Origin of the sequence: Paenibacillus taihuensis (assembly GCF_003386535.1) — a bacterium.
Taxonomy (GTDB): Bacteria; Bacillota; Bacilli; order Paenibacillales; family Paenibacillaceae; genus Paenibacillus_Z; species Paenibacillus_Z taihuensis.
On the sequence record NZ_QTTN01000022.1, the window covers coordinates 1 to 57,671 of the forward strand.

At 52.2% G+C, this 57,671-nt stretch carries 54 protein-coding genes (1 of these 54 running past the window's edge); 48 read left to right on the top strand and 6 right to left on the bottom strand.

Annotation, left to right across the window (positions count from 1 at the left end; translation table 11 throughout):
- Positions 1-100 precede the first annotated feature (100 nt).
- On the bottom strand, positions 101-640 hold the full coding sequence (locus tag A8990_RS17920) for a cupin domain-containing protein (protein ID WP_116190415.1): 540 nt from the start codon (positions 638-640) through the stop codon (positions 101-103).
- 170 nt (positions 641-810) lie between these two features.
- Here A8990_RS17920 and metH point away from each other — a divergent pair, with 170 nt between their 5' ends.
- The 19 genes from metH to A8990_RS18015 all read left to right on the top strand — a co-directional run bounded on the left by metH (position 811) and on the right by A8990_RS18015 (position 24,397).
- Positions 811-4,248 (top strand): methionine synthase, encoded by a 3,438-nt coding sequence (gene metH / locus A8990_RS17925; protein ID WP_116190416.1) that lies wholly within the window; start codon positions 811-813, stop codon positions 4,246-4,248.
- Between the two features lie 90 nt (positions 4,249-4,338).
- Positions 4,339-5,259 (top strand): ribonuclease Z, encoded by a 921-nt coding sequence (gene rnz / locus A8990_RS17930; protein ID WP_116190417.1) that lies wholly within the window; start codon positions 4,339-4,341, stop codon positions 5,257-5,259.
- A gap of 131 nt (positions 5,260-5,390) precedes the next feature.
- Positions 5,391-6,368, top strand: a complete 978-nt coding sequence (locus A8990_RS17935; protein ID WP_116190418.1) for a metal-dependent hydrolase — start codon at positions 5,391-5,393, stop codon at positions 6,366-6,368.
- A 209-nt stretch (positions 6,369-6,577) separates the two neighbouring features.
- On the top strand, positions 6,578-8,833 hold the full coding sequence (locus A8990_RS17940) for a DEAD/DEAH box helicase (protein WP_116190508.1): 2,256 nt from the start codon (positions 6,578-6,580) through the stop codon (positions 8,831-8,833).
- Positions 8,834-10,276 carry a ribonuclease H-like domain-containing protein gene (locus A8990_RS17945; protein ID WP_116190419.1) on the top strand — a complete coding sequence of 481 codons (1,443 nt, stop codon included), beginning with the start codon at positions 8,834-8,836 and terminating at the stop codon, positions 10,274-10,276.
- Between the two features lie 12 nt (positions 10,277-10,288).
- The gene (locus A8990_RS17950; RefSeq protein ID WP_116190420.1) at positions 10,289-11,122 is read left to right on the top strand and encodes a TIGR01457 family HAD-type hydrolase; all 834 of its coding nucleotides are present in this window, start codon (positions 10,289-10,291) and stop codon (positions 11,120-11,122) included.
- 15 nt (positions 11,123-11,137) lie between these two features.
- Entirely contained in the window at positions 11,138-11,977 is an 840-nt protein-coding gene (locus A8990_RS17955; RefSeq protein WP_116190421.1) for an Fpg/Nei family DNA glycosylase, read from the top strand.
- Between the two features lie 5 nt (positions 11,978-11,982).
- Entirely contained in the window at positions 11,983-12,813 is an 831-nt protein-coding gene (locus tag A8990_RS17960; RefSeq protein WP_116190422.1) for a deoxyribonuclease IV, read from the top strand.
- A 15-nt stretch (positions 12,814-12,828) separates the two neighbouring features.
- A complete protein-coding gene (locus A8990_RS17965; protein ID WP_425463918.1) occupies positions 12,829-13,125 on the top strand; it encodes a cyclic-phosphate processing receiver domain-containing protein in 297 nt (98 codons plus the stop codon).
- 39 nt (positions 13,126-13,164) lie between these two features.
- Positions 13,165-13,947, top strand: a complete 783-nt coding sequence (locus tag A8990_RS17970) for an ABC transporter ATP-binding protein (RefSeq protein ID WP_181909655.1) — start codon at positions 13,165-13,167, stop codon at positions 13,945-13,947.
- Positions 13,944-14,960: an SAM-dependent methyltransferase gene (locus tag A8990_RS17975; RefSeq protein ID WP_181909647.1), complete on the top strand. Its 1,017-nt coding sequence runs from the start codon at positions 13,944-13,946 to the stop codon at positions 14,958-14,960. Before A8990_RS17970 ends, A8990_RS17975 begins: the two co-directional genes overlap by 4 nt.
- Positions 14,961-15,068: 108 nt before the next feature.
- Complete coding sequence (locus A8990_RS17980; protein ID WP_116190425.1) at positions 15,069-16,676, top strand: serine/threonine-protein kinase; 1,608 nt, start codon at positions 15,069-15,071, stop codon at positions 16,674-16,676.
- 70 nt (positions 16,677-16,746) lie between these two features.
- Positions 16,747-17,445 (top strand): response regulator transcription factor, encoded by a 699-nt coding sequence (locus A8990_RS17985; RefSeq protein WP_116190426.1) that lies wholly within the window; start codon positions 16,747-16,749, stop codon positions 17,443-17,445.
- Positions 17,442-18,797 carry a HAMP domain-containing sensor histidine kinase gene (locus A8990_RS17990; protein ID WP_116190427.1) on the top strand — a complete coding sequence of 452 codons (1,356 nt, stop codon included), beginning with the start codon at positions 17,442-17,444 and terminating at the stop codon, positions 18,795-18,797. The genes A8990_RS17985 and A8990_RS17990 overlap by 4 nt, the downstream gene beginning before the upstream one ends.
- A gap of 18 nt (positions 18,798-18,815) precedes the next feature.
- On the top strand, positions 18,816-19,679 hold the full coding sequence (locus tag A8990_RS17995) for a carbon-nitrogen hydrolase family protein (RefSeq protein ID WP_116190428.1): 864 nt from the start codon (positions 18,816-18,818) through the stop codon (positions 19,677-19,679).
- A 45-nt stretch (positions 19,680-19,724) separates the two neighbouring features.
- Positions 19,725-20,387 carry a GNAT family N-acetyltransferase gene (locus tag A8990_RS18000; protein WP_116190429.1) on the top strand — a complete coding sequence of 221 codons (663 nt, stop codon included), beginning with the start codon at positions 19,725-19,727 and terminating at the stop codon, positions 20,385-20,387.
- A 31-nt stretch (positions 20,388-20,418) separates the two neighbouring features.
- The gene (locus A8990_RS18005; RefSeq protein ID WP_116190430.1) at positions 20,419-21,087 is read left to right on the top strand and encodes a GNAT family N-acetyltransferase; all 669 of its coding nucleotides are present in this window, start codon (positions 20,419-20,421) and stop codon (positions 21,085-21,087) included.
- Between the two features lie 32 nt (positions 21,088-21,119).
- Positions 21,120-21,899 (top strand): MBL fold metallo-hydrolase, encoded by a 780-nt coding sequence (locus A8990_RS18010; RefSeq protein WP_116190431.1) that lies wholly within the window; start codon positions 21,120-21,122, stop codon positions 21,897-21,899.
- Between the two features lie 479 nt (positions 21,900-22,378).
- Positions 22,379-24,397 carry an endonuclease MutS2 gene (locus A8990_RS18015; protein ID WP_116190432.1) on the top strand — a complete coding sequence of 673 codons (2,019 nt, stop codon included), beginning with the start codon at positions 22,379-22,381 and terminating at the stop codon, positions 24,395-24,397.
- 134 nt (positions 24,398-24,531) lie between these two features.
- Here A8990_RS18015 and A8990_RS18020 read toward each other — a convergent pair whose 3' ends face one another.
- Positions 24,532-25,176, bottom strand: a complete 645-nt coding sequence (locus A8990_RS18020) for a thiamine diphosphokinase (protein WP_116190433.1) — start codon at positions 25,174-25,176, stop codon at positions 24,532-24,534.
- Positions 25,177-25,390: 214 nt separating this feature from the next.
- On the opposite strand from A8990_RS18020, the gene A8990_RS18025 reads away from it, so the two are divergent.
- Entirely contained in the window at positions 25,391-26,092 is a 702-nt protein-coding gene (locus A8990_RS18025; protein ID WP_181909656.1) for a trimeric intracellular cation channel family protein, read from the top strand.
- Complete coding sequence (locus A8990_RS18030) at positions 26,085-26,570, top strand: low molecular weight protein-tyrosine-phosphatase (RefSeq protein ID WP_116190435.1); 486 nt, start codon at positions 26,085-26,087, stop codon at positions 26,568-26,570. The genes A8990_RS18025 and A8990_RS18030 overlap by 8 nt, the downstream gene beginning before the upstream one ends.
- 98 nt (positions 26,571-26,668) lie before the next feature.
- On the opposite strand, the gene A8990_RS18035 is transcribed toward A8990_RS18030, so the two are convergent.
- Positions 26,669-27,412 (bottom strand): alpha/beta hydrolase, encoded by a 744-nt coding sequence (locus A8990_RS18035; RefSeq protein WP_116190436.1) that lies wholly within the window; start codon positions 27,410-27,412, stop codon positions 26,669-26,671.
- Positions 27,413-27,704: 292 nt separating this feature from the next.
- Between A8990_RS18035 and pdhA the strand changes: the two genes are divergently transcribed.
- The 12 genes from pdhA to A8990_RS18095 all read left to right on the top strand — a co-directional run bounded on the left by pdhA (position 27,705) and on the right by A8990_RS18095 (position 41,197).
- A complete protein-coding gene (gene pdhA / locus A8990_RS18040) occupies positions 27,705-28,772 on the top strand; it encodes a pyruvate dehydrogenase (acetyl-transferring) E1 component subunit alpha (protein ID WP_116190437.1) in 1,068 nt (355 codons plus the stop codon).
- A gap of 41 nt (positions 28,773-28,813) precedes the next feature.
- Positions 28,814-29,791, top strand: coding sequence for an alpha-ketoacid dehydrogenase subunit beta (locus A8990_RS18045; RefSeq protein ID WP_116190438.1), 978 nt, complete (start codon positions 28,814-28,816; stop codon positions 29,789-29,791).
- 35 nt (positions 29,792-29,826) lie between these two features.
- A complete protein-coding gene (locus A8990_RS18050; RefSeq protein ID WP_116190439.1) occupies positions 29,827-31,155 on the top strand; it encodes a dihydrolipoamide acetyltransferase family protein in 1,329 nt (442 codons plus the stop codon).
- 4 nt (positions 31,156-31,159) lie between these two features.
- Positions 31,160-32,575 carry a dihydrolipoyl dehydrogenase gene (gene lpdA, locus A8990_RS18055; RefSeq protein WP_116190440.1) on the top strand — a complete coding sequence of 472 codons (1,416 nt, stop codon included), beginning with the start codon at positions 31,160-31,162 and terminating at the stop codon, positions 32,573-32,575.
- 101 nt (positions 32,576-32,676) lie between these two features.
- On the top strand, positions 32,677-33,171 hold the full coding sequence (locus A8990_RS18060) for an acyl-CoA thioesterase (RefSeq protein ID WP_116190441.1): 495 nt from the start codon (positions 32,677-32,679) through the stop codon (positions 33,169-33,171).
- A 50-nt stretch (positions 33,172-33,221) separates the two neighbouring features.
- On the top strand, positions 33,222-34,016 hold the full coding sequence (gene thyA, locus A8990_RS18065) for a thymidylate synthase (RefSeq protein ID WP_116190442.1): 795 nt from the start codon (positions 33,222-33,224) through the stop codon (positions 34,014-34,016).
- Positions 34,017-34,037: 21 nt separating this feature from the next.
- Complete coding sequence (locus A8990_RS18070) at positions 34,038-34,559, top strand: dihydrofolate reductase (protein WP_116190443.1); 522 nt, start codon at positions 34,038-34,040, stop codon at positions 34,557-34,559.
- Positions 34,560-34,787: 228 nt separating this feature from the next.
- The gene (locus A8990_RS18075; RefSeq protein WP_116190444.1) at positions 34,788-36,278 is read left to right on the top strand and encodes a glutamate synthase subunit beta; all 1,491 of its coding nucleotides are present in this window, start codon (positions 34,788-34,790) and stop codon (positions 36,276-36,278) included.
- Positions 36,279-36,364: 86 nt separating this feature from the next.
- Complete coding sequence (locus A8990_RS18080; RefSeq protein ID WP_245996085.1) at positions 36,365-36,691, top strand: hypothetical protein; 327 nt, start codon at positions 36,365-36,367, stop codon at positions 36,689-36,691.
- Between the two features lie 63 nt (positions 36,692-36,754).
- Positions 36,755-37,867, top strand: a complete 1,113-nt coding sequence (locus A8990_RS18085) for a glucosaminidase domain-containing protein (protein WP_181909648.1) — start codon at positions 36,755-36,757, stop codon at positions 37,865-37,867.
- 16 nt (positions 37,868-37,883) lie between these two features.
- A complete protein-coding gene (locus A8990_RS18090; protein ID WP_116190446.1) occupies positions 37,884-40,205 on the top strand; it encodes a type IA DNA topoisomerase in 2,322 nt (773 codons plus the stop codon).
- A 26-nt stretch (positions 40,206-40,231) separates the two neighbouring features.
- The gene (locus A8990_RS18095) at positions 40,232-41,197 is read left to right on the top strand and encodes an ROK family protein (RefSeq protein ID WP_116190447.1); all 966 of its coding nucleotides are present in this window, start codon (positions 40,232-40,234) and stop codon (positions 41,195-41,197) included.
- 110 nt (positions 41,198-41,307) lie between these two features.
- On the opposite strand, the gene A8990_RS18100 is transcribed toward A8990_RS18095, so the two are convergent.
- A complete protein-coding gene (locus tag A8990_RS18100) occupies positions 41,308-42,048 on the bottom strand; it encodes an HAD family hydrolase (protein WP_116190448.1) in 741 nt (246 codons plus the stop codon).
- A gap of 127 nt (positions 42,049-42,175) precedes the next feature.
- Here A8990_RS18100 and A8990_RS31605 point away from each other — a divergent pair, with 127 nt between their 5' ends.
- Positions 42,176-42,313 (top strand): hypothetical protein, encoded by a 138-nt coding sequence (locus A8990_RS31605; RefSeq protein ID WP_181909649.1) that lies wholly within the window; start codon positions 42,176-42,178, stop codon positions 42,311-42,313.
- 104 nt (positions 42,314-42,417) lie between these two features.
- Here the strand turns inward: A8990_RS31605 and A8990_RS18105 are convergent, their stop codons facing one another.
- Positions 42,418-42,639 carry a hypothetical protein gene (locus A8990_RS18105; protein WP_116190449.1) on the bottom strand — a complete coding sequence of 74 codons (222 nt, stop codon included), beginning with the start codon at positions 42,637-42,639 and terminating at the stop codon, positions 42,418-42,420.
- Positions 42,640-42,815: 176 nt separating this feature from the next.
- Here A8990_RS18105 and A8990_RS18110 point away from each other — a divergent pair, with 176 nt between their 5' ends.
- The 12 genes from A8990_RS18110 to A8990_RS18165 all read left to right on the top strand — a co-directional run bounded on the left by A8990_RS18110 (position 42,816) and on the right by A8990_RS18165 (position 54,695).
- Positions 42,816-43,541, top strand: coding sequence for a phosphonate ABC transporter ATP-binding protein (locus tag A8990_RS18110; protein WP_116190450.1), 726 nt, complete (start codon positions 42,816-42,818; stop codon positions 43,539-43,541).
- Positions 43,538-44,059, top strand: a complete 522-nt coding sequence (locus A8990_RS18115) for a GNAT family N-acetyltransferase (RefSeq protein ID WP_116190451.1) — start codon at positions 43,538-43,540, stop codon at positions 44,057-44,059. The genes A8990_RS18110 and A8990_RS18115 overlap by 4 nt, the downstream gene beginning before the upstream one ends.
- A gap of 49 nt (positions 44,060-44,108) precedes the next feature.
- Entirely contained in the window at positions 44,109-44,720 is a 612-nt protein-coding gene (locus tag A8990_RS18120; RefSeq protein WP_116190452.1) for a DUF3298 and DUF4163 domain-containing protein, read from the top strand.
- Between the two features lie 15 nt (positions 44,721-44,735).
- On the top strand, positions 44,736-45,305 hold the full coding sequence (locus tag A8990_RS18125) for a response regulator (protein ID WP_116190453.1): 570 nt from the start codon (positions 44,736-44,738) through the stop codon (positions 45,303-45,305).
- Positions 45,306-45,409: 104 nt separating this feature from the next.
- Entirely contained in the window at positions 45,410-47,098 is a 1,689-nt protein-coding gene (locus tag A8990_RS18130; protein WP_116190454.1) for an APC family permease, read from the top strand.
- Between the two features lie 267 nt (positions 47,099-47,365).
- Positions 47,366-47,980: an MOSC domain-containing protein gene (locus tag A8990_RS18135; protein WP_116190511.1), complete on the top strand. Its 615-nt coding sequence runs from the start codon at positions 47,366-47,368 to the stop codon at positions 47,978-47,980.
- On the top strand, positions 47,973-49,001 hold the full coding sequence (locus tag A8990_RS18140) for a phosphotransferase (protein ID WP_116190455.1): 1,029 nt from the start codon (positions 47,973-47,975) through the stop codon (positions 48,999-49,001). Before A8990_RS18135 ends, A8990_RS18140 begins: the two co-directional genes overlap by 8 nt.
- Positions 49,002-49,153: 152 nt before the next feature.
- The gene (locus A8990_RS18145) at positions 49,154-50,071 is read left to right on the top strand and encodes a polysaccharide deacetylase family protein (RefSeq protein WP_116190456.1); all 918 of its coding nucleotides are present in this window, start codon (positions 49,154-49,156) and stop codon (positions 50,069-50,071) included.
- 242 nt (positions 50,072-50,313) lie between these two features.
- Positions 50,314-51,327: a 2-oxoacid:acceptor oxidoreductase family protein gene (locus tag A8990_RS18150; RefSeq protein WP_116190457.1), complete on the top strand. Its 1,014-nt coding sequence runs from the start codon at positions 50,314-50,316 to the stop codon at positions 51,325-51,327.
- An 86-nt stretch (positions 51,328-51,413) separates the two neighbouring features.
- Complete coding sequence (locus A8990_RS18155) at positions 51,414-53,720, top strand: thiamine pyrophosphate-dependent enzyme (protein WP_116190458.1); 2,307 nt, start codon at positions 51,414-51,416, stop codon at positions 53,718-53,720.
- Positions 53,721-53,847: 127 nt separating this feature from the next.
- The gene (locus tag A8990_RS18160) at positions 53,848-54,135 is read left to right on the top strand and encodes a hypothetical protein (protein ID WP_116190459.1); all 288 of its coding nucleotides are present in this window, start codon (positions 53,848-53,850) and stop codon (positions 54,133-54,135) included.
- 32 nt (positions 54,136-54,167) lie between these two features.
- Positions 54,168-54,695: a hypothetical protein gene (locus A8990_RS18165; RefSeq protein WP_116190460.1), complete on the top strand. Its 528-nt coding sequence runs from the start codon at positions 54,168-54,170 to the stop codon at positions 54,693-54,695.
- Positions 54,696-54,807: 112 nt separating this feature from the next.
- Here the strand turns inward: A8990_RS18165 and A8990_RS18170 are convergent, their stop codons facing one another.
- Positions 54,808-55,815, bottom strand: coding sequence for a YpdA family putative bacillithiol disulfide reductase (locus tag A8990_RS18170; RefSeq protein ID WP_116190461.1), 1,008 nt, complete (start codon positions 55,813-55,815; stop codon positions 54,808-54,810).
- Positions 55,816-55,980: 165 nt separating this feature from the next.
- Between A8990_RS18170 and A8990_RS18175 the strand changes: the two genes are divergently transcribed.
- Both A8990_RS18175 and A8990_RS18185 read left to right on the top strand, forming a co-directional pair.
- Positions 55,981-56,514, top strand: coding sequence for an ADP-heptose synthase (locus A8990_RS18175; protein ID WP_116190462.1), 534 nt, complete (start codon positions 55,981-55,983; stop codon positions 56,512-56,514).
- A 1,114-nt stretch (positions 56,515-57,628) separates the two neighbouring features.
- Positions 57,629-57,671: the 5' end (the start) of an ABC transporter ATP-binding protein gene (locus A8990_RS18185; RefSeq protein ID WP_116190464.1), read on the top strand. 1,706 nt of this gene lie beyond the right edge of the window; 43 of the gene's 1,749 nt are visible here — the first part of the coding sequence; its start codon is at positions 57,629-57,631; its stop codon lies off the right edge, out of view.

A 57,671-nucleotide genomic window follows, 5' to 3' on the forward strand; every position in this document is an offset into this window, starting at 1 on the left:
ACGTAAACTTAGGAACCGCCGTATACCGAACGGTACGTACGGTGGTGTGGGAGGTCGGCTACTCAACTAATGGGTAGCCTCCTACCCGATTTGTTCAATCTTATTTAGTGAAGCTTGGATCTTCGATATTCGTTGCAATCCAGCCGTCTTTCTCAATGAAGAGACGAACTGCGATAATCTCACGGTTATCCATCAATGTGAAGAAGTGCGCTCTGTTCTCAGGAACGGAGATAACATCGCCAGCTTCGAGTTCAACGTCGAAATAGCCTGTTTCTTCATCGCCTTTGATAATGAAGATGCCACGGCCAGATACGATGCCGCGAATTTCATCTTCTGTATGCGTGTGGATTTGCTCGAACTTCTTCAAGAGCTCCTCAATGTTAGGCGTCGCATCCGAGAGAGAGATGACGTCCCAGATTTGATAGCCGCGGCGCGCTGCGAGATCACGGATCTCACTATCGAACGTCGACAGGATAGTTTGCTTCTCTTCGTCGGAAAGAACGAATTTGTTATGCAGTTCAGCAGGAAGCTTGCTTGCATCCCAATGTTCATAAAGCACTTCTTGATTGTCTAGAAACGCGCGAACGTTCTCTTCGCCGGAGATGCGTTCGTTCGTGCTGCGAATACGAATTTCAGCCATCGTTCAATCCCTCTTTTCACTAAATCATGAATACCAATAGGAATAATTATAGAACAATTTGGTTGCCATGTCGACAGCACTCCCTTGTCCCTTCAAAAGGTTCTTTGCACTTGCGGTGAATTCTGGTAGAGTATAGGGAAATGATTTTTTTCGCGGAAAGGAAGGCATCCATGACGAAACCGACGATGAAAGAAATGCTCGAAAGACGCATTCTTATACTAGATGGTGCAATGGGAACGATGATTCAGCAGGCTGACCTCGGGCCGGAAGATTTTGGCGGCGAGGAGCTCGACGGCTGTAACGAAATGCTCGTTCTGACGCGTCCTGATGTCATTCAAGGCATTCATGAAGCTTACTTGGAAGCCGGCGCAGATATCCTCGAGACGAACACGTTCGGCGCGACGGCCGTCGTACTGGCGGAATATGATATTCCGGAGAAAGCACGGGAAATCAACCTTGCGGCAGCGAAGCTGGCACGCGCGGCTGCAGATAAATTCTCGACGGCGGACAAGCCCCGTTATGTCGCTGGCGCGCTTGGCCCAACGACAAAGACGTTGTCCGTAACAGGCGGAGTCACGTTCGATCAGCTCGTAGAGGACTATTTTGAGCAAACTGTTGCCTTGATCGAAGGCGGCGTCGATGCGCTTCTTCTGGAAACTTCACAAGATACGCTGAACGTAAAAGCAGGTACCATCGGTATCCATAAAGCATACGAAGCGACCGGCGTAACGCTGCCGTTGATGATCTCCGGTACGATCGAACCGATGGGAACGACGCTTGCAGGTCAGAACATCGAGTCCTTCTATATTTCACTCGAGCATATGAATCCGATCTCCATTGGACTTAACTGTGCGACAGGTCCGGAGTTCATGCGTGATCATATTCGTACGCTGTCTGGAATTGCTCGCTCGGCGATCAGCTGTTACCCGAATGCAGGCTTGCCGGACGAGAACGGCAATTACCATGAATCGCCGCAATCGCTGGCGAAGAAGGTGGCTGATTTTGCCGAGCAAGGCTGGCTGAACATTGCCGGCGGCTGCTGCGGTACGACGCCTGCACATATTCGTGCGCTCGCTGAGACACTCGCAAACTATGCGCCGCGTACGAAGATGGGCGATCATCCGCCGGCAGTTTCCGGTATCGAGACGGTTTACATCGAAGAAGATAACCGTCCGATTATGATCGGCGAGCGTACGAACATCTCCGGTTCGCGGAAATTCAAGCGTCTCATTAAAGAAGAGAAATTCGATGAAGCATCGGAGATCGCCCGTGCGCAAGTGAAGGGCGGCGCGCATGTCATCGATATTAACTTGCAGGATACCGATATCGACGAGTCGTATGCCGTGCACAAGTTCCTGCCTGAAGTCGTAAAGAAGATCAAAGTGCCGCTCATGCTCGACTCGACATACGATCATATCATCGAGTTGGGGCTCAAATATTCGCAAGGCAAAGCAATCATTAACTCCATTAACCTTGAAGACGGCGAGACGAAGTTTGAGAAAATTTTGCCGCTTATTCATCGTTACGGTGCGGCTGTCGTCTGTATCCTCATCGACGAGCGCGGACAAGCCGTGTCGCGTGAAGCGAAGATGGAAGTGGCGACTCGCTCGTATGAGCTGCTCACCGAGAAGTATGGGATGAACCCGGAAGATATTATTTTCGACCCGAACATGTTCCCAGTCGGCTCTGGTGATCCGCAGTACATCGGTTCTGCGGTAGAGACGATCGAAGGCATTAAGATGATCAAAGCGAAGTACCCGAGAGCGAAGACGATTCTTGGTCTCAGTAACATCTCCTTCGGCTTGCCGGATGCTGGCCGTGAAGTGCTGAACTCGGTGTATCTCTACCATACGACCAAAGCGGGTCTTGATTACGCGATCGTAAATACAGAGAAGCTGGAGCGTTACGCGTCCATTCCAGAAGATGAGCGCAAGCTGGCGGAAGATCTCATCTACAATACGAACGATGAGACATTGGCGGCATTCGTCGCGGCATTCCGCGAGAAGAAGGTCGAGAAGAAAGAGAAAGTCTCGAATCTGACGCTTGAAGAGCGGCTTGCTTCTTATATCGTAGAGGGTACGAAGGAAGGCCTGTACGTCGATCTCGACGAAGCGCTGACCAAGTACGCGCCGCTCGATATTATTAACGGACCGCTGATGAAAGGAATGGAAGAGGTCGGCCGCCTGTTCAATAACAACGAGCTGATCGTTGCGGAAGTTCTCCAGAGTGCCGAGGTCATGAAGGCATCGGTTACGCATCTGGAGCCGCACATGGAGAAAGCGGAGTCCGCGGTCAAAGGAAAAATCATGCTCGCGACAGTTAAGGGCGACGTGCATGACATCGGCAAAAACCTGGTCGAGATCATCCTTTCCAACAATGGCTACAAGATCATTAACCTCGGCATAAAAGTACCGCCTGAACAGCTGATTGAAGCATATCGAAAAGAGCCTGTTGATGCGATTGGCTTGTCCGGTCTCCTTGTTAAATCTGCACAACAGATGGTGCTGACTGCACAGGATTTGCGTAATGCCGGCATCAGTGCACCGATTCTCGTCGGCGGCGCGGCGCTAACGCGTAAATTCACGAAGAACCGGATCGGCCCTGAGTATGACGGCCTCGTGTTGTATGCGAAGGATGCGATGGACGGTCTTGATATCGCGAACAAGCTGATGAATCCAGACTCTCGCCGCGACTATGAGGAAGAGATGGCCGCGTTCAAAGCTTCCGGAGGCGCCTACGAGGAAGAGAAGAAGCCGCTGCCTGAGCTGACTCGCGCGGTGAAATCGTCCATTAACCAAGATGCGCCGGTATATATACCGCCGGATACGGACCGTCACGTACTTCGGAACGTGCCGATTCCGCACATCGTTCCATATGTGAACATGCAGATGCTGCTCGGCCACCATCTTGGCTTGAAGGGCAATGTCGATCAACTGCTTGCGGAAGGCAATGAGAAAGCGGTCAACCTGAAGGAAACGGTTGACGGTCTGCTAGCGGATGCTGCGCGAGGATTGCTGCAAGCGCACGGCATGTACCGCTTCTTCCCGGCGCAATCGTCGGGAAATGATATCATTATCTATGATCCGAAGAAGCCAGGCGTAGAGATCAAGCGCTTCTCCTTCCCGAGACAGCAGGTTGAACCATACCTCTGTCTGGCGGATTACTTGAAGTCGGTTGAGAGCGGCGTTATGGATTACGTTGGCTTCCTTGTCGTTACGGCTGGTGCAGGCGTACGCGAGAAAGCGACTGAGCTCAAAGACAACGGCGATTACTTGCGTTCACATGCGCTGCAATCGGTCGCGCTCGAAGTAGCAGAAGCGATGGCAGAGCGTGTCCACCACCTGATGCGCGATACGTGGGGCTTCCCGGATTCGCCGGAAATGACGATGAAGCAGCGTCACGGCGCGCGTTACCAAGGCATTCGCGTTTCCTTCGGCTATCCGGCTTGTCCGAATCTCGAAGATCAGCAGCCGCTGTTCGAGCTTATGCAGCCGGAAGATATCGGCGTACAGCTGACTGAAGGATTCATGATGGAGCCTGAAGCTTCGGTATCGGCGATGGTGTTCGCGCACCCGCAAGCGCAGTATTTCAACGTTGATAAAGCATAGCTAAATAGACTTCCATACCCTCCGAAAACAACGGTTTAAACCGAGTTTCCGGAGGGTATTGTTATAGGTGATGATTGGAGGGAACAAGAAGTGAAGCTTACGTTTCTTGGAACGAGCGCAGGCCGTCCAACGAAGACGCGTAATGTGACGTCGCTGGCATTGTCACTGCCTGAGCCGTTTTGCGGCTTCTGGCTGTTTGATACAGGGGAAGGGACACAGCATCGCCTGCTCGCAAGCGGGCTGAAGCTGAACAAGCTGGAGCGAATATTCATCACGCATATGCACGGCGATCACTTGTACGGCTTGCCGGGACTGCTCAGCAGCCGTTCTTACTTCGAAGGAGCGGGACCGCTGCAGATATATGGGCCAGTAGGGCTGAAAGCCTATCTTGATGTTATTTTCCACACTAGCGGTGTGCATTTGGGTTATGAGCTTGAAGTTATTGAAATTCAAGAAGGCGTCGTGGTTGAGGACAGCCGATTCACGATAGAAGCTGCTCCGCTGGAGCATCGCATGCCTTGCTTCGGTTATCGAATTACAGAGAAGTCGCAGCAAGGACAGCTTAACCTTACGCGGCTTGCTGAGCTTGGAGTCAAGCCGGGGCCACAGTACGGCAAATTGAAGCGTGGAGAAGACATTATGCTCGAGGATGGAACGCACATTTGCTCTGCTGAAGTAGTAGGACCTCCGATTGCTGGTCGGGTGATCACCATTCTCGGCGATACGAAGCCATGCGAGAATGCCGTTGTACTGGCACGCGATGCGGATCTGGTCGTTCATGAGGCGACATTCGCCGGCGGCATGGAGGAGAAAGCGGAGGCATACGGTCACTCGACGATGACCCAAGCGGCAGAGATGGCGCGCAAAGCTGGCGCGAAGCGGCTTATCGTAACCCATTTCAGCTCGCGCTACGACGACGAAGCCGTCGCGGATATGATTGAAGATGCGAAGCAGCTGTTCCCGAACATTGAGCCGGCGTTGGATTTTGCAGAGTTTGTCGTGAAACGGTAATGCACGCAGCAGATGCTCAAAACCATTTTGCTTACAAAATCATCATGATTCCCAAATCATCTCTTTACAGTCCGCTGTTACGCTAATTGCGGAAAGCACTATAGCGCAGACTTGCGAAGGGATGATGGTGAATGGATACTGGAAGTCATCTGCTGTTTGGCACCACGTTAGCTGGACTCTCTTTACTGGATCCGACGGTTAGCGCACATCCTGATCTGCTTTATGCGGTATTGGCCGCGACGCTGCTTGGCAGCCACGCTCCAGATTTTGATGCGGTTATGCGACTGAAGGGCGGGTCAGCGTACATTCGCAACCATCGCGGATTGACGCACACACTGCCTGCACCACTGGTTTGGGCGCCGGTTATCGGTTTGCCGATTGCTTGGTTGTTTGGGGTGATGGAGTGGAGCTGGATCGTAATGCTCTGGGCTTTCATCGCGGTCTGCTTCCATATTACGCTCGATCTGTTCAATGCCTACGGGGTGCAATGCATGCGGCCGTTCACTAAGCGCTGGCTCCATCTCGATGTGCTGCCCTTGTTCGATCCGTATATGTTCGGGGCCCATTCGGCAGCCGTTCTGCTCTGGATTACGGGGGCTGTGCCTGACCCAGCAAGAATGTTCCTCGTCATCTACGCTCTGACGCTGATCTACATGCAATGGCGGCTTCTCATCTCCCGCTCGGTCATCCGAAGCTTGTGCACCACATACGGCGCGGAGCAGGAACAAATTACGTTAACGCCATCCTTGTTCGGTACGACGTGGCAGTTCGTCATCGATAATGGCGATTCTTTTATAAAAGGCAATATGAACCGCACCGTCATCCATGAAGAGGAGCGGCTGTACAAGAGAAATCCGGAACGTCTTGCGGCTGCAGCGGAAGCGACGATTGAAGTAGACGGCGTGCAGGCATTTCACAATCTTGCAGCTTGTATCCACGTGAATGTTGAGGAGGATCCGGAAGGCTACCTCGTTACTTGGAGCGATGTCCGGTTCTGGCACAAGAAGCATTTTCCGTTTACGGCTGCAGTTAGGCTGGATCGGAATCTTAACGTCATTAATGAACGGGTTGGGTGGAACAAAAAAATGTGGGAGCCGCCGTTCGTTTAAAAGTTAACCGTAAAGCCGTCTTTGTTTGTCCGGTTGGGCAGACGAAGACGGTTTTTTCCGTTATATGCCGATAGAAAGCCGTTATATAGTCGAATGAATTGCTCCGTGGCAAAGGTTTCCTAATTGCAGACCGAACATGCATTCTGTACAATGGAAGAATAGCAATCATAGAGCGGATTCGTTCTGATAGGGAGTGACCATTTCATATGCTGCGAAAGAAGAATCTTTCCGAGCTCGTACAACAATTAAGATCCAACGAAAATGTCATCAACTGGCACGAAGTTGAACCTATAGAAGCCAAAACAAATCCGATACCCGAAAGTGTAGATGCTAGGATCAAAGCAGCCCTGGCCAAGAGAGGGATCCTACAGTTATACAGCCACCAGCATACCGCCTTCGAAACGATCCGCAAGGGCGAAAATGTCGTAGCCGTAACACCTACAGCATCGGGGAAAACACTATGTTATAACCTGCCTGTGCTGCAGACAATAGCTGAGGATGATGCCAGCCGAGCTCTATATCTATTTCCTACGAAGGCGCTCGCACAGGATCAGAAAAGCGATTTAAACGAAATTATCGAGGAAATGGGAATCGATATCAAGAGCTTTACATACGACGGCGATACTTCCCCAGCCATTCGGCAGATCGTCAAGAACGTTGGACATATCGTAATCACGAACCCGGACATGCTGCATTCCGCTATTTTGCCGCATCATACGAAATGGGTTAGCCTTTTTAGCAATCTTAAATATATCGTCATAGATGAACTGCATACGTACAGAGGAGTATTCGGCAGCCATGTCGCTAACGTCATCCGCAGATTACAACGAATCTGCAAGTTTTACGGCAGCAATCCGCTGTTTATCTGCACTTCAGCGACGATCGCGAACCCAAGAGAGCTAGCAGAGCAGCTTACAGGGAAGCCAATGCGTCTTATCGATGACAACGGCGCGCCAAGGGGGAGAAAGCACTTCGTATTCTACAACCCGCCGATCGTCAATAAGCCATTGAACCTTCGGAAAAGCGCGACGGTTGAAGTCAATCAGCTAGCAAGAGAGTTTCTAGCCAATAAGGTACAGACGATTGTTTTTGCCCGCAGCAGGGTGAGAGTTGAACTTATTTTAAGTCATTTGCAGGAACTCGTGAAAAATGAACTAGGAACGAAATCCATCCGCGGTTATCGAGGTGGCTACTTGCCAAACCAGCGCCGAGAGATTGAGCGGGGCCTGCGGAACGGGGATATATTAGGCGTCGTAAGTACGAACGCGCTCGAATTAGGCGTAGATATCGGGCAGCTTCAGGTTTGCATTATGTCAGGATATCCGGGCAGCGTTGCGAGTACGTGGCAGCAAGCAGGCCGCGCCGGGCGGCGTCACGGCGAAGCGCTTGTCGTTATGGTCGCGAGCAATACGCCGATTGACCAGTACGTCGTCCAGAATCCCGAGTACTTCTTCGAACGGTCACCGGAATCAGCGCGTATTAACCCGGAGAATTTGTTAATCCTGGTCGACCATATGCGATGCGCAGCGTACGAGCTTCCCTTTAAGAAAGGGGAGGAATTCGGACCGATGGAGATCGTGGATATCTTGGATATCTTGGAGTACCTCGTCGAAGAGCGGGTGCTTACTCAAGCTGGAGATACGTTCTACTGGGCGAATCAATCCTTCCCGGCTAACGATGTCAGCCTTCGATCTGCAGCGCAAGAAAACGTAGTTATTATCGACCAGTCGGACGTTGCGAACGTGAAGATTATCGGCGAAATGGACCGATTCAGCGCGATGACCCTGTTGCATGATGAAGCTATCTATTTGCATGAAGGCGTACAGTTCCAAGTAGAGAAGCTGGACTGGGAACACAAGAAGGCTTACGTAAGAGAGGTCGATGTAGAGTACTACACTGACGCGAACTTAGCCGTGAAGCTGAAAGTGTTATCAATCGACCGTACCGTGGCCAGAGGAACGACGTCCATCAATCAAGGCGACGCGGCTGTGAATGTAATGGCAACGATGTTCAAAAAAATCCGTTTGTCGAGCTTCGAGAACATTGGGTATGGGCCCATTAAGCTTCCGGAAGAAGAGCTGCATACGAGTGCGACTTGGATCGAGGTGAAGGAAGTGGACCCAACCATACAAACCAAAACGCTTGAACAGCTCCTTATGGGGATATCCAATGTAATCAGACATATCGTACCCATTCATGTCATGTGCGATCGTAACGACATTCACGTCGTTTCCCAGATCCGGGCAGAGCATTCGCAGCTGCCGACGATCTTCATATACGATCATTACCCAGGCGGTATCGGGTTAGCAGAAGATGTCTTTAAGCGGTTCGATGAAATTAAATCAGCAGCAATCAACTTAGTTCGCCGCTGCCCGTGCGAAGATGGCTGCCCTTCATGTATCGGAACCGAGATAGAAGGGATTGGCGCGAAGAAACAATCCATTCAGTTAATGGAGGCGTTATAAGTGAGCGGACTTCGCGATAAGCTGCTTCGCATGCGCAGCAGTGCGGCCGCACAAGCCGAGCGGCTTGCAGGCATGGTTACTGCGGAAGAGAATGGTGAAACTGCGGCGCAGGGTGAATCGGCTGACGTTGCAGATGCTGCTGCTGCTAATGCTGCTAATGCTGCTAATGCTAATGCTAATGCTAATACTTTTGATGGACTGGATCAGGCTGCTTCCTCAGATTCTGGGTCCGTCGAGTCTGCTAATGGACTCTCGTCCGAATGGGAGGAGCTGAACGTTCGCCTCGTCGAGTCGACCGAAGGCAGCTTCCTCGTTCGCGAGAGCCGTTATCCGGTCATGCATCGGCATGGGATTCATCAGCTGGGGGAACTGGCAGATGTCCAGCAGCATCTGGACGTGTTTCGTAAACCGGAGCAGTCACAGATGGACTACTCGAACCTGCTCTTCCTCGATCTCGAGACGACGGGGCTCGGCGTGGGAACGGGGAACGTGCCTTTCATGGTAGGGCTTGCCTATCTGCAGGATGACGTCTTCGTCGTTGAACAGATGCTGATTCGCCATCCGGCTGAAGAGCGGGCGATGATCGGCTATTTGTGCAATTTGCTCCCTAGCTTCACGCATCTTGTTACGTATAACGGCCGCACTTTTGACTGGCCTGTTCTTCATAATCGATTTATATTAAACGGCTTTCGCAATTTCAAGTGGGAACCGATTCATGTAGATTTACTTCATCCATCACGCTCGATTTGGCGCAACACGCTTGTTTCCTGCAAGCTCAGCCACGTCGAGGAAGAGCGTCTGGGTATTACGCGCGAGGATGATGTGCCGGGATCGCTAGCGCCGGCGATTTATTTTCAATTTCTCGCAGATAGCAACCCGAAGCCATTGCTCGGCGTATTCCAGCACAACGAAATCGATATGCTTTCGCTTGCTGCACTCGCTATCCGGTTCGGTCATCTGCTAGGAGGCGGACTTGGCGAGCAGGTCGCCATTCCAATCGAAGCAGAAGAGCTGCTGCGCACTGGTCTATGGCTGGAGCGAATGGGGAAGACGGAGTTGGCAGAGCCGCTATATACGCTGCTTGAAGATCATCCTCGAATATCGCCGAAATGCTTGTGCATGCTCGCGGAGCGGGACAAGAAATGTGGAAATTGGGAGCGTGCTGTGTTATTGTGGCAGAAGGCTGTGCAAGATGCAGAAGCTGCCAATTGGCCGGATTACGAAGCGCATATCGAGCTCGCGATGTATTACGAGCATCGGACGAAGGCGCTTCATATGGCGCTCACGCTAGCGGAGGAAGCGCATTCGATCGCTCTGCGGCGTCACACTGTGCTGCGCAGTGCTCAGAATAAGCGCAGAACGGAGCTTGAGCTCATTCGGAAACGGATCGACCGATTGAATAGCAAGCTGCAGAAGTGGAATCGACTTGAACACGTAGAGTAGGAGTGGACGAATATGAGCGTTAAGCAAGCGCTTCGCGGTCTGCTCATTGATTTGGACGGAACGCTGTACCATGGCGGCATAATGATTCCTGGCGCGGATGAGCTGATTGGGATGCTCCGTGAGCAGGAATTGAGCTATTTATTTGTAACGAATAATTCAACCGCAACGCCTGAGGTAGTGGCGGAGCGGCTTCAAGTGATGGGTATCCCTGCAAGCGCAGAGGATGTGTGTACTTCCGCGCAAGGAGCAGCCGCTTACATCGCGGGGCTGCAGCCGAGTGCTCGCGTGCATGTGATCGGTGAAACAGGCTTGCGCGCAGCGCTGGAAGCTGCGGGACTACAGCTGGTCGAGGAAGAGCCAGACATCGTCGTGCAAGGTATCGACCGTCAAATCACGTATGAGAAGCTCGCCAAAGCGGTGCAGTTCATTCGAGGCGGCGCGCAGTATATCCTTACGAACCCGGACCTGCTGCTTCCTTCTGAGCATGGTCTTATTCCTGGAGCGGGCTCAATCTCAGCATTGCTGCGGGCGGCGACAGGTATTACACCGACGGTCATCGGTAAGCCATCGAAGATATTGATGGATTTTGCGCTGGAGCGGATGGGGCTGGACGCAGGCGAGGCTTGGGTCATCGGAGATAACCCGGCTACGGATATCGCTGCAGGGCATGCCGCAGGCTGCCGATCGATCCTTGTTTTAACCGGGCTCGCAACGGGCGACAATTATAAAGAGCTGCTGGCATCCGCTGGCTGCGAAGCAGACGTCATTATCGATGACTTATGCCAATTAAAGCAGTACATTCGTGATCAGCTGGCTGCGAAACACATAGCGAGCGAGCGCCAATAGGAAGGAAGTTGTACGATGCCGGAATACCCGGAAATGGAACATTACCGCAAAATGCTGGCGGAGCGCATATCGGGTCAGCCGATTGTGAAGGTCGCCGTCACCAGGGAGAAATCGATCAACGTACCCGTGGAGACATTCGAACAGGAGCTGATCGGCCGTACGGTCTGGTTCGTCGAGCGCCGCGGCAAAATGCTTCTCTTCCACCTCGATAACGGGAAACGGCTGCTGCTGCATCTCATGCTTGGCGGCACTATCCGCTATGAATCGAATATTCCGCAGGATGACGGAACGATGCCGGAGCGTGCAGATCGCTCTGTGCAAGTGACGATCGGCTTCCCGCTTGGCGATCTTTGCTTCATCGGGCTGCGATTAGGCTACTTGCATCTGCTATCCGTGAAGGAAGCGAATGCAAGGCTGGCTGACCTCGGACCTGAACCCTTTGATAAGTGGCTGACATTGCCGAAGTTCATTGAGCGGTTCAAAGGCAAGCGCGGATCGCTCAAGACGGCGTTCGTGGAGCAGCGCGTCATTGCAGGCATCGGCAACTGCTATGCTGACGAGATTGCTTTCGTAGCTGGCGTGAAGCCGGCTGCGCGAATTTCGGATATCGATTCCGAAACGTGGGAGCGGATCTACAATGCGATGCACAGCACGCTCGAGCGGGCAGTAGGCTATGGCGGCTATATGGAGCTGCCTCTGACCAACAATGACACGGTAACGGGCGGCTACAATGAGCATTGTCTTGTCTATGACCGCGGAGGCGAGCCATGTGTCAATTGCGGAACGCCGATTACGCAAGAGGAATTAAACTCGCGCAAAGTGTTCTACTGCAGCAATTGTCAGAAGGACAGGTAACATCGATGCGATACGGCTTTCATGTATCTACACGGGGCGGCTTCGCGCAAGCGGCTCGCAAAGTGCATCAGCTTGGCGCGAACGCTTATCAATATTTTCCGAAAAATCCGCGCAGCCTGGCTCACAAATCCGTTGACGTGAAGGATGGGGCGCGCTGTGCAGCATTTTGCCGGGAGCTTGGGATTGTGTCGATCGCACATTCTCCATATCCGACGAATGTTGCCGCAGAGGATGCGGACCATCGGGCGAATACGGTGCTGTCGCTGCTGAATGATCTCGAGATTGCGGAGTCGTGCGGCTCGCTCGGCGTCGTCGTTCATTTCGGCGTCTACAAAGGGCCGGACCCGCTGGAGGGCTACCGCAATGCCGTGCTGACACTGAGCGCGATAACTACGCAGTGGCATGGCAAAGCGAAGCTGCTCATAGAGAACCAGGCCGGCGATTCGACGTTCATGGGGACGACGATGGAGGAGCTGGCACAAGTCCGCAGCTTATGTGTCGATCCGCACAAAATCGGCTTTTGCCTCGATACATGCCATCTGTTTGCGAGCGGCGTGTGGGATGGCAGTCCGGATGCGGCATGGTTTCACAAAGCGAAGGAGCTAGGCGTGCTCGAGCATCTCGTAGCCGTGCATCTGAATGATTCCGTTTATCCAAGCGGAGAGAAGCGGGATCGTCATGCTCGAATCGGCGAGGGTTACATTGGTGAAGCGGGCTTGAGCTGGCTGCTGAAGCATCCGCTTATGGCGGACGTGCCGTTCGTGCTTGAAACGCCGTCAGACGCGGATGGTACGCATCGTCAGCAGCTTGAACGTACTCGGATTATGGGGGAGTAATGCGGGTTGATTAACGTGTATTTGGATGATTTCCGGCCATGCCCGAAAGGGTTCGTTCTTGCCAAGACGGCGGAGGAGTGCAAGCTGCTGCTGGAGCATGAAGATGTAGATATACTTTCGCTTGATTTCGATTTAGGCTGGGGACAGCCGACCGGTCTTGCCGTCGTACAGTATATCGTCGACTGCGGCCGGTATCCGCGTTCTTGTTATTTTCATACATCTAGTCCTGCTGGGCGTATGCAGATGATTCATTTGCTGACGCAGCATGCGCCTATACATATCAATATTCATCACGGCCCGATGCCGGGCTGAATGGCTTCGTACATATGGGGAGGGTATACTGTGAGTAGTATAATCGCATTGAGAGATATTACGTTCCGCCGTGGGGAACGGCAAATACTTAGCGGCGTTAATCTTCAGGTGAATAAAGGCGAGCATTGGGTTATCCTTGGCCGCAACGGCTGCGGGAAGACGACGCTGCTTGAAATGATGACAGGTTATCAGTTCCCAACCTCGGGTACGGTCGATGTACTCGGCAACCGCTTCGGCGAAGTCGATGTGCGTGAAGTGCGCAAGGAAGTCGGCTACATCAGCCAATCGGTTATTGAGAAGCTGACGATGCGCGACCCGGTCTGGGAAGTCGTCGCAACAGGTGAATACGCATTCCTGCGTTTCTACCAAACGATCGACGAAGAAGTCCGTCAGAAGGCGCTTCGTCTGCTTGATGAAGTTGGGCTGCTGCATACGGCAGAGCAGACTTTAGCAACACTATCCCAAGGTGAACGCAAAAAAGTGCTGCTCGCGCGTGCGCTCATGTCGAACCCGAAGATTCTAATCATGGACGAGCCTTGTGCAGGGCTTGACCTGTATGAACGCGAGAAGCTGCTGATCGATCTCGGCCGCTTAAGCAAACGAAATATTACCGTCATCTATGTGACGCATCATATGGAAGAAATCATCCCGCTGTTCTCGCATGTTGCACTCGTGCAGGATGGACAGATTCTATCCGCGGGACCGAAGAAGGAAGTGCTCAGCCCAGAGTGGCTCAGCCGCGCCTACGATTGGCCGGTTGAAGTGGAATGGGCCGATGACCGCCCGTGGATTCGGGCATTACCAGGAGGCATTGTGAAGTGAGTCATTGGATAGGTACGGCGAATCACGGCTTTGCATCGCTCGCGATGGAAGAGCTGCGGAGGTTCGTTAACGGCATTAAATTTACCCAGCTGATCGCTGGTGAAGTATTCAAAATGGAAGTACCGCTAAGTCGCGAAGAGCTGCTCGACCTTATTCAGAAGAATGAGCCGATCTTCTTGCGTCATATTCAGCACATCGAACGCGCTTTGCCGATTACGAGCAGCGCGGATGATTTGCAGGCTCTCTCTGAGCTTGTTCGCAATGCGCGTTCGCGAGTGGAGGACCACACGGTCGCGGTTCATCTCCGCCGCGTGGAGAAATCGCCGTTCATGTATTCCGCTGCCGATACGAAGTCGGTGTTGGATGCCGTGCTGATGGAGCTCGGCGCAGAGACGGTTATGCAGTCGCCGGACCTGATTCTCTCGATCTTCGCGGGATCAGAGGAGCTGTACGTAGGCTGGGGTACACCAGCTGAGCAGCTGTCCGACTGGCCGGGAGGCGCTGTTCGCTTCCAGCGCGAAGAGGGACAAATTTCCCGCGCGAAATTCAAGCTGCTCGAAGCGGAGCGCGCCTTCAAGCTGTACTTCGAGACCTTCCGCGAAGCGATCGATATCGGCGCAGCGCCTGGCGGCTGGACACAGCTGCTGCTCGAGCGCGGACTGCGCGTGACGTCCATCGATCCGGCTGAGCTGCATCCGTCGCTGTCGGCTTATCCTCGTCTGACCGCGATGAAGAAGAACGCGTCGGATGTGAAATTTGCCCCGGGGACATTCGATCTGCTCGTCTGCGACATGAGCTGGAGCCCGATGCAGATGGCGAAGCTCGTGCTGGAGAAGACGGACGCGCTGACCGAAGGCGCAACGGCGATCATCACGCTGAAGCTGATGCATAAGAAGCCGCTGCAAACGATCCGCGACGTCGTTGAGCGACTTGGAAGCAGCTTCGAGCTGAAGCGAGCGAAGCAATTGTTCCACAATCGCGACGAAATTACGTTATACTTGGTGAAGAAGTAAGCTCGCGTTTCAACTGAATACAAAATTGGGAAAGCATCCCGACTGAACGGTCTGTATGGCAGACGTTCTTTCGGGGTGCTTTTTATTTTGCCATAGGAGGCTGATTACGTGGATCGTGACAAACTGAGTGAGCAGATGGGACAAAGTATCGAGCCTGGCGTCATTGTTGGCGGGAGGTATCGTGTCATAGGACGCATCGGGCGTGGAGGGATGGGGGAAGTGTATGCGGCTGAGGATATTCGGCTGCAGGGGAAGCTTCGAGCAGTGAAACGGATCCGTATAGATGCCCGTTACACATCTCGAAGTGACGAGGAAGCAGGACTGCTCATGCGTCTGAACCATCCGCATTTGCCGCTCATTATCGATTATTTCCCGCCGGATCAGCAGGGCTATGAGCTGCTGGTCATGGATTATATTGAAGGCATGACGCTGCAGTCTTATTTGAGGGAGAATGATGGCGTCATTCCGCCGGCTCGTGCGGTGGATATCGGGATGCAGTTAGCAGATGCGCTTCATTACTTGCATACGAGGAATCCGGTCATTATCCATCGTGACTTGAAGCCTACGAACGTAATGATTGACCGAGATGGGTTCGTACGCCTCATTGATTTCGGCATCGCTCGGGAATACAAGCCTGGGCAGGAGCAGGATACAGTGCAGCTTGGGACGCCGGGTTTCTCCGCGCCGGAGCAGGAGGGGGACCAGCAGAGTGACGTCCGAACCGATGTGTTCGGTTTAGGGGCGCTGCTCTACTACTTGATGAGCGGTGGAAGGAAAGTGGTGAGTCATGCGGGCTCATCGACGGTTCCAGGAAAAATGCAGCTCTCGCATGTACCGAAAGAACTAGCAGCAGTGATCAGCAGGATGATCGAGGCCTACCCAAGCTCGAGGTACAGCACGATTATTGAGGCGCGAAACGCGCTTGCGCAGAGCATCAAGGCGCAGCCAGCTATGGGCGAAATCCGACTCGATTCAAAGCCGGCCCGAAAGCAGAGCATTATCGTCGCATCGCTATCTCCAGGGGCAGGAGCGACTTTCGTCACGTTGACGCTTGCTTATTTGCTGCAGTCGTCGAAACAGGCTTCATCTGCAGCGATCGAGCACCCGGAGTTAGAGCCGGAATGGCATGCGTTATTACCGCAGACTGCCAAACAGCAGACCGCCGCGCTCACAGTGCCGATGTACCGCAGTTTCAGCTCACCCGGCTCACAGCACGTTCAATGGTATTTGCTTGATCCTTCCTTCAAAATACAGCAGAATCTCGATTGGGCTATGCAGTACAAGCTGCTCTGTACATCCATTCAGGCGCCGATTCAGCTTACCGATGTCTCCAGTAAGTGGGCTGCGCAAAGCTCATCTCCTCCTGATCTGGAATTATCGCTGATCAACTGCGACATGCTCCTGTTCGTCGTCGATCCAACGGTATCGAAATGGTCGATTCAACGCATGAAAGCAGCTGAGCGGATCATCTACGAGCGTGATCAAGCAGGCAAAGAGACGCACTGGATCGCGAACAAAGCGATGCAGTTCCGTTACCACAGGGAATGGATCAGCGCCATCCCGAAGAAGCCGCTCTGCGAAATTCCGCTCCTTCCGGCTGAAGAATGGATGCAGCAGCAATGGTCGGGGGCATGGGCGACGGCGAACAGGAGCTGGCTGCCTCAGCTGGAGCGTGCTTTTCGCCCGCTGCTTGCACGGATCGACAAGGGTTGCTAATGCTTGCATTGGCTGACCTGCTTCTTTATGATAGTGAAGAAGTCTACTAAGAAGTGGGTGCGAATCCAGAATGAACGAACGCATTCTAGTCATCGAAGATGAGGACGGCATTGCACGTGTCCTCCAACTAGAGCTTGAGCATGAAGGCTATGTGGTCGGACGTGCTGCCGACGGCAGAAGCGGTCTCGAGCAAGCGACGAATGGCGAATGGAATTTGCTGCTGCTTGATGTGATGCTGCCTGAGCTGAACGGCATTGAAGTGCTGCGCAGAATTCGTCAGTCAGGCAACCCGATTCCGATTATTTTGCTAACCGCCCGTGATACGATTCCGGATAAAGTAAGCGGCTTCGAGCATGGCGCTAACGACTATATTACGAAACCATTTGCGATGGAGGAGCTGCTCGCTCGCGTCCGTAACCTGCTGCGGATTTTCCAAGCACAGCCGAAGGAAGCAGAGAGTCCAGACATCCTCAAAGTAGCCGATCTGTCGATCGAGCTGCGCACGCGCAAAGTGTATCGCAAGGACGTGCTGATCGAGCTTACGCCTCGTGAGTTTGAGCTGCTTGTTTATTTGGCGGAGCACAGGAACGAGGAGAAGTCGCGGGAAGATATTTTATCTGAAGTGTGGGGCTATGATTTCATTGGCGAGACGAATCTTGTTGACGTGTACATCCGATATTTGCGGCAAAAGATTGATAAAGGCTATCGGCATAAGCTCATTCATACCGTGCGCGGTGTCGGCTACATGCTGAAGGAGCCGGATGCATGACGCTGCGAAGAAGGTTTACGTTCTTTACCATCTTTTGGCTGATCTTCATCTTGATCTTGTTCAACATTTTCGTCTACTTATTTGTGATAAAAATCACGATACGAAGCGAAGATCAGCTGCTTACGAATAAAGTGAATATTCTGCTCGAGGATAGGCGAATAAGCGAACCTTCGCAGCTCGCGAACGCGGATTTGCTGCGGGATTATTATAACGTCGATGAGCTCATGCGCATTGTGAACAGCAGCGGCAAGATCGTCAATTCACAAGGGTCCGACCCGGAGCTGCTGGCGCTAAAGCCTGTGTTTACGAACAAGCATGATACGGGTATGTTCTTCATTGAAGGGCGCAGAGTGCTCTATATGAAGGTGCCGCTCTACAAGAATAACGAAGTGATCGGCACGCTGGAGATTTATCGCAAGCTGCAGCTGCTGGACAGCTATTTGCAAGTGCTTGTTATCGCGCTGACGATTACGAGTATCGGTGCTATTCTATTCGCCATCTTCGGTACATATTGGTTCACCTCAAGGCTTACTTCTCCGATTCAGCATATGGTTCAGACGATGAGGGAGATCGACAGAAGCGGGAAGCTGCGGCAGATCGAGCTGGCTCAACGTGATCAGTCCGCGGAGCTGCTGCAGCTGGCGCGTGCGTTCAATCAGATGATCAACCGACTTGATCGGCAGTTCGAGCGGCAGAAACAGTTCGTTGCCGATGCGTCGCATGAGCTGAAGACACCGCTTACGGTTATTAGCAGCTATGCCGGCATGCTGAAACGGTGGGGGCGCGACGACGCGAATATCCGCGATGAGGCGATTGAAGCGATCAGCAAGGAAGCGCAGCGACTGCAGAATTTGACCAAATCCATGCTGCAGCTGGCGCAAGCGGAGCAGGAAGATTGGCTGAACATCGAGAGCTTCAATATTGTTCAGCTCGTGGATGAGACGGCCGACATGCTGCATATTACGTTCCAGCGCATGATCCGCGTACATACAGGCAAGCAGGATGTCCGGCTGAGCGGGGACAAGGATAAGATCCGTCAGCTGCTTGTTATCTTGCTCGATAATGCCATTAAATACAGCAAAGATGCGATCGATATTACGATATCGCTGAACAAAGGCGTCGTTAGGATGTCCGTCTCAGACAAAGGGATCGGCATACCTGAGGATGAGATGCCGAATCTGTTCGAGCGGTTTTACCGCGTCGACGGTGCAAGAAGCCGGGCCACCGGGGGAGCAGGCCTCGGCTTATCGATTGCCAAACGGATCGTCGATATGCATGAGGGCAAGATCGACGTATTCAGCAAACCTGATCAGGGGACGACGATATCGGTTGCGCTGCCGCAAAAGAAATAAACGAAATGGGGATGCAAGATGAGCAGTTTACGAGTATGTGCCGTGCAATATAAGCTCGCGGATATCGCAAGCTTCGAGGATTTTGCCGCGCAATCCACACACTATGTGAGAAACGCCTCCGAGTATGGCGTTCAGTTTGTTTTGTTTCCGGAGTTTTTCACGACTCAGCTTCTGTCTATTGGAGATGAAGAGGGTCGCCCGCTTACGATCGAGCGGCTGCCTGACTTTACTGGCCGCTATATCGAGCTCTTTAAGTCGCTCGCTGCTGAATACGGCATGCACATCATCGGCGGTACGCATGTTATTGACGTTGGCGGCGGCAAGCTGAACAATGCCGCGCATCTGTTCTATCCGGACGGCCGCGTCGAGCGCCAAGCGAAGCTGCATATGACGCCAACTGAGCGCGATGAGTGGAACATGCAGCCTGGCGATGGACTACAAGTATTCGATACGGAGTTCGGCACCATTGCGATGCTGACTTGTTATGATATCGAGTTCCCAGAGATCGTTCGTATGGCGAGAGCCAAGGGGGCGGACATTATTTTCTGCCCATCGTGTACGGATGATCGCCATGGGTTTTACCGTGTTCGCTACTGCTGCCATGCTAGAGCGGTTGAGAATCAAGTGTACATCGTGACAACAGGAACAGTCGGCGCTCTGCGCAAAGTTGATTTCATGCGTGCGAACTTCGGTCAGGCCGCAGTGATCTCGCCGAATGATATTCCTTTCCCGCCAGCTGGAATCATGACGGAAGGGATTATCAATGACGATATGCTCGTAGTCGCTGACCTTAACGTCCAACTGCTTCATGACGTCCGTGCTGCAGGCTCTGTTACGACTTGGCGCGACCGCCGGGTAGATCTGTATGGCGACTGGAAGTAGGTTCGCCAACGCCAATGGCAAGGGACATGGAGGAGGCTTCTTCTGATGCGCAAATCGTTGATCGTTTATTTGAACGGGAAGCCGATTGAGATCGTTATTCGGAACTACACAGCCGAAGACATCGCTGGCATGATCGAGATTCAGCGGGTTAGCTTCCCGCCGCCTTTCCCATCTGACTTGTGGTGGAACGAGGAGCAGCTCATGCAGCATATAACGCGATTTCCGGAAGGTGCGCTCTGCGCCGAGATGGATGGAAAGCTCATCGGTTCGATGACTGCGCTCCGAGTAAGCGAAGAGCAGTTGGAGGGCAATCACAACTGGGAATCGATCACCAGCAGCGGCTACATCTCAAATCACGATCCACATGGCACTACGTTGTATGTGGTCGATCTGTGCGTAGTTCCGGAGCTGCGTAAAGCCGGTATCGGCAAATGGCTCATGCTCTCGATGTACGACGTCGTCGTACACTTGGGGCTGGGTCGGTTGCTGGGCGGCGGCCGCATGCCTGGCTATCATAAAGTGAAGGAAGAAGTGTCTGCAGAGCAGTATTTGCAAGGGGTTATAGAGGGGAGCTTCAATGACCCGGTTATCTCTTTCTTGCTCCGATGCGGCCGGATGCCGGTTGGCACGATGGAGCATTATTTGGAAGATGAAGAGTCTCGAGGCTATGCTGCATTGATGGAATGGCGCAATCCTTTTCTAGCTTAATTCTACATAACGAGAGGACGTATTAGACAACATGGACTATATCCGTATTACATCCATTCAAGATCCGTTGTTTGCCAAAATGCACAAGCTGCTGGAAACGGTGTTTCCGCCTGAAGAAGTGTACGCCTATGAGAAATGGGAAGGTCCGCTTCAAGATGACAGCATCCATGTATATGTCGCAGTTCACGAAGGTGAAGTTGTCGGCACGACGGAATACCGCTATTATCCGAAGCTGCGCGTCGCGATGACGGACTTCACCATCATCGGTCGTCCAGGTCTCGGTATTGGACGCTTCCTGATGAAGAGCAGAAGCGCCGATCTTGCGCGCTTGGCGGCAGCGAGCGAGACGGAGTCGCTCGGCATGTTTGCAGAGATTTACAACCCGGCGCTCGCGCAATCGGACTTCGGCGGCATCTATCCGATGAGCCCTTTCGTCCGCCGCGAAGTCTTGTCGCATATCGGCTATATGCGGCTGGATTTCCCGTATGTGCATCCATCTTGGGAAGAGGATGGCGCAGCGGTCGGCGGCTTGGATCTTTGCTTCCTGCCTCAGGATGAGAGCAGAACGGAGCTTCCGGCATCGCTCGTGATCGATTTTCTAACCGGATACTATTCTGCACTGCCGATCAAACCGGATGAATGGTATGCGATGGTGGAGCAATTGAAATCGAAAACAACGATTACGCTGCTTCCGCTTTAGTCGGAACAGATTATTCTAGGGGAGTGATCATCATGACCCTATCAATCACCTTCTGGGGAACAGGTGATTCTATGGGGGTTCCGCGTGTTTATTGCTCGTGCGCTGTTTGTGAGGAAGCGAGGGGGAGCGGGCTCAATCGCCGCTTCCGCTCGCTTGTTCATTTGGCCGACGAGGAGTTCGGCACGATGCTCATCGACTGCGGTCCAGAATGGCGCAGGCAGATGGAAGCTGCCTCGCTTCGCGTGATCGATACGATTCTCATCACGCATGCGCATTTCGACCATATCGCCGGTCTGCCGGAGTGGGCGGATATGAATCGCTGGCTTGGACGCAAAGGGCAGGCTTATGCGATGCCTGATGTGATTCAAGCGATCAAGCGCCAATTTCCGTGGCTGACGAATCAGATTCATTTTCATCCGATAGATGGTCTGCTGCGGTTTGGCGGTTGGGAAGTGATCACTTGGCGCGTCAATCATGGCAAGAACGGTCATGCGTACGCGTTCCGGTTCGACCATCCGGCTACCGGACGCGCATTCGCGTATTGTTCGGATTCGATTGCGCTTAGAGGCGAGGAGCTTGTACCTCTAGAGGGGCTTGATCTCCTTGTTCTCGGGACGAACTTCTACAAGGAGCCGTTTCCATTCGAGTCGCGTTCCGTGTACGATGTGACCGAAGCGCTTGAGCTCATCGAGCAGATGAAGCCAGGCAGAACGCTGCTGACGCATTTGTCGCATGACATTGATCTCGCACATGATTATGCGCTGCCGGACGCTGTTGATTTTGCGAGAACAGCGATGATTGTCGAGGTATAGTTTCGCTATAGGCAACTGTACCCTTGACTTTGGATGGCTGGAAAGCTATAGTGAATATAAATTTAAGATGCAAGGGGAAATTTTGATGTCGGTTATGGTTCTTAACTTCTAAATTGGATAAGACTTGGAGCCTGAAGTGCTTCAAGTGGCGTATTGCCGAAATTGATTTTCGTGTTTTGTTGTAAATTTGCAGCTTTCCTGCAGGTTTATTTCTTTGCGGAATCGTTCGCCTTATGCCGGCCAATGAGTTAAGAACATGACAATTTCCGCCTGCTGGACGGTAAATTAGCGTGCTCTTGGAGCACGCTTTTTTTCATTGTACGGACTTCTCTGCATTTGCAGCTGCTTTATGCTGCGGAGAGGTCTGCGACAATGAGCTGGTACCGTCTCGATCGAAACAGGAATGGGAAGCGTGATGCGCTTTCTGTTCCTGTTTTTTTATGTTCACTTATTAAACGACGAAGGATGGATCAAGAACAATGAATAACCGTACAATGTCCAAATTAGAATTCGATAAAATCAAAACGCTGCTGCTTTCTTACACCGTTTCTGGCCCAGGGAAAGTGCTCGCGGAGAAGCATCAACCAAGCTCGCAAGCGGGTCAAGTGCGAGCGTGGCTGACGGAGACGGCTGAAGCTGTACGTTTGCTCGCGACCGGAGCAAGCGTGCCGATCTCCGCGATGGAAGGGATGGAGAGCTTCATGGCTCTGCTCGGCAAAGGCAAAATCTACACCGAGCAAGAGCTTGGCAATCTCGCTGTGTGGCTCACATCGGTCTCGCAGATGAAGCGGTACATGGCCAGCAAGGAGATGACCGCTCCAACGATCAGCAGCTATGCCGATTCGATGCATGATTGTCCGGCTCTGCTGGAGGAGCTGGACCGTTGTATCCGCCACGGCGTGCTGACCGATCAAGCATCGCCGGAGCTTGGCGATATTCGCAGACATCTCGCCGCCGCTGAGGATCGGATCGAGCGCAAGCTGAACCAGCTGCTCGGCAAATACAAGTCTGCGCTGCAAGATCCGCTCGTCAGCAAACGGAACGGCCATTTCGTTCTTCCCGTGAAGCGGGAGCTACGCAGACAGGTGCCGGGCACGGTGTGGGATGAATCGGCGAGCGGACAGACGCTGTTCGTAGAGCCAGTAGATGTGGCGGATCTGCAAGCGGAATGGCAGATGTGGAAGTCGGAGGAGGAGCGGGAGCGGACGGCGATCCTGTCGCAGCTGTCTGATCAAGCAGAGGAACAAGGCGACAAGCTGAAATGGAACGTTGAAGCGATGGCTTCGTTCGATTTTATTTTTGCGAGAGGGAAGCTCGGTCGCACCTATAACGGAATCGCTGCAGCGATTGTAGATCAGCCTTATGTGCGTCTTGTTGGAGCTCGCCATCCGCTGCTTGGCGAGAAAGCGGTGCCGCTCACGATTGAGATAGGCGGAGACTGGCGCCAGCTCATCATTACGGGGCCGAACACCGGCGGCAAGACAGTTGCGCTCAAGACGATCGGGCTGTTCGCGCTCATGACGCAAGCGGGGCTGTTAATTCCGGCACAGCCAGGCACAGAGATAGGGCTGTTCCAAACGATTCTCGCCGATGTGGGCGACGGGCAGAGCATCGAGCAGTCGCTCAGCACCTTCTCGGCGCATATGGACTGTCTCAGCGAGATGCTCGGCAGCGCGAATGCGAGATCGCTCATTCTGCTCGATGAGCTCGCGGCTGGTACGGACCCCGGCGAAGGCATCGCACTCGCCATTGCCGTACTGGAAGAGCTGCTCCAGCGGGGCTCGCTCGTTGCGGCGACGACGCATTTTAACGAGATCAAACGTTTCGCTGCTCGGACGAAAGGCTGTACGAACGCAAGAATGGCGTTCGACTCGGAGACGTTGAAGCCGCTCTATCAACTCGAGGTCGGAGAAGCGGGAGACAGCTACGCGTTCGCGATTGCGAGGCGATTCGGCTTGCCGGAGAAGGTTGTTCAGCGCGCAGAACAGCGGTTGAAGGCGGCGGTGCGATCAGCCGCTGGCAACGCAGCAGCCGTTAACAACAATGCGGAAGCTGAGCTCGCAATGGAAGCGGAAGCCGACGCTATAGTAGAAACGTGGAAACCTAAGCCGGAACGAGCGAAGAAAGTGAAACGAGCAACGGAGTCAGCGAACGAGCCGACCAACGAGGAATTACAGGATGGCTCACCTGCTTCGAAAAAGCCTTTTGAAGTAGGAGACTGTGTCTGGATCTATCCGTTGAAGCGGACCGGAATTGTATATCAACCTGCGAATGAGCGCGGCGACGTCGTCGTTCAAGTACAGAAGACGAAGATGACATTCAACCGCAAACGGCTGTCGCTCTACATTCCGAGCAAGCAGCTGTACCCGCAGGGCATTGATTACGACATGGATATCGTGTTCGAATCGAAGGAGAATCGCAAGACGCGCCATCAGATGGAACGCAAATACGTGCCGGGACTTACAATCGTCACGCCTCCGGACGAATCCAAGGCATAACTCGCTACTAACCTGCCGCAGCGCAAAATACAGAAACAGCCAGCCACTCAGCAACATTGCTGAATAGAGCTGGCTGTCCTCTTTTCTCGAACTCGTACTTGATGTTAATCCTTTTCCTGAACCCGAACCTGATGCTAATCTCGACTCTCAATGACCAACAGCAATCCGTCTCGCACTTGAATCTGACCTTGATCCCCAAGAAGCTTGTTGCTAATTCCAAGCGACTGTCCAATCTCAAGCGTTGCCTCGTGCAGCGGGTACTGGAAACCTGTCAGTGTAATGCCTGTCACACGCTCTGTTAACGGGAGCAGCGAGATGTAGGTGAATCCTTTGTTAATGAGGTTAACTCCCCCCTCTGAAGCAAGCTGTATACAATTATGCTCGTCCACTATGGAGGCCGAGACTCCTTGCTGCAATGCCATCCGAAGCAAATGGACATTCGCCAGCGAATGATCGAAGCGCGTCCCGAGCGCACCTAACATCACGATCCGCTCCGGGTTCCGCGACAGTGCGAGGCGCCATGCCAGCTCCGTATCGGTATAGTCTTTATCAATCGGATCGAAATCGAGCGTTTCGTCGCTCATCTCACGGATGAATGCAAGCTGCTCAGACGTCACCGAGTCAAAATCCCCAAGCGAAATATGCGGCTTATAACCGTTCTCCGTCAGGAACAGCGCTCCGGCGTCTGCACCAATCAATAGATCACCGTCTTCAATCAGCTCCAGCGCCCATTTGCCCAAACGGCCACCGGTAAAAATAACGATACGTTTATGTTCCATAACCCCATCTGCCAGCCTTTCTGAATCATACGTCACGTTGCATTGCTTTTGCTTAAGACAGTATACTTCGGTTTGCCCTGCGTTGACTAGCCGAGATTCGGTCATAATGAAAGAAGGTAATGCTTGAAGAATATGAAGACCGCGGCTAAAATGAGTAAGGATTATGATTCGGGGAGATACGCGGGGGCATCATGAAATGAATATTCAAATGGACATGGATATCTTTACGGTATTCAGCATCATCGGTACGATCGCGTTCGCAGTGAGCGGCGCCATCGTTGCGATGGAAGAAGAGTATGATATTTTGGGCGTTTACGTGCTCGGGCTCGTGACTGCTTTTGGCGGAGGCGTAATTCGTAACCTCCTCATCGGCGTGCCGATTCCGACGATCTGGACGCAGGGAATGCTGCTGAAGACAGCGGTCATCGCTATGACGATTGCATTCATCCTCCCGGTCAAATGGCTGAAGACGTGGAAGAAGAGTGAAGCGTTCTTCGATGCGATCGGGCTTTCGGCCTTTGCCATCCAAGGGGCACTGTACGCAGCAGGTAAGTATCCGCTCAGCGCAGTAATGGTGGCAGCGATGCTGACTGGTATCGGCGGCGGTATGATACGAGACGTGCTGGCAGGACGGAAGCCGCTTGTGCTCCGGGACGAAATCTATGCTGTATGGGCATTGGCGGCAGGCGCCGTCATCAGCTTGGGCTGGTTCCACACACCGGCGCAGCTGCTGATCTTGTTCGTCATCGTTATTATTTTCCGAATGCTGTCTGTTCACTATAGCTGGCGATTGCCTCGCCGATCATTGAAATACGCGCTGGCTCAATCGATTTTCCATGCCGATGAGGAGAAACGGGCTGCTGCAGCATCTGCAATTCAAGAACAAGAAGAAGTCGAAAGGAAGCAAAATGATTAACGTATTGTTTGTATGTCTCGGCAACATTTGCCGCTCGCCGATGGCGGAAGCCGTATTCCGGCATCAATTGAAGGAACAGCATCTGGAGGATCGCATTGCGGTCGATTCGGCCGGAACGGGCGATTGGCACCTCGGCAAGCCGCCGCATGAAGGCACAAGGAAGCTGCTTGACGAATATGGCATCTCGTATGACGGCATGCGTGCAAGACAGGTGCTGATGCAAGATTATCAATCGTATGACTATATCATCTGTATGGACAGCAACAATGAGCGTGATGTAAAGCAGCTGTTCGGAACGATGTCAGACAGTCATGCTCAGGTGTTCAAGTTCATGGATTTGCTGCCGGAACAGGCGAGTAACGATGTGCCGGACCCGTACTATACAGGCAACTTCGACGAAGTGTATGAGCTGGTGTCCGAAGGATGTAAGCGACTGATTGCTCGAATCGGCGCTGAATATAGCGAGCTATCCAAGTAATTTCGAGAAGCAAAAAGACCGTATTCCCGGATGAGGGGAGTACGGTCTTACTTCTTTTCCACGCAATTCTATTCAAAGCAACTTATTTTCCAAGTTAATTAAGCTTCCTCATGCAAAAAAGCTCGAAGTGCATCCGGGATATGCTGCTGCCAGAAGCCCCAAACATGATCGCCGTTGTGCTCGCTGTAGTTGATTCGTGCGCCTCTGCCCTCCAGTATCACTTTCATCTCACGATTAATCGCTACGAAATCATAGACGGTGCCTCGGTCTGATTTGAATGCCGTTTCCTGCAAGCCTACGATCATGAACAGCGACAGCCTGCTTAGGTCGGCCGATTGCTCCGCAATCGCGCGGGATGCGGGATAAAAGGCGCCGGACAGGGAAATAACTTGATCGAACAAATCCGGATACGTTAATGCAAGATGAAGACTCACTGTGCCGCCTAGCGAATCGCCTGCAAGAATACGAGCGCTCTTGTCTCGTCTAGCTGGATACTTGGATTCGATATAAGGAACAAGTTCATCCCCGAAGAATGCGACGTAGCCATGATGCCGGTCGCCGTCTGGCGAATACTCCGCCGTGCGGTGTGCAATATCAACCTCGACGCCTACAATAATGAACGGCTCGATTCCTTCATCGAGAATGAGCTGGTTCGCCGTTGTCGCAATACGTCCGAAATTGAAGAATTGTTCGCCGTCCTGACAGTAGACGACAGGGTAACTGAGCAGTTCATTATAGCCCGGCGGCAAATAGATCCGAAGATTCCGCTCGCCCTCCGGCAGATTTTGACTAGGAATGACATCTTTCACAATCGTTCTTTTCAAATAACGCGCATCAGTCATGAATAAAAAGCTCCTTTGCCTTGCATGGTTTGGACGTGTTGTGGGTAAACAAAAGGGAGGTGGTTCAAAGCAGTTTTGTTAACTGTTGGTTAGAAATGTTCGTGTTGTATTATGCTGTACTAGTACTTTGATAGTTCTGTTACATATACAATTTAGCAGGCTAATAGATGAAATGTTACAAAATACAACGGTTTATGGTGTTTTATGCTTTGACCATTTCGGTTAAACAGGTTTATAATCATTCTATAACAGAGATACTCGTTTTTTCAAATATTCAACTGAGGTGAACAATATGAGCAAGCTGCCTTACGAAGTTCAGACGGAGCCTGTTACTCCACTTTCCGTGCTGTCTCCAGAAGGAGAAATCGTCAATGAAGCAATGATGCCGAATTTGTCGGATGAGCAACTGAAAGAAATTATGTATCGTATGGTTTTCACACGCACATGGGATGAGCGTGCAGTTAACTTGGGAAGACAAGGACGCCTTGGGTTCTACGCTCCTGTATCCGGCCAAGAAGCATCGATGGTTGGCAGTGAGTACGCCCTGAATAAAGATGATTTCATTTGCCCGGGCTACCGTGATATGCCGCAAATCGTATGGCACGGTCTTCCGTTATATCAAGCATTCCTATACTCCCGTGGCCATCAGCACGGCGGTCAAATTCCTGAGGACGTTCACGTGCTTATGCCGCAAATCATTATCGGAGCACAAATCTTGCACGCAACTGGCGTAGCCATGGCGTTCAAGAAGAAGAACGAGAAGCGCGTTGCGATCACTTATACAGGTGACGGCGGTTCGTCCGAAGGCGATTTCTACGAAGGTATGAACTTTGCCGGCGCATTCAAGCTTCCGGTTATTTATGTGGTTCAAAATAACGGCTATGCGATCACAACGCCATACGCGAAGCAAACTGGCGCATTGTCGGTAGCTCATAAAGCAGTAGCTGCGGGTATCCGCGGTATCCAAGTAGACGGCATGGACGTTCTTGCCGTTGTTAAAGCCGTTCAAGAAGCAGCAGAGCGCGGCCGTAACGGCGAAGGCGCAACGCTGATCGAGATGCTGACATACCGTTTCCGTCCGCACTCCATGGCGGATGACACGACGAAGTACCGTACGAAGGACGAAGAAGCAGAATGGAGCCTGAAAGATCCAATCACTCGCTTCGCGAAGTTCCTCGAGAAGAAAGGTCTCTGGACAGAAGAAGATACAGCTCGTGTGAAAGAAGAAGCGAAAGCGACTGTTAACGAGCACATCAAGAAAGCAGAGCAAACGGAGAAAATGACAGTGAGCGGCTTGATCGACTCCATGTTCGAACATACTCCGGCACACCTGGAAGCGCAAAAAGCCGATTTTCAATAATGGGATGACTATAGAAGCAAGCTAAGGAGGAACTCGCGACAATGGCTCAAATGAATATGAAAGAAGCGATCCGCGATGCAATGCGCGTGGAGCTTAAAAATGACCCGAACGTGTACGTCTTCGGTGAAGACGTCGGTAAGGTCGGCGGCGTATTCCGTGCGACTGAAGGACTTCAAGGAGAATTCGGCGAAGACCGCGTATTCGATACCCCGCTTGCTGAATCTGCAATCGCAGGCATGGCAGTAGGTATGGGGCTTCAAGGCTTCCGTCCGGTGGCCGAGATCCAATTCGTCGGCTTCATCTACGAAGCGATGGACCAAATGTTTATCCAAGCAGCTCGTATGCGTTACCGCTCCGGCGGCCGTTACAACTCGCCGATCGTATTCCGTACGCCTTTCGGCGGCGGCGTTAAAGCGGCTGAGCTTCACACGGACTCGCTCGAAGGCTTGGCTATCCAAACGCCTGGTATCAAAGTAATCGTGCCTTCCAACCCGTACGATGCGAAGGGCTTGCTCGTTGCAGCAATTCGCGACAACGATCCGGTCTTCTTCATGGAGCACCTGAACTTGTACCATGCATTCCGTGCCGAGGTGCCTGAAGAAGCGTACACGGTTGAAATCGGCAAAGCGAACGTAGTTCGCGAAGGTTCCGACGTGACAATCATCGCTTACGGCCTGATGGTTCACACTGCAGTGAAAGCAGCTGAAGAGCTTGAGAAGAGCGGCGTGAAGGCAGAAGTTATCGACCTTCGCACACTGCTTCCGCTTGATATTGATACAATCGTTGCTTCGATTAAGAAGACAAACCGTGCAATCGTTGTGCAAGAAGCACAAAAAACGTCCGGTGCAGCAGCAGAAATCATTGCTCAAATCAACGAACATGCGATTCTTCACCTGGAAGCGCCAGTACTCCGCGTAGCTGGTCCAGATACGGTTTATCCGTTCGCGCAAGTTGAAGACGCTTGGCTGCCTAACCCGGCACGGATTGTTAAGGCTGTTAATCAAGTGATGAACTTTTAATCATAGACATCAGGTTGTGAAGGAGGTCACGGAACGTGGCAAAATTCGAATATCGTTTCCCAGAGCTCGGCGAAGGTTTGCACGAAGGCGAAATCGTCAAAATGCACATTACGCCGGGTGCTGCGGTAACGGATGAAGATATTATCATGGAAGTGCAGAATGACAAGGCAATCGTTGAGGTTCCTTGTCCTGTAAACGGCAAAGTGCTTGAAGTGCTCGTGAAGGACGGTCAAGTATGCCACGTCGGCGATATCGTTGCGATTATCGACGCGGAAGGCGAACTGCCTGAGCAAGCAGCACCAGCCGGCGACAGCCACAGCAATGCAGCTCCAGCGGCACCTGCTCCGGCAGCAGCGCCTGCACCAGCACAAGCGGCAGCGCCTGCACCAGCAGCAGTTCCAGCTCCAGCTCCTGTTAAAGCAGCTGGCGGTCTTGTACTTGCAACGCCTAGCGTTCGCAAATACGCTCGCGAGAAAGGCGTAGATATCACAACAGTTGCGGGCACGGGCAAGAATGGCCGCATCACTCGTGAAGATATCAACGCATTCGCAGCAGGCGGCGGCGCAGTAGCGCAAGCGGCAGCAGGTGCAGTCGCTGAAGCTCCTGCAGCAAGCGAAGCGAAAGCAGCAGCTAACGCACCGGCAACTGTAGTGGTTGGCGATCGCGTTGAAGAGCGCGTACCGTTCAAAGGTATCCGCAAAGCGATTGCTAACGCGATGGTGAAGTCGGTGTACACTGCACCTCACGTTACAATCATGGACGAAGTGGATGTAACGGCTCTTGTTGAGCTTCGTACAAAAGCGAAGCCTATGGCTGAGAAGAAAGGCGTTAAGCTGACTTATCTGCCATTCATCGTGAAAGCACTCGTAGCTGCATGCCGTCAGTTCCCGGTCATGAACGCGATGCTTGATGAAGAGAAGCAAGAGATCGTATACAAGAAGTACTACAATATCGGTATCGCAACGGATACTGACAACGGCCTCATCGTTCCGGTTATCCACGATGCTGACCGCAAGAACGTATGGATGGTTGCTGACGCCATCAAAGACTTGGCAACACGCGGCCGCGACGGCAAGCTGACGCCAACTGAGATGAAAGGCAGCACAATCAGCATTACGAACATCGGTTCCGCAGGCGGTATGTTCTTTACTCCAGTTATCAACTTCCCTGAAGTTGCGATTCTGGGTACTGGCCGCATCTCCGAGAAGCCGGTTGTGAAGAATGGCCAAATCGTCCCTGCTTCTGTAATGGCTCTTTCCTTGAGTTTTGACCACCGCCTCATCGACGGCGCAACAGCTCAAAACTTCATGAACTACATTAAACAGCTGCTTGCTGATCCGCAATTACTTGTAATGGAGGTCTAAAACGATGGTAGTAGGAGATGCTTCACTAGATATTGATTTGCTCGTTATCGGCGCCGGCCCAGGTGGCTATGTTGCGGCAATTCGTGCCGCTCAGCTTGGTCAAAGCGTACTCGTTGTAGATAAGCAATACACAGGCGGCGTTTGCTTGAACGTTGGCTGTATCCCGTCCAAGGCGCTTATTTCCGCGTCGCACCAATATGAATCCATCAGCCACGCTTCTTCCTTCGGTATCACGGCATCCGATGTGAAAGTGGAATGGAACAAAGTGCAGGCGTTCAAGGACGGCGTCGTCAAGAAATTGACTGGCGGCGTAGGCGCCCTGCTTAAAGCGAACAAGATCCAATTCTTCAGCGGCGAAGCGATGTTCATCAACGAGAACGAAGCGCGCGTCTTCAATGAACAAGAAGCACCGCGTTACCGTTTCAAGCATTGCATCATCGCGACTGGCTCGCGTCCAATCGAGCTGAAAGCATTCCCATATGGCGGCCGCATCGTGTCTTCGACAGAGGCGCTTAGCCTGCCAGAAATTCCGAAGAGCCTCGTTGTTATCGGCGGCGGCTACATCGGCGTTGAGCTCGGCCAAATGTACGCTCGCTTCGGCACGAAAGTTACAGTTATCGAAGGTTCGGATCAAATCCTTCCAGGCTTCGACAACGACATGTCCTCGCTCGTAGCGAAGAAGCTGAAGGCTTCCAAGACAGAGATCGTAACAGGCGCACAAGCGAAGAGCGCGACACAAACCGAGAACGACGTAACCGTAACTTACACAGTTAACGGCGAAGACAAGCAAGTTACAGCAGACTACCTGCTCGTAACGGTTGGCCGTCGTCCAAACACAGACGGTGAGCTTGGTCTTGACATGATCGGCGTTAAGATGACTGACCGCGGTATGATCGAAACAGATCACCAATGCCGCACTAGCATTCCTCACATCTTCGCAATCGGCGACATCGTTGCAGGCCCAGCGCTTGCGCACAAAGCGATGTACGAAGGCCGCGTAGCTGCTGAAGTAATTGCTGGACAACCGAGCACGGTTGACTACAAGTGCATTCCGCTTGTTGTATTCTCCGATCCAGAGCTTTCGAGCGTAGGCTACAGCGAGAAAGAAGCAAAGGAAAAAGGTCACAACGTGAAGGTTGGCAAGTTCCCGTTCAACATCAACGGTCGCGCATTGTCCCTTGGCGTAAACGAAGGCTTCGTGAAGCTCATCGCTGACGCAGATAACGGCCTCTTGCTTGGCGCGCAAATCGCCGGCATCGAAGCTTCCAACATGATCGCAGAGCTTGGCCTTGCAATCGAAATGGGCGCAACGCTTGAAGATATCGCCCTGACGATCCATGCGCATCCAACGCTTGGCGAGATCGTTCTTGACGCAGCAGAGATGGCGCTTGGTCACCCGATCCACGCGATCTCCAAATAATACAGCTTACTTGAAACACGAAGAGGTCACGCCGCAGTTCCCTGCAGCTGGCCTCTTTTCTTCATACATACCTACAATCTACAGGAAGGTGGTGCGGCATCATGTCAGAAGAAACGGTAAGCAAACGCACAGGTGAATCCAGGTCCACGATGATGCAGCTTATTTTCCCGCTCGATACGAATTACCATGGCACGATGTTCGGCGGCAAGGTGATGGAGTACATGGACAAAATCGCAGCGATCGCCAGCATGCGCCATGCGCGCGGACCTACGGTGACCGCATCGACGGACAGCCTCGATTTCGTTGCGCCGATCAAGGTCGGGGATATGATCGATGTTGAAGCCTTCGTCACATGGACGCATAACAGCTCAATGGAGATTTACGTTAAGGTGCAAACAGAGAATGTGTATACAGGTGAGCGGAAAACGGCAGTGACTGCATTTTTCACCTTCGTAGCACTTAACGAGAATGGTAAGCCGACTAAGGTCCCAGGGATCGTACCAGAGACGGAAGAAGAGAAGCAGCTCCATGAGACTGCGCCTGATCGATATGAACTAAGAATGCAGCGAAAACAGGACAGACAAAAAGATAAATAAATGGTATAATCTTGGGATAAGTATCGTTTAAGGAAGGAGTTTGACGAAAATTGAAGGCATATTTAGACTTACTTCGCGATGTGCTGGAGAACGGCGTAGAGAAAGAAGACCGTACCGGGACGGGAACAAAGTCCGTATTCGGGCGTCAACTTCGGTTTGATTTGAGCAAAGGCTTTCCTCTCGTAACGACGAAGCGTATGCATGTGAAATCCATTATCCATGAGCTGCTCTGGTTCCTGAAAGGCGATACGAACGTCAGCTATCTGCAGGAGAACGGCGTTCGCATTTGGAATGAATGGGCGGATGAGAACGGTGACCTCGGTCCTGTCTATGGCTCGCAGTGGCGAGCGTGGGAAACGCCAGATGGCCGCAAAATCGATCAAATCGCAGCAGTCGTTGAGTCGATCAAGCGCAATCCGGATTCCCGCCGTCATATCGTGAGCGCATGGAACGTGGCGGAAATTGATAATATGAAGCTGCCGCCGTGCCACTTCGTATTCCAGTTCTACGTCGCGAACGGAAAGCTGTCCTGCATGCTGACAATGCGCTCTTCGGATACATTCCTGGGTTTGCCGTTTAACATTGCACAGTACGCGCTTCTGACGCATATGATTGCACAGCAGTGTGATCTGGAAGTGGGCGATTTCATCTACTCCGGCGCGGATGTCCATATTTACAGCAATCATATTGAACAGGTAGAGCTGCAGCTGACGCGTGAACCGTATCCGCTGCCGACGCTTCTTATTAAAAGAAAGCCGGATTCGATCTTCGATTATCAATATGATGATTTCGAAATTATAAACTATCAGCATCATCCGACGATTAAAGCGGAAGTCGCGATCTAAGAAGGGGCCAGGTTAGCGAACATGACAATTACGATGATCGCCGCGATGGCACATAATCGGGTAATCGGTATCGAGAATGGCATGCCATGGCATCTGCCGGCCGAGATGGCGCATTTTCGCCGCTCGACCTTGGGCAAGACGGTCGTAATGGGCCGCAAAACGTTCGAATCGTTCGGTTCGCGGCCGCTTCCGAAGCGCCGCAATGTTATTTTGACGAGAAGTGAGCAATTTGCGCCAGATGGCTGTGAAATTGTGCACTCCGTCGAAGAGGCGATTGCGAAGTTTGGTCAGACGAGTAATGCGGATCATGCCTCTGGGGAATCCGATGAGCTGATGATTATTGGCGGGACTGAGATTTATAACCAGTTTCTTACTTATGCAGACAAGCTGCTATTGACTGAGGTTGATGCGGATGTCGAAGGCGATGCGCATTTCCCTTATTTTGAACAGGATGAGTGGACTGTAGCGAATCGTGAGCCATATGCGAAAGATGAGAAAAATGCATATGACTTCGCGATCGTGACTTACGTAAGGAAGAAGTAGGGAGCTTGCAGCTGTTTAATTGAAATGCCGTACAATATGTGATAAAGTGCAAATGATTGTACGGAAAATCCATTTATAGAAATGGACCTGCTTGCTACGATATTACAAATAGTTTGTCAGGTTTATAATGGGAAAGTTTGATATTGAATAATAGACTGATTCCCGATATAGTTTTAAAGAGATATTGTGAACATTCGGAATGGGAAAATGGATGGAGGAAAAGCAATCATGTCTACACCTACAGGATTTATGGACTACAAACGCGAGCTGCCGGCAGACCGCGATCCGCTTGAACGGATTAAGGATTGGGAAGAGTTTCATAAGCATTTTAGCGATGATCAATTGAGAACCCAAGGCGCGCGCTGTATGGATTGCGGAACGCCTTATTGTCATACAGGCATGGAATTGGCGGGCGGAGCTTCCGGCTGTCCAGTGAATAACCTCATTCCGGAATGGAATAATTTGATCTACCGCGGACTATGGCGCGAAGCGCTTGACCGTCTGCATAAGACGAACAATTTCCCAGAGTTTACAGGCCGCGTGTGCCCGGCTCCGTGCGAAGGCTCTTGTACAGTCGGCTTGATCGGCGATCCGGTTACAATTAAGACAATCGAGCAGTCGATTATCGACAAAGGCTTCGAGGAAGGCTGGGTTGTACCGCAGCCGCCGCTTATGCGTACAGGCAAGAAGGTTGCTGTCGTTGGCTCCGGTCCTGCTGGTATGGCAGCTGCTGCGCAGCTGAACAAGGCTGGCCACACGGTTACGGTTTATGAGCGTGCAGACCGCATCGGCGGCTTGCTCACTTACGGTATCCCAACGATGAAGCTGGATAAGAAAATCGTTCAGCGCCGCGTTGATCTTATGGAAGCGGAAGGCGTAAACTTCGTGACGAATGCTGAGGTCGGCGGCAACGTGCCAGCTGAGCAGCTGATGAACGAATTCGACGCAGTCGTTCTTTGCGGCGGTGCGACGAAAGCGCGTGAAGTTGACATTCCAGGCCGCGACCTGAATGGCGTTCATCTGGCGATGGACTACTTGAACGGCACAATTAAGAGCTACCTGGATTCCAATTTGGAAGACGGCAACTATATTTCGGCAAAAGATAAGGACGTTATCGTTATCGGCGGTGGCGACACAGGTACAGACTGCGTAGCTACGGCACTTCGTCATGGCTGTAAGTCGGTTACTCAATTCGGTACAGTCGGCAAAGCGCCACTTGTTCGTGATAACGACAAGAATCCTTGGCCGCAATTCCCGAACGTGTACACGCTTGATTACGCGCAAGAAGAAGCGAAAGCTCTTTACGGCGCTGATCCTCGCGCATTCTCCGTACTGACGAAGAAATTCGTTGGCGACGAGAACGGCAAATTGAAAGAGCTGCACACGGTTCAAATCGAGCGTACCGTTGAACCGGAAACGGGCCGTAGAATCTATACCGAAATTCCAGGCACAGAGAAGGTTTGGCCTGCTGATCTCGTTCTGATCGCAGTCGGCTTCGACGGACCTGAGCAAACATTGATCGAGAAGCTTGGCCTTGAAACAGACCGCCGTTCGAACGTGAAAGCGGCATATGGTCAGTACAAGACGAGCGTTGACAAAGTATTCGCTGCTGGCGACATGCGCCGCGGACAAAGCTTGGTTGTTTGGGCAATCAACGAAGGCCGCGAAGCTGCTCGTGAAGTGGATCGTTACTTGATGGGAACGACAATGCTGCCATAAGATAGAATTGAGATGAATTAGCATTATCAAAAGCGCCTTCGGGCGCTTTTTCTTTCGTTAGGCAAGTGGAAGAAGAGGAGTGAATAATGGATATGATTCAATACGGATCAGATACGATTACGCAGCTGCGTTTTGTTACATTTAAGCCGCAGATCGAGCGTCGCGACAACCAGTGGGTCGACATAGTGCTGCGCGCAGAGGTTGCTGAGGAGACGCCTGTACCAGAGGGCTTGGTCGATATGTCGATATACGTGATTTGCACATTGAATGGCGGTGCTATTGCGCAAATTGTTCCGCTCGATGAGGATTGTGACTGCGAGTTTCAGTTCACAGCCGATGAGAAGGAGCAGATTAGCGCCTATATCGAAAGTGATGAAATTCAAGCTCAAATTGCAAAACTAGCACTCTCTTAACGAGGGCGGTTTGTGGTAAAATGTACCTGATTGTATCGCTGCGATCAGGGGGAGATGTCACGCGTGACGACAGGACAAGCTGCAGGAGTGCTCACACGGACAGATATTCATAATATTCGCCATTATGTTCAGCATAAATATGGCGACTTGCCAAGTGAGCGGCGTGCAGAGATTGTCGCTGACGCGATGCAGCGCATCGTGCTTCGGCAATTGCCGGATTTCCCGGCGGCTTACAAGAAGCAGGTGAGCAGCGAGCTGCTTAGAAGCATCGCAGCTGGCGGGCAAATGCCGATCCAAGAGAAGCATATATTTGAAGCTTGCATGGTTCTATCTTATGAGAACGAACCGATACTTCTCGAGGCGCTTCATGATTGGACAGAGCGCCGGCTTGGCGTGAAGCTAGAGCTGGAGTCGTTCCGTGGTATTGTCGAGGAAGCGAAGCATATCATAAGCAACCCGTTGCTTGCCGTGGAAGCTTGGGATGCTGTTACAGGCGCGGCTGCTGTGAGGACAGCGGACAGCGGTGTGCTTGCTGAGGTAATTGCGTTACCGTTGAGCAGCAGGGGGATCAAGGGCAAGCCTCGCCAGTTTCTGATTATGGCTGTTCTGCTCGGCGCTACGATGTTTGGTTATGCGTCGTGGTCGCTGCCTTTCTCCGATACGGTGGCGAAGACGAATAAGATGCCGATTGCAATGGAAAAGAAGGCGGAGCAGGCTGAAGTGAAGCAGCTGCAAGGCGGACTGCCGAAAGAACTGCGTTACGTTGAGGTCGACAGGACGAAGCTCGTCCAATTTCTGCAGAAGAAGTCTTCCCTGCTCGCAGAGGAGCCTTATCTGAGCGCGATCATCAATGCAGCAAAGGCGAACAACGTTCACCCGCTGCTGTTATTCGCTATTACGGGACAGGAGCAAGCTTTTGTACCGAAGACGACGAAAAATGCCCGGAAGATTGCGAACAATCCGTTTAACGTGTTCCACAGCTGGCAAGAGTTTAATACGACGATCTCGGAATCTGCGAGAGTCGCCGGCAAGACGATTAACCATATTAGTGCCGATCGGCCGGCCGATATCGATCCATTCGTTTGGATTAACCTCAAGTATGCAGAGGATCCGAATTGGTCGAACGGTGTGAGCCGTATCATGGATACGATGGTCCGTCAAATTATGATTGAATGATTAGAGAGGCGATTGTTTGAAGACATTGATCATTGCAGAGAAACCCGATATGGGCCGGACAATTGCCGCAGTTGTAGAACCGCGAGCGCAAAATAAACGAGCGTATCTGGAAGGCGAGAACTATATCATTACGTGGGCGATTGGCCATTTGGTCAGTCTTGCCGAGCCTGACCAGTACGACCCTAAATATAAACGGTGGAATGAGTCGGATTTGCCGATCATTCCGGACCGATTCAAGCTGTGGCCGAACGCCCGTACGAGGGATCAGCTGACGATGATTGCGGAGCTGTCGAAGCGCTGTAATCGACTCGTTAACGCATGCGATGCGGGGCGCGAGGGACAGCTTATTTTTCACCTCATTAGACAGTATTTGAAAATGCCGCAGCCGACGGACAGGCTGTGGATTTCCGACTTGACGCCGGAAACGATTCGCCGCGGCTTCGACTCGCTGCGCAGCGATCAAGAATATGATGCGCTGACGCGTGCAGCACGCGCGCGAAGCGAGGCGGACTGGCTGGTCGGCATGAATGCATCTCGTGCGTTTACGATCCGCCACAAGACTTTGCTCTCCGTCGGGCGAGTGCAGACTCCGGTATTGGCGCTGTTGTATGACCGGCATCGGGAGATTACTGCTTTCGATAGCGAGACTTATTTTGTCGTACAGGCGACGTTCTCCCAGGAGGACTTCAACTATAAAGGCGTATGGCAGGGCGACCGGATTACAAAGCGCGAGCAGGCAGATGAGCTGGCTAAGAAAGTGTCGAATAAACCGGCGAAGATCATTAGCTATACGGTGAACGAGTCCAAGGAGTATCCGTACCGGCTCTATGACCTGACGCTGCTGCAGCGTGAAGCGAACGGGCGATTCGGTTATCCGGCGAAGAAGACGCTGGACATTGCCCAAGCGCTATATGAGAAGCACAAAGTCATTACTTATCCGCGGACGAGCTCTAACTATGTGACGGAAGAGAACATCCCAGTGATGGGTAATGTACTTAACATGCTCAAGCAAACGTCATACGGAGATTTGGCCAATGGTGCGGATCGCAGCAGAGTGCATAAGGGGAATAAAGCGGTATGTAATCCAGCCAAGGTTGAGGATCACCATGCGATTCTGCCAACGCCGAAGCGTCCAGGTGCACTCAGCAAAGAAGAGCAGAACATCTATGACATGATCGTGCGACGTTTCCTGTCGCACTATTATCCGCCTGCGGTGTATAACAACCACGATGTCATGACCGAGGTGGAAGGGGAACAGTTCCGCACGCGTGCGAAAGAGCAGCTTGAAGCGGGATGGCGTGTTGTGCTGAGCGGCGCGGATGATGGCGATGGGGCGAAGAGCAAGGGCAAAGGGAAGAAGAAGGGCGATGACAGCGCAGACGAGAGCGATGATGAGCTCGTCGAGACCGATCGGCCGTTCTCCGTGAAGCCCGATGCGCCGGTCCATTGCGACGCTGCAGAAGCGCTGGAGAAGGCGACTAAGCCGCCGAAAGCGTACACAGAAGGAACGCTGCTCAAGGCAATGGAAAGCGCAGGCAAGGCGATTGAAGACGAGGAGCTTCGCGATGCGATGAAGCAGACCGGTCTTGGAACGCCGGCGACGCGCGCTGCGACGATTGAGCGGCTGAAGCAGGTCGGCTATATCACAACCGTTGGCAAACGGTTGGATATCACGACGAAGGGCTGTGCCGCGATCGAGCTGATCCGCGGAGCGGGCGTTGAGCTGCTCGCTTCGCCGGAGATGACGGGCAGATGGGAGCAGCGGCTCCATCAGATCTCGCGTGGCGAAGCGTCGGACGAGCAGTTCATCGCGAAGGTGAAGCAGTTTGCCGAGATGATCGTCGGCAAAGTGAAGCTGCAGCGGCCTGCGGCAGCTAGCGTATTCGCTGAGCCCGAGTCGGCGAAAGGCGCTGCGAAAGGGGCCAAAGGCAAGAGCCGCGGCGCATCGAAGTCCGCAGGCGAGGCGTCCGAGAAGAAGCCGCGCGCTTCAAGCAAGGAGAGAGTAAGCAAAGCGAGTGGTGCTGCTTCCTCCTCCTCTGCTGCAGCAGCTCCGATCAGCGGACCTTCCGTTATCGCGCCATGTCCAAGGGCGGGTTGCGGCGGAGAGATTGTAGAAGGCAAGCGCGGCTATGGATGCATGAAGTTCCGCGAGGGCTGCAAGTTCGTCATTTGGAAGGAACATGAGGGCAAGAAAGTGACCGCGGCAATGGCCAAATCCCTTGCGGCAAATGGCGAGACCCGCAAATCAACATTCAAGCTCGATAATGGAGAGAGTGTTTCAGGGAAACTGGTTCTTGTAGACAAATCGACCGGTGCTGTTGAGTTTCGGCCTGCTTAGCGGCAAGACGGACATGGGGGAGTACAATGGCTCGTAACCTTATAATTGGTATCGATGGCGGGGGAACCACGACGCGGTTGATTGCAGCAGATGGAAGCGGCAAAGTGCTGGCTTATGCTGAGGAAGGGTGCAGCAATCCGAGAAAGGATTCAAGTGCGAAACAGCATGTGCAGAATGGAATCCATAACCTGTTAAGCAAGGCAAACGCAAGCGTGGATCAAGTCGTTGCAATCTCAGCTGGATTTGCTGGACTAGACAGTAAAGAAGATTACGAATGGGCGTCAGACTTCCTAGTACTGGATGGTCTTAATTGCCCGAAAGTAATCGTAAATGACGCTGTTGTTGCGCATTCTGGCGCATTGATGAATAAGCCGGGCATTGTGGCGATATCTGGAACAGGCTCGATCATCTTCGCGATTAACGAAGCGGGCAGCCAGATCCGCAATTATGATTTCCATCACTATGCGGCTACGGCGGCAAGATTTCTAGCATATGATGCGGTGTACCAAATTATCGCTGGCAATACGGTAGTTGAAGACGAGCCATTCGTGCAAGAGGTTCTGCGATTCTGGGATGCGGAAGACATCACTGCTCTGAGCAAGCTCGGCAGTACAGGGTTCATCTCGGATAATGTCGAACGGACACTCCGTTTCGGGCAGATGGGTCCGCTCGTCACTACGGCTGCAGCGAATGGGAGTCCGCTTGCGCGTCATGTCTGTGACCGAGGAGTGGAAGCACTCGATACGGGAATTCGGCTCCTAGGATCTTGTTTCGAGGAGGACACAATCCATGTTGCTTTCATTGGCAGCGTTATTCGTGATGAGTATGTCCGAACAGCGCTCACACGAGCGCTCGAACGCAAGACCAATCGCGAGTACCTCGTTGTGGAGCCGGCGCTATCGCCTGCAGCAGGCGCCGTACTGCTCGCGGTAGAGGCTGCTGGCATCAGAACAGACAAGACCACGGTAAACAACCTGAGACAGCACCAGTAGCCCCATAACAAGTGAAAAGGCTTGGCCCAAGAACAGAGAGCAACAGCTCTCATACTCTGGGACAAGCCTTATTTGTGTTAAAGCAAAGCAGCTGAAAAGCTCTAAACGCACTAATTCCCGCGCTTCTGCAAATAGCTGTGGATGCTCGTCGGAATGTCGCGCAGCTTATTCAGCGTAAGGAATGCGCCTTTCGGCTCAACGTCAATGCCTACAATATTGTAAGCCCATTCGGCGTCGGCCTTCATATGGATGGCATTAATGCCCGTTGTTAGAGCAGGGATCACGTCTGTTCGGATCGAGTTGCCGATCATCCAAGTATCCGGACGGTTAAACTTGCCTTCACGAAGGATGCTCTCCATCGCTTCAATATTCTTCATCGAACGTACGTAAATGCGAGGTCCGAAATAACGCTCAAGCTGCATCTGTTTAATCTTACGCTCCTGAATGAGCAGTTCGCCGCCTGTATACAGGTGAAGCTCATGCCCTCTTGAAGCAAGCTCATCCAGCGTCTCCTCCATATGCGGATAAGGCTCTACATCATGTTCGTAGACGCTGCGTCCAAGTTTCCACAGCTGTTCTTCCTCGACCGGGGAAGTACGTCTGCCAACCAGGTTGGAGTAATGGCGATACGTATCGATAAACGACTGCGGGAAATGATCGCTCTTGAATCCGACAAGATGAACGCCCGCGATATCAATTTCCGTCTGCTTGTCGCGAATTTCCGCTGCAGTAATGTTATAGCCACGGAACCAATCTGTCATCAGATCGGTGAATTGGTCAATAACGAAGTAAAAATATTTGTTACAATAAATGAGCGTATCATCGAGATCGAATAAAATGGTTTGTTTCATCTTAGGCACGGCTCCTTCTCCAGATGACTTCGATGTAGATACAATCTACCGCATCTTGGGATTCGCCGTCAAATCGAATAGGATTGGAACAATTTACTAATACTGAAGGTTGGAGGTGAGTGAAGGGATGCCAACGAATCGAAATACGAGAAGCAAAAACCGCGACAGTGAGACTGGAATGAAACAATACTCCGTCAGTATTAGCCCAGAGAAGCAAGCGAACAGACCGCCGAGCATGAACGGAATTAATAAGCAACTGCCTTAACGCGAACGGCGATTGGGGTCAGTCTCTATATGTATTCGTTAGCAATTCCCATTGCTGCCGGCGGAGCCATATAGAGACTGTTCGGCACGTGCGTGACGTACTAATCAAGCATATTTATGAAGCTTCGCAGTCAGATCCTGCTTAATATAAGCGAGTCTCCTGCGAACATAGAAATCATAGCTGGCGCCTTTCAGTTCCCGAGGACTTATGACCGCATCTGAGCTGTTATCAATAATGGTCAATGAGCCGTTGGAATAAAACTTAAACGTTAAGTCTCTGAAAGGGCGATGCGTCTCAATAAAACGATAATTTTCACAGTTATTCATGTTGGTCAGCCTCCTTACGATTGGCGAGTAGATTAGAACGTTTGTTCTTGTTTTTAGTATAGCAAACATTTGTTCGTATGGAAACTATTATTTTTTTCCCTTAAACTAGATTCATAGATTTACACGAATTGTTAGATAGATGCAGCAGCAAACGCGATTATAAAGGAGCGCCATTCATGATCAAAGTCAGCCAATTAACGAAACAAATTCCCGGCGGACCGAAAGTGCTGAAGGGAGTCAGCTTTGATATAGAACCCGGTGAATTTATTGCAATCAAAGGCGCAAGCGGCAGCGGCAAGTCGACGTTGCTTCGCTGTCTCGCTTTAAGAGAGAGCTGGACGAGCGGGTCCTACATTGTAGATGGCGTTGATATTTTGAAGAAAGGCATCCTCGGCAAGATGAAAATTCGCCGCGAGATGGCTTACCTCGAAGAGAAGCCGACCCTGATCCCGAATCGAACAGCATTGAAGAACGTTCTAATCGGCGCAGTGGGGCAGACGCCGGCTTGGCGCAGATTAACAGGCATGGTGCGTAATGACGATTATATGGGCGCGATGGATATGATTGAGAAGGTTGGCCTCATCGATAAAGCCCATCAGAAGGGCGACAAGCTGAGCGGCGGCGAGAAGCAGCGTGTGGCTGTCGCAAGAGCGCTCGTTCACGGCGCGACGGTTCTCCTCGTCGATGAACCGGTATCCGGCCTTGATCCCCATGCAGCAGAGCAGGTGCTCTCGGACTTGAAAAACATGTGTAAGACGCAGCGTATCTCTATTGTGGCTGTCATGCACCAAGGCGATTGGGCAGAGCGTTTCGCAGATCGCATTATCGGATTGAATAATGGGGAGCTTGTACTTGATATTAAGGGCAGAAGAATGACCGAACGGGAGAAAATGCTGCTGTGACCCGCCCATCAATTACACAAGCTAACGGGATCAAGCTTCGTCTGATTAAGCAGGATGAACTGGACGCTGCCCATAAGCTGGAGCTCGACTGTTATACTCCAGAGGCGGCTGCAACTCGGGATGCTTTTACTTTTCGTCAGGCGAACTTTCCGAATTACTTCTGGTCAGCTTGGAATCAAGACGAGCAGCTTGTTGGGCTCGCCTGTGCCGTACGCACTTATGCCAGCAGTTGCGAAGGGGATGATGTTAAAGGCGCACACAGCGCTGAGCTAGGCGGCAATCATCTCTGCGTATTATCCGTTGCAGTATCGCCATTGGCACGTTCGAACGGCATTGGTCAGGCATTGATGGAAGCGCTTATCGATCAAGCAGTGCGGGATAAAATATCGTCCATTATCCTTATGTGTGAAGATTTCCTTATTCCGTTCTATGAAAGGCTCGGATTCCGTTACATCAATCCTTCTAAATCTGCACACGGCGGCATCGCTTGGCATGAGATGAGTAGAATCATCGACTAGGTTCACGGCATACAATGGAACATTAACCTATATAGGCAGGTGTTCCGACATGGCATTCCAGTTCCCGGCCGTTGTCCAGGCATCGCGGATTACATTCCCAAAGGCAGAGATTTGGGTTCCTGTAGTTAGCGGGCTGCATAATGCGGCTGCGCGAAACAGTATAAACGGTAAGATCCGTCAAACCGTCCGTGAATTAATCGAGAATCAAGGCTCGCTGTCAGATCCAAGAGCAGATATGCAAGGATATTTTGAAGTGAAGACGAACGAGAAGGACGTGCTCAGCCTGTCATTATTTAATTACGCGTACACAGGCGGCGCGCATGGGCTCACACTTCAAGAGTCGCTCACCTTCGATACGACTACAGGAAAGTCCTACGCGCTTGCCGAGCTATTCAAGCCAGGGAGCGGCTATGTTAATCGCATCTCAGATATCGTCAAGACACAGATCGCAACGCGGCAGATTGCGACGCTTGATCCGTTCCAATCCATCAGACCGGACCAGCCGTATTATATTGCCGACCGTTCGCTCGTCGTCTATTTTGCGCTCTATGAGCTGACGCCGTATGCATTTGGTTTTCCTTATTTCCCGATCCCGGTGTATGATTTAAGTGATATTATTAATCCGAACGGTCCGCTCGGACGCATGGACGTCAACAATTGATTGAGGGAGATTCCTATGATTTATATTCTCATTCTTCTGCCGGTCGCGATTATTCTCTTGATTGGCAATGCCAAGCAGAAGCAGCGGGAGAATAATAAGCCGATTATTGATCGAAGCTATGTCGGAGATAGCCATAAGCAGCCTGTTCCGGCACATAGGAATGCTCCCTCAGTTCAACCTGCTCTACATAATTCAAACGATGAAGAGCAGTCCGTACTTATCGTAGACGATCAAATGGCGATTCGGATTTTGCTGCGGGAGCTCTTCGAACAGGAGGGACTGCTCGTTTACGAAGCGGTGAACGGTACATCGGCCATTGAGGTTGCCAGCAGCCACCAGATAGACTTCATTCTCCTTGATCTGAAAATGCCTGATATGGACGGGATCGAAGCGCTGCAGGAAATCCGGAAGTTTAACAAGACGGTGCAAGTCGCGATGATTACCGCCTTCGGTGACCCAGACAAGCTCGACAAGGCGAGGCAGCTTGGCGTGCAATCGTTCTTCACGAAGCCGTTTGACATTGATTACTTACGCAATTACGTACTCATCAGTCTGAACAATGCTAGGCAGAACACAGCCGAATAGCAAAGAATCAAACCGCCGCGGGCATATCCCTGCGGTTTTTTTAATGGGAATGCAAGTGCTGACAAGTGGCGGCCGCTCATAGAGTCAATTAGGGGGTGGCGCTTATGATTTGGCTCGGTCTTGGGTTCCTATGCTTTATGGCGCTGTGCGGTTTAACCCTCTTTCTAGCACGCAATGCGGAGCAGCAAATGAAAAGATCCTTACATCAATCGCTGCTTAATCACTCTGCTTATGTACGTTACATGCAGGATAAGCATGATCTGAATGGAATTGGCTTCCCGCAGCAGCTCACCAGGTATATGGGGGGCTTCTCAGCCTTCAGTATGTCGTTTTCGTCTATGGCGCTGATCGGCGGAGCTGTAATGCTGCTTGGACCAGCTGTAACAGCAGGCGGCCCGATTACAATCGGTTTCGGTTGGCCGCTGCTTGCACTTTTCGGCCTTGTAACGGCTTGCTCACTCGCTTCCTTCGCATCGACGACGCCAACGGCAGGAGGGAGCTACCATTGGGCGTTATCCGTAGGCGGCAGAAGAACCGGGCTATGGACCGGCTGGCTTCATCTGGCTGGCACGCTGATTATGCTCGTCACTACGAATCTTTTGCTGGCGGATTGGATGTACACCTTAATGGTGCGATATTTAAGCTATGCTGGCGGCAATGAGCTGTTCTACGTGCTGCTGATCGCTATTTTCATAACACAGGCGCTTCTAAATGCAAGAGGGGTACATGCGCTCGGGCGTATACTCGGTGGTAGCGCTCTGCTTCAACTGGTGCTTGTCGCTGCACTAATTGCCTTTCTAGCCTATCTTGTATGGCCAGGCATTTATCCCGTTCAGGTGCTCGCAGGTGCTCATAATGTATTCAGCACTCCGTTAGAGACGGGCGACCGATCGATCCTACTCGGAATGCTGCTGCTCCAGAGACTATTTATTGGCGGTGAATTCGCTGCTCAGACAGCGGAGGAAACGAGGGATCCGCGCATAAATGTGCCGTGGTCGATGTTCTTCTCTACAGTTGCAATTGGCGTGCTCGGTTTCGTATTGTTTACGTTCCTGCTTATGCATTATCAGGTTGGAGGCATAGGGGGATATAATGCGTATCAAGTGATGACAGATTGGTTCGTGAACATGTGGGCGGAATGGGGCGCATTTCTGCAGTCGATCTTCTTAATCGCCATCGTGGCTTCTGGTTGGTTGAGCGGCTCAGCGGTCATGGCATCGGCATCCCGCAATTTGTTTGCGCTTGCTCGGGATGAGTCGGCCCCTTATGCAAAATGGCTCGCCAATATCTCGGTCGATTTCCGCGCGCCCGTGTATGCCATCATCGTGGCGTCCTCTGCTGCATGCTTGGCATCTCTCGTCATTAAGTCCGCTTCACTCAGCGTGACATCGCAGGCATTGCTTATCCAGCTGTCAGCGCTAATGATTAGCTTCATGCATGCTTCATATGTCTTGCCCATTGCGGCGCGACTATGGGGAGAATGGCGCAATCCACTAAAGGGCGGACGTACGAAGAGACATCGTGGACCTTGGAACATGGGTATATATGGTACCGTGATTGATATTACAGCGCTCTTCTGGCTGGCGACCAGCGCTGTGGTTGCTTTCTTTGAATTGCAACCATTCGTGCTGCTCTTTGCTTGCACAGTGCTGCTAGCTGGCGGTATCTGCATTGAGATGAGGCACCGTGCCATGGTCAAGAAGCTGCCAGTGAAGATTGTTGGCTCCACCAGATTCACGAGAAGGTCTATAGACGAATGTATCAGAATTGAAAGAAAATTCCCGCAACACTGAAAATAAAAGCTGAGGATCTTCAGGAAATATTTCCTCATTTCCTCGTTTTCATTTCCCGGGCAAGCGCACAAAGTAACAGAAAAAGATTCGTTTCGACATTAGTGAAATCGACGCAGTTGTCGAAATGAAGTGAATTCGGTTAATGCCATTAATCGTTGCCAATCCGTACGAATACAGCGTATAATTCGCCTAAGGCTTGAGCGAATCGGAGGTAGGCACGTGGAACTTGGAACGGTATTGTCAATAAATGTGGGAAAATTGCAAAAGATGCAGCATGGCTCTAAGGAAATAATAACCGGAATCAACAAAGCGGCAGTTAGGAAATTTCCCATTGCATTGGCGCGGCTAGGGCTGGAAGGCGACGCCCAAGGCGATCTCGTCTTCCACGGTGGCGAGGACAAAGCTGTCTGTGTCTATTCCGCGGAACATTTCCCATTCTGGTCAGAAAGATGGCAGCGTCCTGTAGAAGCGGGAGCGTTCGGAGAGAACTTTACGGTATCGCAGCTTACTGAGGGAGATCTCTGCATCGGTGACATTCTGCGTGTGGGAGAAGCAATTGTTCAAGTTAGTCAACCTAGACAGCCATGTTACAAGCTCGGTATGAAGCACGGACTCCCGCAGCTCGCGGTTGAGGTGCAGGAGACGGGCTATACGGGATTTTACTTGCGCGTATTGAAGGAAGGCAGCGTTCAAGAAGGAGACAAGCTGCTGCTGCAAGAGCGCCATCCGGCTGGAATAACCGTTACTGAAGCGAATCGCGTCATGCATAAGGATAAAAAGGATCTCGCCGGTATCCGCAGCTTGCTTGCGGTTCCTGAGCTTGCAGTGAGCTGGCAGCAGCAGTTGAGCAAGAGGCAGGGGGCACTGCGCACCGATGGCTGATCAACAGACAAAGGACGAATTCGCCGTTTATCTGGAGGCTTATCCACTTGATGCGGGATGGCGTGCAGTGAGAGAAGAGAGCGGCATGAACAATACAACGCGAATGATTTACTCCGGCAGCGAGAAGTATGTGCTTCGCGTCTACGATAATCATCAGGATCAGGACATCGTGGCAATCGAGCATCATTTGCTTGCCCGGCTTCAGCAATCGGCGCTTTCCTTCGCGGTCCCTGTTCCTGTGCAGAACATCCACGGTGCTACGATCACAGTTGGTCCGAGCGGCAAGCTTGCCGCTATGTTCCGCTACATAAACGGTGTCCGGCCAACGGTTGATATGCCGGCGCATATTCGTGGGCTAGGGTTTGCGGCAGGCGAGCTGACTCGGGCATTTTCGGATCTGGCAGCGAGTGTGCCTCAACAGTTGAAACCACAGTATAAGCCGTACTATGAACTTAATGAAACATACGCGGAGATAAGCACAGAACGTCTTACAGAGCTGTGCAAGACCACCGAGAAGCTTGCTGGACAAGCCGATAAACTCGGTTATATCATCGAGCAGCTCGAGCAATTAACGGCATTAAGAAATCGAATCGCCGAGCTTCCGCATCAGTGGATTCATGGTGACATCGGCTTCACCAATGCACTTGCCGATAGTGAGCGCATAGTAGGCGTGCTTGATTTTGAATTTTGCACGATCGATGTGCGCGTCATGGAGCTTGCGGTTGTTCTGGCTGAGCTGCCAATCGATCAAGCCGATGAATCGTTAAGACGAATCTCGCTGTTCGCCCAAGGCTACGGCGAAGCGACACGCCTTACAGAGGCGGAGGTACAGTTGCTCCCATCGCTTATTAAGCTTCGGATGCTGGATATCTTTTTGCATTTTGCAGGAAGACTGCTTGCCGAAATCGACGGAGAAGACATCTGGTATCGCCAAATCGACCGTGTATATTTCGTCTGCCAGTGGGTCGACCTTCATCACGATGCACTTCTAGCCGTCTTTAGACAAAATCTCGCACCATAACGACAAACAAGACGAACCCAATAGATTCATTCTTCGCAAAGAAGCATGAGCGGCCCCGTTATTGTCATATAGATAACATTGCAGGCTGAAGATGGCTGCACACATCACAACCTTCGCGGCATACGACCATGCTCGAGGCAGGAGGCACCCTTATGAAAAGTACAGCGGAGCGTCTTGGATACGGCCCGAACGAGAGAGTGCTCATCATCAATGCGGACGATTTTGGCTTATGTCACTCGACCAACAAAGGAATTCAGCTGCTGCTCGAGAACCGCGTCGTCTCGTCGGCATCCCTTATGATGCCTTGCGGCTGGGCACGCGAAGCGGCACTATGGTGTGCCAGACATTCGCAGCTGGATGTCGGCGTGCATCTCGCGACGACAAGCGAATGGGATCTGATGAAATGGGGACCGGTTTATCGCGGCGGCTCAACGCAGTCGCTTGTGACGAGCGAAGGATATTTTCACAAGGATGTCAAGACGTTTGAGCGCAGAGCGGATGGCCAGCAGGTGAAGCAGGAGATGATCGCCCAGATCGAGATGGCGCTTCAGCTTGGCGTTAACGTTTCGCACGCGGACAATCATATGGGGAGCCTGTATGGACTTCAGACAGGCCGAGATTTCTTGAAGGATGTGTTCGATGTCTGCGCGGGTTTCGGGCTGCCGTTCCGGCTGCCGCGTTTCTTGCTGCTCGAGTCAGGTGATCCAGCGCCGCCGGAGCTTGCTGCACAGGCATTAAAGTTTGCGGAAGAAGCCGATAAGAGAGGAGTCGTCGTACTTGATTATTTGGTCGCGCTGCCTTTTCACACGCCTACTCCGAATGAGACTTATGCCCAGTTCAAAGCTCAGATGATCTCGCTCATACAGCGCTTGAGACCTGGCGTTACCGAGCTGTTCATTCACCCGTCACTTGTAACGGATGAACTGTCGGCATTCCATTCGGAGCCGCTTCGGCGAGGGATGGAGATGGAGATTTTTCGTGATCCTGAGGTGCTGGAAGCGATGCGCGCCGAGAATATTATCCGGATTGGATGGCGGGACCTGCGGCATTATCAGCGGAGAAAAGGATAGCCGGGAGCTGTTAATCGGTTGTCCTTCGCTGGTGGGCGGGCGTCCTGTGCCATCCTTGTTTATGTAAACCGGACAAGCTGTACTATGACAGGTAAGAGCCCGATTTTGCTGTAATAGTCGTTTCTAAGTGCTGTTTTGTAAAGAAACGCTATTCGGCATTTACAACTAATGGTATACTGATAGTTGTGAATTTAATAATTATTCAGTCAATTTAGCAGTCAATTCAGAGGGGAGTGGAGCGAATGTCGGTACTTCCAAAGCAGAATGACTTGGGATTTTTCGAAATTAGACTGGAATCGATCGGCGGATTGGGCGCGAACTTGGCTGGCAAAATGTTGGCTGAAGCTGGCGTAGTTGGAAGCGGATTCAATGGTGTGAGCTTTTCCTCTTATGGTTCGGAGAAGAAAGGCTCGCCGGTTAAGGCACATATTCGGTTCTGCGATTTGGACACGAATATACGTGATACGACACCGGTCGAGCGGCCGCATATAGTTGGCGTTTTTCACGAGAACCTTTCCAAAACAGTCAATGTCATCAGCGGAATCTACGAGGATAGCGTTGTACTGGTCAACTCTACGAAATTACCTGAACAGCTGAAAGAGAAGATGAATTTGTCCGCTGGTACACTTGCCGTAGTCGATGCTACAGGCATATCGCTCGAGGAGAACAATCGAGTGAACATGGCGATGCTGGGCGGCCTGTTCCGTCTCTGCAGCTTCCTGGATTTCGAGCATATGAAAGGAATCATCCGCAAGTCGCTTGAGAAGAAGTACCCGCAGGCGGTTGAGCCGGCACTGCGTACGTTCCAGCGCGGCTATGACGAGGTGAAGTTCCAGACATTTGCGCTTCCGGAAGGGGCACAGATGCCGGAGCCGAAACGTTGGGACATTCCGACGCTCGGTTACGAGACGCAGCCGATTGGCGGCATGATCATCAATCCCGGCAACAGCGTGCTGAAGGATCTCAGCATCTCGCGCCAAGGGATGATGCCTCATTTTGACGATGACAAATGTATTCACTGCGCTGCATGCGATACCGCGTGCCCGGATTTCTGCTTCGTATGGGAGGAGCAGCCGGATAAGAAGGGACGTCCGCAGATGTTCCTGCAGGGAATCGATTACCAATATTGCAAAGGCTGTTTGAAATGCGTTGTTGCCTGTCCGACTGAAGCGCTCTCCTCGGAGCGGGAGACGGACGGTTATGGAGAAGAGCATCGTGTACCGCACAGATTTGTTTGGGCAACAGGTACTGATTAAGGCCCAAGGGGCTTAATCAGTACCTGGCAGAAGCGAATTAACGTCGACTAACTTTCAACTTGTTCGAAAGAGAGGAGCGGGAAGCTGTGGCCATCGAGATTAACAAAGAAGTGAGTCAAGGTACTGTGGAGCAGCGCATGGTGTACGAGTCAGGCAATGAAATGGCAGCGTATGCCGCGCACCAAATCAATTATCATGTGATGGGCTATTTTCCGATCTCGCCTTCAACGGAGGTCGCGCAATTTCTAGATTTAATGAAAGCGAACGGTCAGCATGACATTAAGCTGATCCCGGCGGACGGCGAGCATGGTTCGGCGGGTATTTGTTACGGTGCATCCGCTGCGGGCGGACGCGTATTCAACGCGACTAGCTCGAACGGTTATCTGTATATGCTGGAGCAAATGCCGGTACAGTCGGGTACTCGGTTCCCGATGGTTATGAACCTGGTATGCCGTTCGGTTTCGGGGCCGCTTGATATTCATGGCGACCACTCCGATTTGTACTATGCGCTGAATACGGGCTGGCCGATTCTAATGTGCCGCGACCCGCAAGCGGTGTATGACATGAACATTATGGCGATTAAGCTGGCGGAAGATCCGGAGGTTAGACTTCCGGTGCTCGTTGCATCCGACGGCTATTTCACGTCCCATCAGAAGCGCCGCGTGCAGACATTTGCACATCGTGCCGACGTTCATGCTTTTGTTGGCGAACACTCGCCGGAAGGCTTCAAGCATGTGCTTGACCGCAACAATCCGGTTACGGTCGGTCCTTACATGAACGAGCCGGATTATATCAATAACTGCTATCAGCAGTCCCAGGCGATGTACAGAGCGGGCAAAGTGTTCGATCGCATCCGCCAAGAATACGCGGCGCTGACAGGCCGCGATTATCCGATACTTGATCTGTACCGGATGGATGACGCCGAAGTGGCCGTATTCCTCATGAACTCATCATCGGAAATTATTAAGGATGTTGTCGATCAGCTGCGCGCCAAAGGCATTAAGGCAGGCTCGATCGCACCGAACATCATTCGTCCGTTCCCGGCGGCAGAGATTGCCGAAGCGCTTCGCGGCGTGAAGGCTGTCACGATCGGCGATCGTGCGGATTCCTACGGCGGCCACGGCGGCAATATGACGAACGAGATCAAGGCAGCGCTGTTCACGGCTGATGTGAAAGATACGCTTGTCATCAGCCGGATCTACGGTCTCGGCGGCAAAGACTTCTACGCGGAAGACGGCCACCATCTGTTCGAGCTGGCGATCGAAGCGGCAGCGTCTGGCAAAGTTGCAGTTCCATTCGATTACTGGGGTCACACGCCAGGCGATCCGGACAAAGCGCCGAAGCGCGTGCTTGAACCGCTTGCTTATGAGGACTTGAAGACAGGTCTGATCACGGTTGACCGCGATGAGGCAACAGGCAAGCTGAAGGTCAAAGTGCCTCCAGTCCGCCAGTTGACGAAGAAGCCGAAGCGGCTTGCTCCAGGCCATGGCGCATGTCCGGGCTGCGGTATTTTCTCCGGTCTCGAGCTGTTCTTCAAAGGCATCGAAGGCGATATCGTCGCGCTCTATCAAACGGGCTGCGCGATGGTTGTTACAACGGGCTTCCCGTACTCCTCGCACAAAGCGACATATATTCATAACCTGTTCCAGAACGGTGCGGCAACGCTGTCGGGCGTTGTGGAAATGTTCTGGGAGCGCAAGCGCCGCGGCGAGCTGGATCAATACGACTTGAAGGATGACTTCACGTTCGTCATGATCACAGGCGACGGCGGTATGGATATCGGTATGGGCCCTGCAATCGGAAGCGCGCTTCGCAATCATAAGATGATTATCCTCGAGTACGATAACGAGGGCTATATGAATACAGGTGCGCAGCTGTCTTACTCGACGCCGCTTGGCCACCGTACGTCGACATCGAACGTCGGCAAGCATCAAGGCGGCAAGCTGTTCCACCACAAAGACACTGCGCAAATTATGGCTGCGACGAACATTCCGTACGTCTTCACAGGCTCGGAATCGCTGCCGCAGGACTTGCTGCGCAAAGCGGCGAAGGCGCAGTATTATGCGCAGAACGTCGGCCTTGTGTACGGTAAAATCCTTATCACATGTCCGCTCAACTGGTTGTCTGAAGAGAAGATCGGCCAAGAGCTCATCGACGAGGCCGTGAACTCCTGCTTCTTCCCGCTCTACGAGGTGGAAGAAGGCGTGACGACGATCACGTACAATCCGGAAGACAAGGGCAAGCGCATTCCGCTCGGCGACTGGCTGAAGAACATGGGCAAGACGAAGCATATGACACGCCCAGAGTACGCGCCAGCGCTGAAGTCGTTCGAGGACGAGGTTGAGCGCCGCTGGCAGCGCTTGAAAGCGAAACACGAGAACGAGTATCTATAAGCTGTAAGTTTTTCAGATGACTAGGGACGGTAAGACGGAGCAAGGCGCGGCGGCGAACAGGCGTCCGCGCCTTGTTTTGTTAAGCGATACGTAGAATGGGTTTGAAGCGAGGAGAGTTGCGAATCAAATGGCTATCGTGCTGAGACATCGGGGAACTGGTGAAATTGCATGCGGTATGCTTCAGAATGTGTATCATTTTGCATATTATGGCGCGCTCTGGTGGGAAGATATGGAGACGGCAGAGCAGCTGTATGAAGAAGCGCTTGCAGGTGCCGGCTATGAGCCGGATTCGGGCTGGGATTTGCTCGAGGTGAAAGAAGAGCGCCTGAAAGTATTCAATGTGAAGCTGAACAACGATGCAAGGCGTAAGCTGGTGCTTCAGAATGATGGGAGCCTCACGCTGATTAAACCTTAAATTGGAGCGCTAGAAGAGGGTGGTGCACCTGCATGCATGTGACGGATGAAGCTAGTTTTCAACAACTAATCGGCTTGCAGTCCGATGCGGATATTCAAGCCTTCGGCCAGCAGCTGCGTGAAGACGGATTCACGGCGCTGCGCCGTTTTCTTGATGATTTCCGGGACTACCTGCGCCACTACGAGGACGAAGCATGCGAACAAGCGGAAGAACTGATGCGCCGCGCGAAGCTTGCGGTACCTGAGCCAGGTCGTACAAGCCCGTCTTGGACGTATATCTGGACGGAGTTTGAAGGCATCGTCCAGTCCAAACGGGACATATTTCAGTCGATCCCTTCCAGTCAACGCGACGGCGAGTGGCAGGTGCTGCTCGATAATCCGTTTTCCAATCAGAACATCGCCGTATATCCGGGACTCACTTTCATCGAGGCGGTCTATATGTTCGCCTACTTCCGGACAGGGCTGACGAATAGCGAATACATCCGATTGCAGAAGATCGCAACCGTGATGACGTTCACAGGCGCGGACCGGGACGGACTGCAGCCGATTGCGAGCTTGTAACGTACTGCGATGAAGAACGATTAAGGCGCGGTACAAAAAAAGCAAAAAGGCTTTGACTCCAGCAGGCAGCAAGTGCCGAGCGGAGTCAAAGCCTCTTTCGTGTATGCCGTGTCTACTGCTGAACAGGTATGCCCGTGATGCCCTTCTGCTGCAAATGCGCTGCGATCTTCCGCCCGTGGAAACGGCCGGATTCGATGAAGATTTCGTTCGCCTGGCGCCGTGAAGCGACGACGCCAGCCAAGTAGATACCTGGCACATTGCTCTCCATCGTGTCATCATTGAACGTCGGGTAGCCTTCTTCCTCCATCGTAACGCCGAAGGAGGAGAGGAAGCCGCGGTCGGGATGGAAGCCGGTAAGCGCTAGAACGAAGTCATTCCGAAGCTCTTCTTGCTCGCCTGTTTCCCCGTGCGAGATTACGACAGCATGCGGTTTGATCTCGATAACCCGCGAAGCTAATCGCATCTGGATGCGGCCTTTCGTGACGAGGCTTTCGAAGATCGGACGGACCCACGGTTTAATGCTGGAGGAGTACCGCTCACCGCGATAGATAACCGTGACATGAGCGCCTGCTCGTTCGAGCTCGAGTGCGGCATCGATGGCGGAGTTGCTGCCGCCGATAATGGCGACGTTCATGCCGGTATACGGATGCGCCTCGCGGAAGAAATGCGTTACTTTATCGGTGTTCTCGCCTGGGATGCCAAGCTCATTCGGATGATCGAAATAACCGGTTGCAACGATAACCGCTGCTGAATGGTACTGCTTCAGCTCGCCGTATCGGTCGTGGCTGTCCAGCTCGAAGCTCCCATCCAGCTGAGGCCGAATCGCGGTGACCGCTTCATAGGCGTTAATACGAACATGATGCCGCAGCGCGACATTGCGATAATACGACAATGCCTCGACGCGAGACGGCTTATCGTTCGCGGTAGTAAACGTGATGCCGCCGATCTCGAGCAGCTCCGGCGAGCTGAAGAAATGCATATACGTTGGATATTGCGATATCGAATGGACGACGTTGCGTTTCTCGATTATCAAGGGCGAAATTCCGATCGACTGCAGCTCAATGGCAGCGGCAAGGCCGCAAGGACCTGCGCCGATAATGATCACTTGTTCAGCTTGCATAATTGCGCAATCAACTCCAATACGGGATTACAAAATGTAGAACGGTTAAAATTTATTTTAGCACAGCTGGCACGTGATGGCTCGCCATAAAACAAGCATTTGGCTCTGTGTCGGATAATAGATATGTTGTATAATGAGCTAAGCTTGTATAAAGGGGGAGATGGAATGCGACGGCGATTCGTAATTGAAGCCGTAATGGTGGCAACCTATGGACATTTGCTTGTGCCAAGCCGGCCTGTCGATTTTGTCTTGCCATATTCGACGATTATGGAGCTATATGACATGAAGGACGGCTCAGAGCCGGTCATGGACGATCCTGGTGAGGATGCCCATGTGAAAGGGAAGATCAAGGAGCTGATCGCCTTCTTCGAGGACCCGTTCAACCGGAAGAAAATTGAGCGTGCGCTGCAGATGCCATGGCGTCAAAGCTCGCCGCTGCTGCTGAATGAACGTATCCAATTCACCGTTGTTCATGCCGTCGATAACGCGCAGTACGGGGAATATTTTGACCCGATTGAAACCGAGCTGCTGCTCACTTCACAGAAGCTGAGCATTCCGCTGCTCTCCGATCAGTTCGAGTTCCAGGATAAGCTGCTCGAAGCGGAAGTGCCGGTGCAGGTGTACGATATTGAAGACTATGAGTTTGCGGTGGAGCAAGGGATTACTGCTGCGGATTTCGATACGATGACCGATTTGTAGACGTAGATGATAGTTCCTATTCCAAACACAAACAAAGTCCGCGCAGAAGCCCGCGGACTTTGTTTGGTTTAACAATCGCCTTTGCATTCGTTGTAGAAGATTTCGCCTTCGCGGATGCAATCCGCCATGGGCTTCCCGCTTAGCCTGCAGCTTGTAATCACACGGGCCTCAGTAACACGGCAGATTGGGATGCGCAAGAAACAAGGGAGGTTAGGAGCGAAATTCGGGGAGTTCTGGAGAAAAGCGAGCATAGCTCGTCTCAATCTAAGGAAGAGCAACGCGATGGCTCCGCTTAAACGGTTAATTAGCGATCCGTTGATGACTTGAAAGGACCTTCTTGCACCTGAACCGCCATTGCTGCCTCCGCCGCCGCAACCGCATCCGGATTTGCAGCCGCACCCGCCATTAGCCGAATCCGGTTTGATGCTGTTTCTGGATATAAGCAGCGTCTGACCATTCAAGGATATTCGGAGCGAGCTGAAAATTCTGCCTTTACGGTACTTCTGGACATCGACGAATCTAAGGGTCAATAACCCATCATTTATTTTAAGCTGCGAGTAGGCGGTTAATATTCCGCCGCTACCGCTTTGGGTGTAACGAATTGCCATTGGCCTCTCCTCCATGATGTTGATAGTTCATATAATGCTAGATGGATGGACAAGGCAACGTGGAGATTGACCTAACTTTGGCATCATGCGGAGAGCTGGCAAGCCCACGCTCGTTCGTATCGGACCGTATCTATACCCACATGGAGAAAAAATAAATTTGCAATTAGCCTCTTGCGCACCGCGATAAAGTGATGTTAAGATTTGGATGTTCCGAGTGACGGAAAACTAACAAACGAAAGGAGGGCGATGGATATGACTTACATGCAGATTGTTGTGCGGGATACCATGCAAGCTCAGCTCCATCGGCCCGACTTCTTACGCAGAGTGCATCAGCTGCCCTAGGCAGCGCTGCAACCGTTTCTGTGTGTAAGGAGACTTTGAGCCATGCGGCTCGAGGTCTCCTTTTTTGTTGCACAGAACGCGTATTCGCCTGACGCGGAAGGCGGAGTCGTTCATTGCCGTTAACGGAGCCTCATGCATGTTTGCATAAAGGGGGAAGTACGACTGTGAAAGTGTTAATAAGGCTTATGAAATATATGCGTCCCAGCA

Excerpts from the sequence above, each read along its gene's own strand:
- A8990_RS17920 (WP_116190415.1), bottom strand. The coding sequence starts at position 640 with ATGGCTGAAATTCGTATTCGCAGCACGAACGAACGCATCTCCGGCGAA.
- metH (WP_116190416.1), top strand. The coding sequence starts at position 811 with ATGACGAAACCGACGATGAAAGAAATGCTCGAAAGACGCATTCTTATA.
- A8990_RS17935 (WP_116190418.1), top strand. The coding sequence starts at position 5,391 with ATGGATACTGGAAGTCATCTGCTGTTTGGCACCACGTTAGCTGGACTC.
- A8990_RS17950 (WP_116190420.1), top strand. The coding sequence starts at position 10,289 with ATGAGCGTTAAGCAAGCGCTTCGCGGTCTGCTCATTGATTTGGACGGA.
- A8990_RS17955 (WP_116190421.1), top strand. The coding sequence starts at position 11,138 with ATGCCGGAATACCCGGAAATGGAACATTACCGCAAAATGCTGGCGGAG.
- A8990_RS17960 (WP_116190422.1), top strand. The coding sequence starts at position 11,983 with ATGCGATACGGCTTTCATGTATCTACACGGGGCGGCTTCGCGCAAGCG.
- A8990_RS17985 (WP_116190426.1), top strand. The coding sequence starts at position 16,747 with ATGAACGAACGCATTCTAGTCATCGAAGATGAGGACGGCATTGCACGT.
- A8990_RS17990 (WP_116190427.1), top strand. The coding sequence starts at position 17,442 with ATGACGCTGCGAAGAAGGTTTACGTTCTTTACCATCTTTTGGCTGATC.
- A8990_RS17995 (WP_116190428.1), top strand. The coding sequence starts at position 18,816 with ATGAGCAGTTTACGAGTATGTGCCGTGCAATATAAGCTCGCGGATATC.
- A8990_RS18000 (WP_116190429.1), top strand. The coding sequence starts at position 19,725 with ATGCGCAAATCGTTGATCGTTTATTTGAACGGGAAGCCGATTGAGATC.
- A8990_RS18005 (WP_116190430.1), top strand. The coding sequence starts at position 20,419 with ATGGACTATATCCGTATTACATCCATTCAAGATCCGTTGTTTGCCAAA.
- A8990_RS18010 (WP_116190431.1), top strand. The coding sequence starts at position 21,120 with ATGACCCTATCAATCACCTTCTGGGGAACAGGTGATTCTATGGGGGTT.
- A8990_RS18015 (WP_116190432.1), top strand. The coding sequence starts at position 22,379 with ATGAATAACCGTACAATGTCCAAATTAGAATTCGATAAAATCAAAACG.
- A8990_RS18020 (WP_116190433.1), bottom strand. The coding sequence starts at position 25,176 with ATGGAACATAAACGTATCGTTATTTTTACCGGTGGCCGTTTGGGCAAA.
- A8990_RS18025 (WP_181909656.1), top strand. The coding sequence starts at position 25,391 with ATGGATATCTTTACGGTATTCAGCATCATCGGTACGATCGCGTTCGCA.
- A8990_RS18030 (WP_116190435.1), top strand. The coding sequence starts at position 26,085 with ATGATTAACGTATTGTTTGTATGTCTCGGCAACATTTGCCGCTCGCCG.
- A8990_RS18035 (WP_116190436.1), bottom strand. The coding sequence starts at position 27,412 with ATGACTGATGCGCGTTATTTGAAAAGAACGATTGTGAAAGATGTCATT.
- pdhA (WP_116190437.1), top strand. The coding sequence starts at position 27,705 with ATGAGCAAGCTGCCTTACGAAGTTCAGACGGAGCCTGTTACTCCACTT.
- A8990_RS18045 (WP_116190438.1), top strand. The coding sequence starts at position 28,814 with ATGGCTCAAATGAATATGAAAGAAGCGATCCGCGATGCAATGCGCGTG.
- lpdA (WP_116190440.1), top strand. The coding sequence starts at position 31,160 with ATGGTAGTAGGAGATGCTTCACTAGATATTGATTTGCTCGTTATCGGC.
- A8990_RS18060 (WP_116190441.1), top strand. The coding sequence starts at position 32,677 with ATGTCAGAAGAAACGGTAAGCAAACGCACAGGTGAATCCAGGTCCACG.
- A8990_RS18070 (WP_116190443.1), top strand. The coding sequence starts at position 34,038 with ATGACAATTACGATGATCGCCGCGATGGCACATAATCGGGTAATCGGT.
- A8990_RS18075 (WP_116190444.1), top strand. The coding sequence starts at position 34,788 with ATGTCTACACCTACAGGATTTATGGACTACAAACGCGAGCTGCCGGCA.
- A8990_RS18080 (WP_245996085.1), top strand. The coding sequence starts at position 36,365 with ATGGATATGATTCAATACGGATCAGATACGATTACGCAGCTGCGTTTT.
- A8990_RS18095 (WP_116190447.1), top strand. The coding sequence starts at position 40,232 with ATGGCTCGTAACCTTATAATTGGTATCGATGGCGGGGGAACCACGACG.
- A8990_RS18100 (WP_116190448.1), bottom strand. The coding sequence starts at position 42,048 with ATGAAACAAACCATTTTATTCGATCTCGATGATACGCTCATTTATTGT.
- A8990_RS31605 (WP_181909649.1), top strand. The coding sequence starts at position 42,176 with ATGCCAACGAATCGAAATACGAGAAGCAAAAACCGCGACAGTGAGACT.
- A8990_RS18105 (WP_116190449.1), bottom strand. The coding sequence starts at position 42,639 with ATGAATAACTGTGAAAATTATCGTTTTATTGAGACGCATCGCCCTTTC.
- A8990_RS18110 (WP_116190450.1), top strand. The coding sequence starts at position 42,816 with ATGATCAAAGTCAGCCAATTAACGAAACAAATTCCCGGCGGACCGAAA.
- A8990_RS18120 (WP_116190452.1), top strand. The coding sequence starts at position 44,109 with ATGGCATTCCAGTTCCCGGCCGTTGTCCAGGCATCGCGGATTACATTC.
- A8990_RS18125 (WP_116190453.1), top strand. The coding sequence starts at position 44,736 with ATGATTTATATTCTCATTCTTCTGCCGGTCGCGATTATTCTCTTGATT.
- A8990_RS18130 (WP_116190454.1), top strand. The coding sequence starts at position 45,410 with ATGATTTGGCTCGGTCTTGGGTTCCTATGCTTTATGGCGCTGTGCGGT.
- A8990_RS18135 (WP_116190511.1), top strand. The coding sequence starts at position 47,366 with ATGCAGCATGGCTCTAAGGAAATAATAACCGGAATCAACAAAGCGGCA.
- A8990_RS18140 (WP_116190455.1), top strand. The coding sequence starts at position 47,973 with ATGGCTGATCAACAGACAAAGGACGAATTCGCCGTTTATCTGGAGGCT.
- A8990_RS18145 (WP_116190456.1), top strand. The coding sequence starts at position 49,154 with ATGAAAAGTACAGCGGAGCGTCTTGGATACGGCCCGAACGAGAGAGTG.
- A8990_RS18150 (WP_116190457.1), top strand. The coding sequence starts at position 50,314 with ATGTCGGTACTTCCAAAGCAGAATGACTTGGGATTTTTCGAAATTAGA.
- A8990_RS18160 (WP_116190459.1), top strand. The coding sequence starts at position 53,848 with ATGGCTATCGTGCTGAGACATCGGGGAACTGGTGAAATTGCATGCGGT.
- A8990_RS18165 (WP_116190460.1), top strand. The coding sequence starts at position 54,168 with ATGCATGTGACGGATGAAGCTAGTTTTCAACAACTAATCGGCTTGCAG.
- A8990_RS18170 (WP_116190461.1), bottom strand. The coding sequence starts at position 55,815 with ATGCAAGCTGAACAAGTGATCATTATCGGCGCAGGTCCTTGCGGCCTT.
- A8990_RS18175 (WP_116190462.1), top strand. The coding sequence starts at position 55,981 with ATGCGACGGCGATTCGTAATTGAAGCCGTAATGGTGGCAACCTATGGA.